At 68.7% G+C, this 51554-nt stretch carries 35 protein-coding genes and 2 pseudogenes (1 of these 37 running past the window's edge); 19 read left to right on the forward strand and 18 right to left on the reverse strand.

The features are described 5' to 3' along the window. On the forward strand, positions 1-395 hold the 3' portion of the coding sequence (locus OG730_RS43800) for a bacteriocin-associated integral membrane family protein (protein ID WP_327310088.1). It extends 1729 nt beyond the left edge of the window; 395 of the gene's 2124 nt are visible here — the last part of the coding sequence; its start codon lies off the left edge, out of view; its stop codon occupies positions 393-395. A 38-nt stretch (positions 396-433) separates the two neighbouring features. Then, a complete protein-coding gene (locus OG730_RS43805) occupies positions 434-1162 on the forward strand; it encodes an ATP-binding cassette domain-containing protein (protein WP_327310089.1) in 729 nt (242 codons plus the stop codon). 655 nt (positions 1163-1817) lie between these two features. On the opposite strand, the gene OG730_RS43810 is transcribed toward OG730_RS43805, so the two are convergent. After that, a complete protein-coding gene (locus OG730_RS43810; RefSeq protein WP_327310090.1) occupies positions 1818-2702 on the reverse strand; it encodes a recombinase family protein in 885 nt (294 codons plus the stop codon). Between the two features lie 661 nt (positions 2703-3363). Here OG730_RS43810 and OG730_RS43815 point away from each other — a divergent pair. Genes OG730_RS43815 through OG730_RS43825 form a run of 3 tightly spaced genes read left to right on the forward strand, consistent with a single transcriptional unit; the run spans position 3364 to position 4897 of the window. Further along, the gene (locus OG730_RS43815; RefSeq protein WP_327310091.1) at positions 3364-3603 is read left to right on the forward strand and encodes a hypothetical protein; all 240 of its coding nucleotides are present in this window, start codon (positions 3364-3366) and stop codon (positions 3601-3603) included. Continuing rightward, positions 3600-4172: an RNA polymerase sigma factor gene (locus OG730_RS43820; protein ID WP_327310092.1), complete on the forward strand. Its 573-nt coding sequence runs from the start codon at positions 3600-3602 to the stop codon at positions 4170-4172. The genes OG730_RS43815 and OG730_RS43820 overlap by 4 nt, the downstream gene beginning before the upstream one ends. Next, positions 4172-4897, forward strand: coding sequence for a hypothetical protein (locus tag OG730_RS43825; RefSeq protein WP_327310093.1), 726 nt, complete (start codon positions 4172-4174; stop codon positions 4895-4897). The genes OG730_RS43820 and OG730_RS43825 overlap by 1 nt, the downstream gene beginning before the upstream one ends. Before the next feature lie 145 nt (positions 4898-5042). Here the strand turns inward: OG730_RS43825 and OG730_RS43830 are convergent, their stop codons facing one another. Next, complete coding sequence (locus OG730_RS43830) at positions 5043-6650, reverse strand: hypothetical protein (RefSeq protein WP_327310094.1); 1608 nt, start codon at positions 6648-6650, stop codon at positions 5043-5045. A gap of 222 nt (positions 6651-6872) precedes the next feature. Here OG730_RS43830 and OG730_RS43835 point away from each other — a divergent pair, with 222 nt between their 5' ends. Further along, on the forward strand, positions 6873-7082 hold the full coding sequence (locus OG730_RS43835; protein ID WP_327310095.1) for a hypothetical protein: 210 nt from the start codon (positions 6873-6875) through the stop codon (positions 7080-7082). 139 nt (positions 7083-7221) lie between these two features. Here OG730_RS43835 and OG730_RS43840 read toward each other — a convergent pair whose 3' ends face one another. Next, entirely contained in the window at positions 7222-11433 is a 4212-nt protein-coding gene (locus tag OG730_RS43840; RefSeq protein ID WP_327310096.1) for a LamG-like jellyroll fold domain-containing protein, read from the reverse strand. A gap of 559 nt (positions 11434-11992) precedes the next feature. Between OG730_RS43840 and OG730_RS43845 the strand changes: the two genes are divergently transcribed. After that, a complete protein-coding gene (locus OG730_RS43845) occupies positions 11993-18226 on the forward strand; it encodes an RHS repeat domain-containing protein (protein WP_327310097.1) in 6234 nt (2077 codons plus the stop codon). An 881-nt stretch (positions 18227-19107) separates the two neighbouring features. On the opposite strand, the gene OG730_RS43850 is transcribed toward OG730_RS43845, so the two are convergent. Beyond that, the gene (locus OG730_RS43850; protein ID WP_327310098.1) at positions 19108-21771 is read right to left on the reverse strand and encodes a YfgM family protein; all 2664 of its coding nucleotides are present in this window, start codon (positions 21769-21771) and stop codon (positions 19108-19110) included. Positions 21772-21918: 147 nt separating this feature from the next. Here OG730_RS43850 and OG730_RS43855 point away from each other — a divergent pair, with 147 nt between their 5' ends. After that, complete coding sequence (locus tag OG730_RS43855) at positions 21919-22164, forward strand: hypothetical protein (RefSeq protein ID WP_327310099.1); 246 nt, start codon at positions 21919-21921, stop codon at positions 22162-22164. On the opposite strand, the gene OG730_RS43860 is transcribed toward OG730_RS43855, so the two are convergent. Then, the gene (locus OG730_RS43860) at positions 22128-23981 is read right to left on the reverse strand and encodes a zeta toxin family protein (protein WP_327310100.1); all 1854 of its coding nucleotides are present in this window, start codon (positions 23979-23981) and stop codon (positions 22128-22130) included. The genes OG730_RS43855 and OG730_RS43860 overlap by 37 nt on opposite strands. Positions 23982-24081: 100 nt before the next feature. Beyond that, the gene (locus tag OG730_RS43865) at positions 24082-24483 is read right to left on the reverse strand and encodes a DUF4357 domain-containing protein (RefSeq protein ID WP_327310101.1); all 402 of its coding nucleotides are present in this window, start codon (positions 24481-24483) and stop codon (positions 24082-24084) included. 1118 nt (positions 24484-25601) lie between these two features. Between OG730_RS43865 and OG730_RS43870 the strand changes: the two genes are divergently transcribed. Further along, complete coding sequence (locus tag OG730_RS43870) at positions 25602-26030, forward strand: hypothetical protein (RefSeq protein WP_327310102.1); 429 nt, start codon at positions 25602-25604, stop codon at positions 26028-26030. On the opposite strand, the gene OG730_RS43875 is transcribed toward OG730_RS43870, so the two are convergent. Further along, positions 26017-26706 (reverse strand): hypothetical protein, encoded by a 690-nt coding sequence (locus OG730_RS43875; RefSeq protein WP_327310104.1) that lies wholly within the window; start codon positions 26704-26706, stop codon positions 26017-26019. The genes OG730_RS43870 and OG730_RS43875 overlap by 14 nt on opposite strands. 369 nt (positions 26707-27075) lie before the next feature. Between OG730_RS43875 and tap the strand changes: the two genes are divergently transcribed. From tap to OG730_RS43890, 3 genes are all read left to right on the forward strand, one after another. Continuing rightward, positions 27076-29271, forward strand: coding sequence for a telomere-associated protein Tap (tap, locus tag OG730_RS43880; RefSeq protein WP_327310105.1), 2196 nt, complete (start codon positions 27076-27078; stop codon positions 29269-29271). A gap of 3 nt (positions 29272-29274) precedes the next feature. Further along, positions 29275-29832 (forward strand): telomere-protecting terminal protein Tpg, encoded by a 558-nt coding sequence (tpg, locus tag OG730_RS43885; protein ID WP_327310106.1) that lies wholly within the window; start codon positions 29275-29277, stop codon positions 29830-29832. A gap of 657 nt (positions 29833-30489) precedes the next feature. Further along, complete coding sequence (locus OG730_RS43890) at positions 30490-32490, forward strand: hypothetical protein (RefSeq protein ID WP_327310107.1); 2001 nt, start codon at positions 30490-30492, stop codon at positions 32488-32490. A 442-nt stretch (positions 32491-32932) separates the two neighbouring features. On the opposite strand, the pseudogene OG730_RS43895 reads toward OG730_RS43890, so the two are convergent. From OG730_RS43895 to OG730_RS43910, 4 genes and pseudogenes are all read right to left on the reverse strand, one after another. Beyond that, positions 32933-33094 (reverse strand): annotated as a pseudogene (locus tag OG730_RS43895) (IS110 family transposase); the annotation flags it as partial. Positions 33095-33243: 149 nt separating this feature from the next. After that, a complete protein-coding gene (locus tag OG730_RS43900) occupies positions 33244-33801 on the reverse strand; it encodes a hypothetical protein (protein WP_327310108.1) in 558 nt (185 codons plus the stop codon). A gap of 593 nt (positions 33802-34394) precedes the next feature. Then, on the reverse strand, positions 34395-35240 hold the full coding sequence (locus tag OG730_RS43905; RefSeq protein ID WP_327310109.1) for a sigma-70 family RNA polymerase sigma factor: 846 nt from the start codon (positions 35238-35240) through the stop codon (positions 34395-34397). 329 nt (positions 35241-35569) lie between these two features. Next, on the reverse strand, positions 35570-35986 hold the full coding sequence (locus OG730_RS43910) for a hypothetical protein (protein ID WP_327310110.1): 417 nt from the start codon (positions 35984-35986) through the stop codon (positions 35570-35572). Positions 35987-36192: 206 nt separating this feature from the next. On the opposite strand from OG730_RS43910, the gene tpg (OG730_RS43915) reads away from it, so the two are divergent. The 4 genes from tpg (OG730_RS43915) to OG730_RS43930 all read left to right on the forward strand — a co-directional run bounded on the left by tpg (OG730_RS43915) (position 36193) and on the right by OG730_RS43930 (position 38766). Next, entirely contained in the window at positions 36193-36786 is a 594-nt protein-coding gene (gene tpg / locus OG730_RS43915; protein WP_327310111.1) for a telomere-protecting terminal protein Tpg, read from the forward strand. A 102-nt stretch (positions 36787-36888) separates the two neighbouring features. After that, positions 36889-37692 (forward strand): hypothetical protein, encoded by an 804-nt coding sequence (locus OG730_RS43920; RefSeq protein ID WP_327310112.1) that lies wholly within the window; start codon positions 36889-36891, stop codon positions 37690-37692. A 409-nt stretch (positions 37693-38101) separates the two neighbouring features. Beyond that, positions 38102-38368, forward strand: coding sequence for a hypothetical protein (locus tag OG730_RS43925; RefSeq protein WP_327310113.1), 267 nt, complete (start codon positions 38102-38104; stop codon positions 38366-38368). Next, entirely contained in the window at positions 38368-38766 is a 399-nt protein-coding gene (locus OG730_RS43930; protein WP_327310114.1) for a PIN domain-containing protein, read from the forward strand. The genes OG730_RS43925 and OG730_RS43930 overlap by 1 nt, the downstream gene beginning before the upstream one ends. Before the next feature lie 653 nt (positions 38767-39419). Here the strand turns inward: OG730_RS43930 and OG730_RS43935 are convergent. The 3 genes from OG730_RS43935 to OG730_RS43945 all read right to left on the reverse strand — a co-directional run bounded on the left by OG730_RS43935 (position 39420) and on the right by OG730_RS43945 (position 40981). Further along, entirely contained in the window at positions 39420-39602 is a 183-nt protein-coding gene (locus OG730_RS43935) for a hypothetical protein (protein WP_327310115.1), read from the reverse strand. 549 nt (positions 39603-40151) lie between these two features. Next, a complete protein-coding gene (locus OG730_RS43940; protein WP_327310116.1) occupies positions 40152-40529 on the reverse strand; it encodes a hypothetical protein in 378 nt (125 codons plus the stop codon). Continuing rightward, on the reverse strand, positions 40526-40981 hold the full coding sequence (locus tag OG730_RS43945; protein ID WP_327310117.1) for a transcriptional regulator: 456 nt from the start codon (positions 40979-40981) through the stop codon (positions 40526-40528). The genes OG730_RS43940 and OG730_RS43945 overlap by 4 nt, the downstream gene beginning before the upstream one ends. A 1817-nt stretch (positions 40982-42798) precedes the next feature. Here OG730_RS43945 and OG730_RS43950 point away from each other — a divergent pair. From OG730_RS43950 to OG730_RS43960, 3 genes are all read left to right on the forward strand, one after another. Beyond that, positions 42799-43254 carry a transcriptional regulator gene (locus tag OG730_RS43950; protein ID WP_327310117.1) on the forward strand — a complete coding sequence of 152 codons (456 nt, stop codon included), beginning with the start codon at positions 42799-42801 and terminating at the stop codon, positions 43252-43254. Next, entirely contained in the window at positions 43251-43628 is a 378-nt protein-coding gene (locus OG730_RS43955; RefSeq protein ID WP_327310116.1) for a hypothetical protein, read from the forward strand. The genes OG730_RS43950 and OG730_RS43955 overlap by 4 nt, the downstream gene beginning before the upstream one ends. A gap of 549 nt (positions 43629-44177) precedes the next feature. Next, positions 44178-44360: a hypothetical protein gene (locus OG730_RS43960; protein WP_327310115.1), complete on the forward strand. Its 183-nt coding sequence runs from the start codon at positions 44178-44180 to the stop codon at positions 44358-44360. Positions 44361-45011: 651 nt separating this feature from the next. Here the strand turns inward: OG730_RS43960 and OG730_RS43965 are convergent. From OG730_RS43965 to OG730_RS43980, 4 genes and pseudogenes are all read right to left on the reverse strand, one after another. Further along, entirely contained in the window at positions 45012-45410 is a 399-nt protein-coding gene (locus OG730_RS43965) for a PIN domain-containing protein (RefSeq protein WP_327310114.1), read from the reverse strand. Next, complete coding sequence (locus tag OG730_RS43970; protein WP_327310113.1) at positions 45410-45676, reverse strand: hypothetical protein; 267 nt, start codon at positions 45674-45676, stop codon at positions 45410-45412. Before OG730_RS43970 ends, OG730_RS43965 begins: the two co-directional genes overlap by 1 nt. Positions 45677-46085: 409 nt before the next feature. Further along, a complete protein-coding gene (locus tag OG730_RS43975) occupies positions 46086-46385 on the reverse strand; it encodes a hypothetical protein (RefSeq protein ID WP_327310118.1) in 300 nt (99 codons plus the stop codon). A 4140-nt stretch (positions 46386-50525) separates the two neighbouring features. Next, a pseudogene (locus tag OG730_RS43980) lies at positions 50526-51554 on the reverse strand (hypothetical protein); the annotation flags it as partial.

Raw genomic sequence — 51554 nt, forward strand, 5'->3', positions numbered from 1 at the left:
GGCTGTATCTGTTCAACCTCGCGGTCGCCGTGGTCGTGCTGGTCATCACCGGGGTCGGCGTGGCCATCGTCTACTCCCGGAAGAACGCCCAGGCCATCTTCGTCAAGCACATCAGCGGCTGGAGATTCACCGCAAGCCACCGCTCCGTACTCGGGGTCGAGGGAGTTCTCGCTCTTCTGCTGGCCGGCTGGGTGCCCTTCAAGGTCTGGCAGCAAAACCAGGACCTGGAAGAGTTCAAGGCCATGGGCATGCCCGCACCCAGCGCGCCGGTGCACATCAGTGCTTTGGACCTGACCCTGACCAGTGGGCTTGTCGCAATCGAGGTCGGGGCCGTGCTCCTCGCGCTGGCAGCCTTCCACCGCCGCATCGTCAAGGAAGGGGCAACCGAAGGATGACCCCCGTTCGCACCCCTTCACGCAGCAGGAGCACCCCCATGATCAACATTGAAAAACTGTCAAAGTCCTTCGGGCCACGGACCCTGTGGTCGGACGTCACACTGACCGTCAAGCGCGGCGAAATGCTCGCTCTCGTCGGCCCCAGCGGATCTGGAAAGTCCACCCTCCTCAACTGCCTCGGATTGCTTGAGGCGCCGAGCAAGGGGGCGATCCTGCATGAGGGCAAGGACATCACCCGGTTCAACGCACGTCAGACCAGGCGGTTCCGCCGTGAGGTACTCGGCTACCTCTTCCAGAACTACGCCCTGATCGAAAATGCCACCGTCGCCGCCAACCTGGAGGCAGCCGTCAAGCCACGGCGGTCACTCAGGAACAGCACCCACGTCACCATCGCCGACGCCCTCGACCGCGTCGGGCTCGCCGGGCGCGAGAAGGAGAAAATCCACTACCTCAGCGGCGGCGAACAGCAGCGCGTCGCCCTTGCCCGGCTCATGGTCAAGCAGCCGGCACTCGTACTCGCGGACGAACCGACCGGCGCACTGGACCACACCAACACCGCCATGGTCGTCGACATCCTGCGCGAGATGAGCGATGCCGGATGCGCCGTAGTCATCGCCACCCACAATGACTACGTGCGCGATCGCTGCGACACAGTCTTCGCAGCCGATGCAACGTCCCCCTCAGGGCCACAGACCCGCCCCATGACCGCAGCCCCCCACCGCCTGGCGACCGCGAACCTCGAGGGCCAGCCACGTACCGCCCTCTGAGTACCCCGATCTGTTGGTCGAACGAGGGTCCCCTTCAGGTGACCGGGGTGGCTTCAGGGCGCGGAGACAGGGCCTCCCGGTAGCTCGGGAGGCATCTTCGCCAACTAGATTCGGACGCAGGGTGGGACGTCGGCTGGATTCCTGGTGCCGCTGGTATTGCTGGCCGAGTGGCGTTGGGTACGTCAGCCGCATCTAGCTCTGTCACAGGCAAGGTTGTCCCGGCTCTCACGTGGTCTCCTCGCAGCCACGCGGGAGCCGGCAGCATGTACCGGAGATGCCAGGACAGGTCTGGCGTGCAGAAAAGCTGTACTTCCCGCCGGATCCGCTCCCAGCCTCATCGCCCCATGCCGCCCTGAATCCAGCGCTCTGGTTCGGGACGGCCGCACGGACCATCATGCCCTCGCGTTCCGCAGCACCTACAGGGTCGTCGAGGGTGCTCCAGCCTTGCTCGGCCGGGTCCCTGCCTGCAGCCCGGCAGTGAGCTGGGCGATCATGCGGGTGCCGTCGAGGAGAAAGGTGCGCGCGCTCCCGGGTGGCCCGGCCACAATCACGGCCACGGAATGCTCCTGGGCCACGGCTCCTCTGTCTAAAGGATTAGTCCCTCGGCGAGGACCGCTGGTTTCCGCCTCGTTGCGTTGGGCCGTGGTGTGGGTAGTCACCCGCCGCCCTCGGTCTTCGCCAGGGCCGCCTCGTCCGTCTTGTCGTCATACTCGCGCAGCATCCGCAGGACGGTCACTGCGGAAGGATGCTGCCCCTTCTTGGCTCCGCTGGAGATGACGAGGCTGCCCGCGATGTCCCGCAGGCTCTTGCCCTGGGCGCGCAGTTGCAGCGCCCTGGCAAGCATGTCGCCGCTGGTGACGCTTGCCCCGCCGATCGTCTTACCGCGCCGGCGGGCGGACTTGTGGCCCGCGAGGGTGGCGTCGCGGATGTACTCACGCTCCATCCCGGACAGTGCGGCGAGCACGCCGAAGACGACGCCCGAGGGGTCGTGGGAGCCCTGCAGTTCGCCTTGGAGGAACTGCAGGCCGACGTCGGCGCCCTTGAGGTCCTCCGCGAGGTTCACCAGCTCGATCCCACGGCCGAGGCGCTTGGGCTCGTGGACGACGAGGGTGACCCGGGCCCCGGTGGTGCGCAGCTCGCGGGCGACCGCGACCGCCTTCTCCAGCCCGGGGCGCTTGGCGACACGGGTGGAGACCTTGTCGGAGAACACCTGGGTGATGCCGTTGGTGGCAAGGGAGTCGAGCTGGGTATCCAGGGATTGCTCGGCGGTAGACGCGCGGGCGTAGCCGATGCGGATGTGGCCGGTCGGTTCAGCTCCGGGGCCGGCCGGGCGGGGGAGCTTCACCTGGGTGGAGCTCGGCTTCCGTGCGGCGGCGGTGGGCACGTTCGGCACCTTGGTCAGGGACGGGACCAGGCGGAAGCGAGCCGTGTGGTAACGGATCGCGACCTTGCCCTTGATCGTTCGGCAGGGCGAGCCGGATGGGGCCGTGCAGCTGGACACGGGGCACACGTGCTTTTCAACGTGCTGGTAGTCGTCCACTCCTTGATCGTTTCATAGGTCCGATCTAGGGCGTACACCCGAAGTCGATCTTGAACGAATGAATGATCACCCCTCATGGCGCGGGGAAAACGAACGAATGAGCAGTGGGCAGTGCTGGAGCCGTTGCTACCGAAGGGGTCAAGCGTAGGGCGGCCACCCGTCTGGCCCCCGGCGGCAACTGATCGACGTCATACAGTTCCGGATCCGGACCGGTGTTCCGTTGTGAGACGTCCCCGTCGAGCGGACCGTGGAACCGGTTCTACGACCTGCAGCAGTCGATCGGCTGAGCACGGCGTCCGAGCGGAGCCGCAGTGACACATCGACCGCCAAGACCAGGCGTCCGCCGTCGAACCGCGGCAAGGACAGTCCGGACAGCAGTGCCCTTCCTGGTGCTGGCAGGTGCGCCCCTGTGTGCGCCGGGTGGCGCGCCCTGGCTCTCAAACCGGCGCACTCTGTGATCTGGATCACTCAGGTTGGCTCCATTGCAGGTGAGAGCACTTTCCGTAATCGGGCGATCACCTTCCCGGTAAGAACGTCTGTCCTGGAGGTAACCCTGAGGGGGTTCGATCTCGGTGTGTAGGGATGAGAGCACGCTGTGTCTCTGCCCCGGTCCGCAATGAAGCATCAGCCGGGGCTCCAACTGCTTGATGAAGGAGGCTTCGTGGAGCTCCACTGGACCTGGTACGCGCTGGCAATCGTCGGCGTCTACCGGATGATCACGGTGTGCTTCGAAGCCGTCGTGCGACGCACCGTCCGTATCGCCCAGGAATCCCGTTCCGAGACCGAGACGGCCGCCGCTTCGCGCGACATCCGGCGAGCTGCCGCACCGCAGCACGCCTTCGCGCTGTATCAGGACGTGAGCCAGCTCGAGGGACCCGCCGACTCGCAGGGGGAGCGGTGAACAACGATCCCTTCGGCCAGGAACGCGACCTCGTAGAACCCGAGCCCGAACGGGCTTCATTCCCGATCGACTTCGACGTCTTCCTGCGAAACTACAAGGACTCCTTCTTCCGCATAGCGAATGGACGCCTGCGCGACCCCCGCGATGCCGACGAGGCCCTCCAGGACGCCGCAATGATCATGTACCGGAAGTGGGAGAGGATCCTCGCCCACCCGAAACCGATCAAACTGGCGCACAAAATTCTCGACAACTCGATCACCGACTTCTACAGGCGCAACGCCCGCCGCGGGGACCGCGAGCAGAGTCTCACCGAGCTCCCCGACACCACCCACCTGATCCACCTCCGGTCCGGCGACCGCCTCGACCGGGCACTGGAAGCGCTGCGGCAGCTCGCCCCGCTCACCGCCTCCTGCTGGGAAATGCACCACCGCGACGAACTGCCGTACTCCGAGATCGGCGAGCGCCTCGGCATCTCCGAAGGCGCGGCGAAGACCAACGCGAGCAGAGGCAAGACCAAGCTCCAGGCCCTACTCACGGAGCTTCCTGATACGGAGAAAGGGGACTCCTGATGCTGGAAGACCTGCTCAGTACCCAAGTACGCACACTGCGAGAACAAGCGGCCCACCACGACACCGACGACTTCATGGACCGGCTCGCCGCCCGGGTCGCCGCCGAGGCCAAGCGGCCCGGCCGGATCCGGTACCTCAGCGGCACCCCGGTTCCGGTCCCCGGCCTCGAACTGCCCGGCCTGCCCACTGAGCCAGAGCCCATCGCCACACAGGTGTCGCCCCCACCCCCGGGGCCCGACCCGGCCCTCAGCCGGCCCGGCGGACCCTCACGGCCCCTCACCCGCCGCGGATTCCGCCGCCGGCCGAGCCCAATCATCCCCCCGGACCCCGGAGCCTCCCAGTACGCGGTCGCCACGTACGTCAAGCAGCTGTGCAACGCCGTACTGCGCTCCAAGGAAATCGAGACCCTCGCCGACTTCGCCGCGACCTACGACCAGGCCGGCGCCCGGACCTTCGCTTGCCTCCAGTACACCCTCAACCGGCGCGAGAAAGCCCTGTACTGGTGGCGCTTCGCCGCCGGCGCCGGCGACGCCCTCGCCGCCCACCTCCTAGCCGCGCACCATGCCGCGGTCGGCCAGAGCCCCGACGCACGGGTATGGCGCGTACACGCCCGGATGCTCGGCTACAGCGACAACGACCTGCCCGAACCCGCCGGCCCGCGCGACGAACGGACGGACTCCGAGTTCATCGACGCACAGCTGCTCCAGGAGCTCGCTGCGCGCTGATCGTGCATGTTCAGGTGGCCCCGGTTCACACCGGGGCCACCTGTGCCTTCAACTGGTCGTAGCAGCTCGCCCCCTCCTCGCGGCCTGGTGACGCCGAGCCACTTCGGCCCCGCAGATCTGACGGCTGCTCCAGCCGTCGTGGGCCCTACAGCAGCCCGCCCAGCGGCAGGACCCGCTCGGTGAGCTGTCCGCGCAGCCTCCCGGCGCCAGCGCTGGCTTGGGTAAGCCAGTCCGCCTCGACTAGCAGCACGGCGTGCTCGGCGACTTCCTCGGATGTCATGGCGCAGAACGCGGCGACCTGTTCCAGGGCGAGCCCGTCGTCGTCGGGGTGTCCGAGGTGGCCGTCGCCTTGGGTGTGGGCGGCGGTGTAAAGGGCCAGGAGCCTGGTTGCGGCGCCCAGCTTCTTCTTGCGGAGCTTCCGGTCGCCGACCGCTTTCTGGGCCCAGCCGGAGATCTTGGCCCGGGTGGTCTTGCCGAAGGAGAACGGGCGGGGCTGCTCAGGCAGCAGGCCGGGGACGGTGAACGTAGTGAAGTCCTCGGGCCGCGAGGCCAGGGCCTCGGCCGCGCTGCCCGGCAGGCGCAGCCAGCCGGCCGCGACCAGCTGCTCCAGGGCCTGCTCGGCACCGCTCGGGAGCCAGCCGGTGATGTCCTGGCCGGTGATGTTCCCGGTGCCGTCCCGGGCGGCGCGCAGGGTGAGCAGGAGGACCAGGAGGTGGACGTCCGGCTCGGCGTGCGGGGCGTGATCCCGGACGTAGTCGAGGACGGTACGGGCGTGTACGGCGTGGTTGCGGGTCAGTAGCCGCTCTACCACAGGCCCGTCCGCGTCGCCCGCGGGGAGTCCGAGGCGGTTGGCGTGCATGTCCCGGGTGGCCTGCGCGGCCCCCGCAGCCCGCTTGGCCTCGTGGCGCAGCGCGGTCTCGCCCGTGACGTCGGCCCAGGACGAGAACGCGCGCGCTTTGCGGTCATGGAGGTCGGCGAGGCGGGCCAGGTCCGGCTCGGGGTTGTTCTGGTAGGTCCGGAACAGGTCGCCGAGCTCGATGAGTTCCAGGCGCAGGACGTCGGGTTGCAGGTCGTAGGGGACGATCCGCTGCGCGATCTTTCCCCACCGCTTGGCCCGCCGCGGTGCGGTGGGCGAGGTGGCCGTGCGGGCGCTGGGTACCGAGGCCGGTCCAGAGTCCGGGGCTGCCTCGCCGGCGGAGGAGGCGGCGTGATCCGAGAAGAAGGCTGCAGTGCCCGCAGGGCCGCTGGCCGCCTGCTCTCCTCCCGCTGTGTGGCGCGTGCCAGCGGTGTCCGGGATGGGGGAGGGCGGGGGTGCGGCGGTGTCCAGGACGCGGCAGCCGGGGGTGGCGGCCGCGCAGCGCGCGCACATCTCCGCGATACGCCATAGCCGTCCGGCACGGTCCGCGCACACGGTCAGGACTGTCGGACCCCCGCACGGGGGTCGGGCTGCGGGCTTGCGGCCAGGGAGGGTGGTGGGGTCGGGGGTGTGCCACGCGCAGTCGGTCGTACGGCACGCGCACCAGGCGGAAGGACGCGGGCCGCCGCCGGCACGGATCTGTGCCAGGTGCGTGTTGAGGTGTCCGACCGCGGCTTTGCGGCCTTCGGTGGCGCTGGGCAGGCGCTGCTCGGCGCAGGCTGGGCGGGAGCAGGTGAGGCGGACCGTGCCGGCGGAAGGCCGCCCGTAGGGGTCCAGGCGCACCACCCACAGCCTCCCCGTGACGCGGTCTTCCTGCGTACCGGCCTCCACCACCATGAACCTGCTCCCCGTGTCGCCTTAGCCCGGGTGCCCGGGGCGGCCCCATCATCGGGGATACCGGCCGGGCAGCGCCGAAGGAACACCCCGGTTCGCCCTGGCGGATCCGGCGCACCGGGCCCGGAGATGCGGCCGCTCTCGGGTCCGACGCGCTGATCAGGTTGTCTTCGACGCCGCGGCGGCAACGCTGCACGGCGCCCGTCCCTTCAGGCACGAGCCGACATGGTGGCCTATCTGGCGCCGTTCGTCTTCGGCGCGGACGAAGTCCTTTTCAACGAACTCGACGCACGACACCCCGGCGAACCCCTCCTAGACCTGCAGGAGTACGCGCTGGGGACCGTCTGCGCCGCCGTCCCCATCCGCACCGGCACCGAACCCGAATGCGTAGCGCTCTCCCTACCCGGAACTTCCTGCGCAGTAATACACCGCTAGCTACAGACGACCCGGACTGGTAGCAGTGGTAAGGGCCGCCGCCCCAGAGGGGCGGCGGCCGTGGGCGGAGCTACGCACCAGCTTTCCCACGCCATATTCCGGGCGAGACGTACCAGCGATTCGGATACAGCTGTCGGGGTTAGCCGGTGGATCCGAGGGGTGTGGCGAGGCCGGGGGTGAGCCAGCGTTCTGCGTTGAGGCCGTAGCAGCCGGAGAGTTCGAGTTGGGTTCCGTTGTCGGTGCGGGCGGCGGGCAGGTCGAGGCAGTAGCCGGTTTGCGGGTTGTAGAAGCCGCTGTCAGCGGTGGGGAGCCATTGCTGCCCGTTGGCACCGTTGCAGGTGTTGAGCTGGATGAGGGTGCGGATGGCGGTGCCTCCGGCTTTGGTGCTCACGCATTTGCCGGCCACGCGCAGCTCGCCGTTCTCGCCGACCTGGAAGGTCTGGGCGGTGCCTGAGGGGGTGTTGCAGTCGTGGATGGAGATGGGGTTGCCTTCGGCGGTGTTGCCGCCGTTGTCGTTCGCGCACTTGCTGTTGTTGACCGCCGAGACGAGGGTGGTGCTGGTCGCGGTCGGGACGGTGGAGTGGTCGTAGACGGCCACGTTGCTGATCCGCCCGTTCCAATAGGAGGAGGGCTTGCTCGCGGCCTTGTAGCGGCCGAGGACGAGGGGGCCGGTGGCCTTCCACACGTTGGCCTTGGGGTGGTGGCCGGTGCCGGCGAGGGTGCCGTTGACGTAGAGGGCGATCAGGCCGGTGACCTCGTCGTAGGTGGCGGTGAGCTGGGTCCACTCCTTGATGCGGACCTTGGCGGCGCCGTTCATGACGATGGTCTGGTCGTAGGACCAGTTGTCGTCGTCCTTCTGGGACATCCCGAACCGCCAGGTGCCGTCCTGGTCGTGCCAGATCATGAGGCCGCTGGCGTGCAGGCCGTCCTGGCTGAGGACGATGTTCGGTGCCTCGGACCTGGCCCAGGCCGAGACGGTGAAGCTGCCGGTGGTGTCGACCGGGGAGCCGGAGGAGGTGACCGTGCCGCTGACGCCGTCGAGGTCGACGACATCGGTCAGCGTGCCCGCGACGGTGCCCGCGATGCGCGTGGCGCCGGTGGAGCTGAGCTTTCCGTTGTTACGGCCGCGCATGTCGACCGCGGTCGTTCCCGATTCTTCGTTCAGCTTCCAGTGGTGCGTGGAGATCCGGGCATCGCCCATGACCTCTGAACTTCCGAAGCTGGTGACCTTGCCGCTGGTCGTCTCGCCGTTCCAGGTGCGCAGGCGGTGCCGGCTGTCGAGGGACCAGAGGTCGGGGACCCCGTCGGCGCTGGTGTCGCCGGAGGAACCGATCACGGGGAAGGATTCGGCGGTGACACCGGTGCGGATCCTGGTGCGCTTGCTGTGGTCGCCGAGCGCTTCCGGGTGCCCGGCGACGTTGGCGTACTGGTAGATGGAGCCGGTCGTGTCGTCCCGGGCCCACAGGTCGGCGAGGCCGTCGCCGGTGGCGTCGCCTGGGGCCATGAGGGTGAGGTCCTCCCAGCCGCTCGTACTGAGGACGAACGTGCCCGGATCGATCAGCTGACCCGTGGTTGCCTTGCCCTGGAACAGGATGAGCTGCGTGCCGCCCGCCCCGTTGCTCTCCACGGTGAGCAGGTCATTTCGCTGGGTCGTGGTGCCCGCTTCGGGCAGTACGTCGCCGACGGCGAGGATCTGCTTGACCCGGCTCCAGTTGCCGATGTACGCGGACCCGCAGGGCTTGTCGGTGGCGGCGATGGTGCAGCCCTGGACCGGCCTCAGCACATCCAGGGTGTCGTCGGCGTCGAAGTAGGGGCCGCCCTTGGTCTTGGAGTTGCGGTAGAGCTTGAGCTGTCCGTCGCGGAAGGTCCACAGGTCATCGACCGTGATGCCGTTGCCGCCGCGGTGTGTGGTCAGGGTGCCGGTGCCCCAGCCCTTGCCGCCGGGGCTGTTGGCCTTGGTCGCGGCGATCAGGCCGCCGGCCGACGGGTCGATCGCGGTGGGGTAGACGATGAGGTCGCCGTTGTCGGCGGGGGCGATGAAGTCGACGAGGTCGTCGTCGGTGATGTCTCCGAGGGTGGTCTTGGCGTTCGGGTCGTCGGGGACGTAGAAGACGTAGGTCTGCTGCTGCGAGCGGTTGCCCGCACGGTCCACGGCCTGGACGCGCAGGATGTTGGTGCCCCACCACGTCGGTGTCACCGCGATGGTCGCGGTGCCGTCGGCCGCGGCATTGATCCGGTTGGCACCGCCCACGGGGATGTCCCCGTTGAATGCCCACTCGTAGAAGAGGACGCCGCTGAGCGGGTCGCTCGCCGAAACCTCGAAGCTGCCCTTCTGCCCGATGTGCTGTCTGGATCCGGGCAGCGTGCCAGAGGGGGGATATTCGGCGGAGGTGACGACCGGTACGGACGGCGGCTGGGTGTCCAGGGAGAACGTGCATCCGCTCACCCAGTTGGCCGACATCATGTCGCCGTCGCCCGCCGCGACACGCCATGAGTAGGTTCGGCCGTCGATGAGGTTGGTCGGCTGGGCGGATACCCAGTGGGTTCCGTTTCCGGCCCCGAACCAGCCGCTGCTGTACGTCACGGCGCCGCTGGCGGTGTCGATGACCTCGAAGACGGCATCGGTGGCCTGGCCGTCGGGGTCGCCGATCCAGGCGCCGATGGTGAAGCCGGGGTAGGTGCTGGCGCCGACCCAGCCGCAGCCGTTTCCGGTCGGGTTCTGGGGCGCCGGGCTCATCTTGAGGCCCCACGGGTCGTACGGGCGCCGGTTGTACTCGATGTAGAAGAACGGCAGCTTGGTCTTGTCGCGGGTGAACCGCTTGAAGCCGTTGTTGCTGCTGCTCTTGGACTCGTTCGCGGCGAAGAGGGCGTACGTGACGCTGCCGAGCGAGATTCTGTCCGCCAGGTGGTCGCGTACGTCCCACTCACCGAGCGTGGTTGAGCTGGGACATCCCGGGCCGCCGGCACTGTTCATCGAGGTCGTGCGGAGGACTCCATGGTCCTTGGGCTGGGCATTCCAGGTGATGTTCGACAGGAGCTGCTCAGTGGAGTGCAGGTCCACGTTGTAGGTGTTGCTGCAGGTGGCGTCGGCGGCATAGGTCTGGGTGGCGTTGAGGGACGCCTTCTTGATGGACTTGTCGCCCAGGTCACTGGTGTCGAGCTGGACGTAGTAGCGCTCCAGGCCCGTCCTGCTGCGCCAGCGCTGGTAGCCGACACCGGGATCGTAGTCGTCCGCGTAGTCGTCGTAGCTGGTGGTGGTCGGGTACGCCTCCTGGACCCAGGCCCAGTGCTGCACCTTCCGGTTGGTGGGGATCCAGGCCGGATCGATGTACACCGGGTAGGCCGTGCCGGGGTCGGTCAGGAAGGACTGGTCCGGGGTCAGGGCGACCGAGTCCTTGCCGAGGTCGGCCTGCAGACGGGTGGTCTTGGCGAAGTCGCCCGGCCCGTCGCTGTCCGAAGCGGTCTTGACCGGCTCCTCGTCCCCGGCACCGGGCGGTGTCTCGTCCGAGGTGACCGCCTGGGAGAAGGCGACGGTGCCGGAAGGCTTGGCGAGCGGGACCTCGACTGGGGTGGTGGAGTCCCACATGGTCGGGGCCGGCGCCTGGAAGATCGTACGGCCCGAGGTGTCGGCCGCCTTCAGGTTCCCGGCGGTGTCGGCGGAGACGGTGACGCCCTCGCCCTTGAGGCCCGTGGTCAGCGTGACGAGCTTCGGATTCTTCGCTGCCTCGGCGGACTTGACGATGAGGATCTGTGAGATCCCGCCGCCCTCATCGGCCGTGACCTTCAGGTCAGCACCCGGGAGGACCTCCCGGTAGACGGCGCTGGAACCTTCCAGTACCGGTACGGGAAGCGGGGCCGGCCAGCTCAGGACCAGCTGCTTGCCATCCTGATCCAGGGTGGCCAGCGGGGCGGTGCCGCCGCCGGACAGGGTCAGACCGCTCACCGAGGCCTTCGGACGGAGCGTGCCGTCGGCCGCCTTGATCAGGGTGGCGTCCAGGTCTGCCCAGCTGCCGTCGCGCTTGGTCCGTACAGGGGCGACGCTCCGAGTCAGGCCCAGGGTTCCGTCCGGATTGGCGGTGAGCGTGTCGGTCTCGGTCGTCGCCGCCGGCACGGTGACGGGCTTGCCCGTGAGCTTCGCCTCCGCCAGGGCGGCGTCCTCCGCACGCTCCCGTTCGGTCGTCGGCCGCTCGGGTGGGGTCTCGTCGCTCTGGACGCTTGATGTGCTTGCTGCCGGTGCCGCTAAGACGCCCGGTGCGTTGCCGATGGCTGTGATGGACAGGACCAGCGCTACCAGACCTGCCAGTGCGACCGGCCGGTTGGCCGGGCGTTTTCTTCTCTGTGTGCCCCCCACGGCAAATGTCCCCAATTCTGTTGTGCCTGCAACTGGCCGTGAAAGTTAACACCACAGGCAGACCGTCCGTGGGTGTGAGAAAATTCGGAACGATAAATTCCGTGGGAGCTAGTCACCCAAGACGGATTAATCACCCGCCGCTATCGAGTCACCAGGCAAGTGAATTGCCGATTTTCGGTCATTGTCCTAGGTGCTGCGCCTCTGCGTGAGTTCTGCTGTCTGGATTGAGGCGTGCCCGGTGGCCTGCGAACGGGCTATGCTGCCCCGCCAGTTGATCCGCTCACACCCGGGGGGGCGTGCCGTGCAGGTACCACCTGAACTACATAGAATGAGGAGGCGATCTGCGGTAAAGCGCCGCATTTTCGCCACTTCCGCAGTTGCGTTATCCATGATCATTGGTGCGGGAACCGCTGATGCTTCCGATTGGAAGCCGAAGAACCCAGCCCTCTGGTCACCGGGAGCGTTGCAGGAAATAGAATCGGTACGCGGTAAAAACGCTCCGGAAGCGGAGTCGGAGACTCAGGAAAGCGGCGAAGCCGATTCCTGGACTCCGGCGGACGTGTACTGGCCTCCGGCCACCACAGCTGAAGTAGACCTGGGCGCCACCACGCCCAATCCGGCAGACGGGTCGCTCTTCATCGTTCCCGAACGCTCCAAGGGCCCGGCCGCGCCTGCACCCGATCCGAGCCGCGCCGGTGATGCGCCGGTATGGGTTGCCCCGGCCGCCGGCGAAGGAGCGCTGCACAGCGGCAAGGCCGCTGTGCAGCTCGCGGACCGCACGACGGCCGAGAAGGCCGGCCTGCAGGGAATGCTGGTTTCGGTCCGGCCCTCCGAGGGCGTGACCAAGGGCGGTCCGGTCAAGGTGTCGGTGGACGTCTCGCACATCGCGGGCTCGTTCAGCGCGGACTGGCTCTCCCGCACCCATCTGGTAGCGCTGCCCGAGTGCGCGCTGACGACTCCCGAGCGCTCGGAGTGCCGTACCCAGACTCCGCTGGCCACCACGAAGGACGGCGACAGGCCCGGCCTCCTCAGCGCCGAAGTCCCCCTCGCCGCAGACGATGCTCAGAACCCGAGCGGCGCCTCGGACGGCGTCACCGTCTTCGGGGTGGCGACCACGCCGGGTGGTCCGGCCGGTACCTTCGCGGCCACCAGTCTGGCGCCCTCAGGTTCCTGGAGCAGCGGTTCCAACAGTGGTGGGTTCTCCTGGTCCTACCCGATCGCCGTTCCCGAGGGCCTCGGCGGTACGAAGCCGAGCGTCTCGCTCTCCTACAGCTCCCAGGCGATCGACGGTCGTACGGCCGCGACGAACAACCAGGCGTCCTGGATCGGTGAGGGCTGGGACTACTCACCCGGCTTCGTTGAGCGCAGCTTCAAACCGTGCGCGAAGGACGGTCAGGAAGGATCAGGCGATCAATGCCTGGCCGGCGAGAACGCCACCTTCTCCCTGGGCGGCAAGTCCTCCGCACTGGTGAAGGACGACAAGACCGGCGAATGGCGGCTGGAGAACGACGACGCCTCGAAGGTCGAGCACCTGACCGGCGCGGCCAACGGTGACAACAACGGTGAGTACTGGAAGGTGACCGCCACCGACGGTACCCAGTACTACTTCGGTATCGGCCGCAAGCCCGAAAGCCCCACCGCCCCCGCCACCAATTCAGCCTGGACCACACCCGTCTACGGAAACAACACGGACGAGGAGTGCAACAAGTCGACGTTCGCGACGTCCTGGTGCCAGCAGGCCTGGCGCTGGAACCTCGACTTCGTCGTCGACCCCCGCGGCGACCTGATCACCCACACATACGCCACCGAAACCAACCGCTACAAGCGCGGCGTCTCTACAGCGAACCCCACGGGCACACTCACCTCGTACATCCGAGGTGGCAACCTCGAGAAGATCACCTATGGTTCGAAGCTGACAGACGCAGATACCGTCAAGCCGACCGCGCAGATCCTCTTCGACGTCGAGGAGCGCTGCCTTCCCGTCAAGGACGTCTTCGACTGCGCGCCGTCGAAGCTGACCGAGGCCAACAAGACGAAGTGGCCGGACGTGCCCTTCGACCAGAAATGTGAGTCCACCGGGACCTGCGAGAACTACTCAGCCACGTTCTGGACCACCAGGCGGCTCACCGAAATCAAAACGCAGGTCCTGAACAGCGCCGGCGGGTACGACAACGTCGACTCCTACGCGCTCGGCCACCTGTTCCCCGACCCGATGGACCAAACGGCCCCGGCCTTGTGGCTGTCGACCATCCGGCACACCGGCTACGACGGCGCGACGACACTGACCACCCCGGCGGTCGTCTTCTACGGGAGCCTGCGCAACAACCGAGTCGATTCCAGCATCGACAACCGTCCGGCCATGAACCGCCGCCGCATCGTGAAGATCAAGTCCGAGACCGGAAAGATCACCGACATCGGATATGCCGATCCGGACTGCTCTCCCGGTGCTGGCCTGCCTTCGTCCCAGGATTCCAATACCAAGCGCTGCTACCCCGTGTACTGGAACGCGGATCCCAGGAGCCCGAACGATCCGAGCCTTGACTGGTTCCACAAATACGTCGTCGACCGCGTCACCGACACGGACCCACTCGGAGGCTCCCGTGACCAGGAGGTCCGCTACGAGTACGTCGGCTCTGCCGCCTGGCACCGCGACGACGAGGAGTTGACCGAGGACAAGTACCGCACCTGGAACCAGTTCCGCGGCTATGGACAGGTCATCACCCGGGCCGGCAGCGCACCGGACATCGTCTCCAAGACGGCTTCCTTCTACCTGCGCGGCATGGACGGCGACGCCAAGGCCGATAAATCCGTGCGCACCTCCACGTTCAAGAACATCGCCGGCACCACCGTCAAGGACAGCAACCACCTGTCCGGCACCCTGCGCGAGCTCCAGACCTTCGCCTCCGACGGCGGCGAGCTCGTCTCCACGGCCCAGCACGACCCCTGGATCCCGCAGACCAAGCCGGTCACCGCGACCCACAGCCGCGGCCCCGACCTGCCCGCCCTCACCGCCCGCATGCAGGGCACGGCCTTGTCCCAGCAGAAGGTGCTGCTGACCGACAAGACCTGGCGGACCACCTCACAGACCGTCGACTACGACGAGAAGTACGGAATGCAGAAGTCGGTCCTCGACAAGGCGGACGGTCTGCCCGACATCTGCACCACCACCTCCTACGCGCGCAACGAAGCCGACTGGATCCTCGACCGCGTCTCGCAGACCACCCGGACCCAGGCCGCGTGCGGCGTTGAGGCGACCGAAGCGAACACCCTCGACAGCAGCCGTACGCACTACGACAACAAGCCTTTCGGTACTCTCGACGGCCCCGGTCAGGCCACATACACGGGCGTACTGGACCGCTTCGAGGCGGGGGTGCCCACGTACACGACCAAGTCGTCGGCAACGTATGACACGTACGGCCGGGTCACCAGCACGACCGATGCCGCAGGGGCGAAGACGACATCGGCGTACACGCCGGCCGCGCCCGCCCGCGCGACGACCCTCAAGGTCACCAACGCCAAGAATTGGACGACGACCACCACCCTGCATCCTCTGCGCGGTGTCCCGATCAAGACCGTCGACCAGAACAACCGCACCACGGAGATCGCCTACGACGAACTGGGCCGAACCACCGAGGTATGGCTGCCGGGCCGGGCCCGTACCCAGAGCGCCAGCCAGGTGTTCACCTACGACCTGAGACAGACCGTCATCAGCTCGGTCACCACCCAAACGCTCCGCGCCGACCAGTCCTACGCCACCTCCATCAGCATCCTTGATGCGATGGGCCAGCAGGTTCAGACCCAGTCGGTCGCGCAGAACGGTGCGGTGGGCGTTCGCCTGATCGCGGACACCGCCTACGACAGCCGGGGCCGCGCCTTCAAGACGAGCGGCACGTACGTCAACAAGGACTCCGACCCGGTGAAGACCCACTTCCCCGCCGACGAGAACACGCTGCCCGCCCAGAACGTCACCCAGTACGACGGCCTCGGCCGACCTGTGGCGAAGATCTTCTACTCCAAGGCGATCGAGCAGTGGCGCAGTGCCACCGCGTACCCGGGTGCCGAGCGTGTCGACACCACCCCTCCCAAGGGCGGCACCGCCTCCAGCGAGATCACCGACGCCCGCGGGCACAAGACCGAGCTGCGCCAGTACAAGGGCGGCACCCCTACGGGGGCCTTCGACGCCACGCTCTACGGCTACGACACCGTCGGCAAGCTGAAGCAGGTCACCGACCCGGCCGGAAACGACTGGACCTACGGCTACGACCTCCAAGGCCGCCAGACCAAGGCGGTGGACCCTGACAAGGGCACGTCCACAACCACCTACGACGCCGCAGGCCGTCCCGCCTCGACCGTGGACGCCCGCGGCACCGCCGTCTTCACCAGCTACGACATCCTGGGCCGCCCGACCTCCCGCAACCTGAGCGCGGTCGACGGCACCAAGCTCGCCACGTACGAGTACGACACCATCCTGTCCGGCCAGCAAACAGCGTCCATGAGCTGGGTGGCGGGCAAGGCCTGGCGCCAGGAGATCACCGGCTACGACATCGGCTACCGCCCCACCGGCACGAAGCTGACCGTCCCCAGCGGCGAAGGAGCCCTCACCGGGACCTACTCCACCTCCACCGCCTACAACGTGATCACCGGCGCGGAGACCAGCACCGACGTACCCGCGGCAGGTGGCCTGCCGGCCGAGGACCTCTCCACAAGCCGCAACATCAACGGCCTTCCGGTCTCCATCGGCTCGAACACCGTCGACTACGTCAACTACACCAACTACAACGAGCTCGGCCAGGTACAGCGCGCCACCTTCGGCGATGACCCCAAGCAGGTCGTCGCCACCAGCATCCTGGACCCGGCCACCGGCCGGCTCATGAGCACGAAGCTCGACAAGCAGGACCAGACCGCCACCTCCGTCACCGGCACCAGCTACACCTACACCCCCGCCGGCGACGTCACCTCGGTCACCAACCTCCAGGGCGCCGCCCGCGACACCCAGTGCTTCACCTACGACTACCAAGGCCGTCTCACCGAGGCCTGGACCGACACCGGCACCACCACAACCAAGCCCGGCCCCAGCGTGGCCGGCATCGGAGCCTGCACCAACACCACTCCCAGCAGCAGCGAGATCAGCGGCACGGCCCCCTACTGGCAGTCGTTCACCTACGACGTCACCGGCAACCGCAAGACCCTGACCGACCACGACCCCACAGGTGACGCCGCCAAGAGCACCGTCACCACCAACACCTACCCGGCGCCGGGATCCCCGCGCCCCCACACCCCGACCTCCACCACCAGGAAGACGGGCAGCAACACCCCGGTCACGACCAGCCTCACCTACGACAAGACCGGAAACACCCTCACCCGCCCCGACACCGGCGACGGCCCCCAGACCCTTCCCGGCGACGGCGGACCCACCCAGACCCTGACCTGGAACACCGAAGGAAAACTCGCCTCCAACACCACCAGCGCAGGCACCTCCACCTACATCTACGACGCGGCCGGCAACCGCTTGGCCCGCAAGGACCCCGGCAAAACCACCCTGTACATGGGCTCGGACGAACTCACCCGTGACACCGCCACGGACAAGGTCACCGGCAACCGCTACTACGCGGCCCCCGGTGGTACGACCATCGTGCGCACCTCCGCAGGCAAGCTCTCCTACGTCGCGGCCGACCACCACAACACCGGCACCACCTCCATCGACGCCACCACCCTCACCGTGCAACGCCGCACCACGAAGCCCTTCGGCGAAGACCGCGGCACCAAACCCTCCGCCTGGCCCGGCGAACGAGGATTCGTCGGCGGCACCCAGGACAAGTCGACCGGCCTCACCCACGTCGGAGCCCGCGAATACGACCCCGCAGCAGGCCGATTCCTCTCCGTGGACCCGGTCCTCGTCCTAGACTCCCCGCAGGCATTCAACGGCTACAGCTACGCCAACAACACTCCGGTCACCAGCTCCGACCCCAGCGGCATGTGCAACGACATGGACTGCCCGACCCGGCCTGGACCCAACCACGAAAACACCACACCCGGCCACGAGCCCGGGCCTCCAAAGCTCACAACTGGCGGCCAAATAAAGGAAGACGCCAAGGATAGGGTGACTGGAAAGGGCCCAGACTCTAATTGCGGCAATAATTGCAAGGTGACGGTATTGGTCACTGCCCTCGATGGCCAGCTCATCCCAAACAAGATCGCAGTCAGTCAGGATGATCCAACCTATCGAGTAATTAAGGCAATCGAGGCGGCCGAACTGAAGAAGGAGTACTGCTCCACTTACACAGAAGACGAACTCTGCAACACATGGGACTGGAAGACGGAATTCGACAAACTCATCAATGAGGCACCAAGTAAATGGTGTACCGCCGGCATCGACGGCTCCGGCCAGTGCCGCCGATTTGGTGATTCATTCGGGGCTACCGGACCCCTCTGGATGGATGAAGCCATCAGGCATAGCACCGCAGGAGGGCAGGTCTGTTTCGCGGCCTGCATCGGAGTATCAGTGGGTGGCGATGGGCATGGATACCTCAACGTTGGCGGTCTCGGCTTTGGAGGGCGCGGGTATGTGACAGGTGCGGCTTCAGCCACCTCTGGAGAGCAGTCCTGGTTGAGCGGCCAGCTTTGTGGGAGCTTGGGTGTCGGGGCGTGTGGAGTGGCAGGTACACGTTCCGATTCCAACCTCGGGGCAATGGACCCAGATCAGGCCAGCACTGGAAGCTATTGGTTCGGAGGGGGTGTCAACTATGGCGCAGGTTGGTTTGCTGGCATAAACATCGCCATTCCTCTTTGGTGATTTAATCTTCACGCAAAAGGAAACTCAAGATGATCTCGTCCGCCGCCGAAAAGATCGCCAGTCCGTGGTTAGTGCTGCCAGTTGCACTCCTGGCCCTGGCTGTTGGAATTGGTGTCGCGATCAATTTCAAGGGACTGCCGAGGCGGCAGCATGACTGGATCGCTGGATGGTCGGGAGGTCGCGTTTCGTCCTTCAGATTCCAGCGATTCATAGGTGCGGCGATCGCGGCTGGAGCCGCATATGGAATAGTCCGGACAATCATGCGAGTGTGGGGATAGATTCCGCAGCGCGGCGGGTGGTGCAATTGAATCTGGTGCCACTCGCCGCCGCCGGTTTACCGAGATGTTGATGTGGCGGTGTCGTACGCAACGGATCGGGACCGGTTGTTAAGGCTACCGAAAAAGACGGGTTGCCATCGCTGGGCAGAACGATGCCTGCCCTATGCAAGATGCTCGGTGGATAGCCCCAAGAGAACGCCTTTGTAACTCTCCACGCACTCATGAACAGGCCAGAGGTTGCAACCTCTGAGCCGTGCTGTTCGTCAGGCGTTAACCTGGCTTCGCCAGCTGGCCAGGCAGCACCATTGGCTACGGGCAGCGCGGCGGTAATGATCTCAGCCCGAGCAGTTGGCCGCGGGGACCGTGGTCGCTGGCAACGTCACATCAAGTCCGCCGATTCTGGCGGTGAGTATGGTGGCGCTTTGTGTCACCCCAGCCGTCCACGCCGCGGCAAGCCAGGTTCTCGGCAATGCCCGCATGTCTCCACGGCCGGCATCGCCGCACCTGCAACCCTCTTGGTCAGCAAAGCCCCAGCCAGGGAACGAAGTTCCGGGCCTCTGACCGACAAGGCCGGCAGTGCCGTCGATCTCCTGCCAGCCGAACCTATTCGGGGACTGCGAGCAAAGCGCGCCGATCCAGGACGATCTGCCGCCAACGAGTTCGGACGGGGTCCGACCCGTCGACCCATCTGGTGGAGGACAGGTCAGGCAGCGGCAGGCCAGCCATGAAGTGCGCGATGTCGGTGAAGTAGGCGAAGTCACCACTGGCCGTAAGTTCACGCAGGTGGTCAATGGTGGAGCCCAGCGGGTGGTCGTCGCCGAGGACAGCGTCGTGGAAGGCGACGGCAAGCTCCACGAACCGGTGGAGGTAGGGCAGCCCTGCGGCCGTGATGTCGGTGTTCAGGCTCTGGGCGCGGTCGCTGATGCCGTTGGTTCCGGCGTCCTTGATCAGGGCGACGACACGGGCCAGGAGAACATTGGCCCGCTGGTCAAGGTCCTCGAGGAGCTGGTGGGCGAGGGAGAGCTCGGCGTCGGCCCGTACGGGGTCGGCGAAGGACAAGGCGAGGGCGAGGCGGACCTGCATCATGGCGCGCTCGCCGGCCACCCCCCGCTCTTCGGCCTCCGTACGGCCGGCTTCGAAGGCAGCGATGGCCTGAGCGGTGTTGGCGTGGGACCAGTGGATGTCGCCGAGGACACGGTTGTGGCGGCCCTTCCAGCCCAGGGTGGGCACGGCGGCCAGGGCGGCGGGGAAGTCCCCGGCCAGCCTGTCCAGGTTGGCCAGGCCACGTCGGGCCTTGGGTGCGAGGCGGCCGTCGGCGTCGGCAACCTGTCGCATTCCGGCCCGGGCGGCGGCGCCCTGGCTGAGGTCCTTGTACGCCTTCGCCCTGTAATACAGCGCGAGCTCGGTGAGGCCGGCGGACAGCAGTCCGGAGTCCAGTACCTCGCTCAGCCGCTCCACCGTGCGTTGGCGGTGCTCGCGCTGGCGCCGGGTGATCGCGGTGAGGAGCTCGGCCAGGGCGTCCGCGGGCGTGTCCGGTGCGCCGGTGATGTCGGCGGGGAGGGTGAGGGGCTCCCAGACGGAGTCGTCGGTGTAGTCGAAGGCCGCGGCGGTGAGCCACCCCAGGTCGGTGAGGCGGTGGTCGCGGGCCAGGCGCAGGCCCTGGCGCAGGCACGCCACCAGCAGCATCCGGCTGGGTGCCTGGGCGGTGGCCGTCGTCCACTGCTCGCCGAGGGCGGCCAGCGCGCGGGTCGCGGCCTGGTGCCAGTCGGCCGGGGTCCAGCGGTCCTCGTTGTGGGTGTCCTCGCGTACGGCCGTGCCGATCGCCCGGTGCAGGTGGTACGGCCACAGCGCGTACGGGTTCTCGGCGATCAGCGGGCGCTCGGTGAGACGGCGGGCGGTGGCCTGCTGGGTGAGGCCGGCAGCCCGAGTGGCCAGCTCCAGATCCCAGGCATCCAGCAGGGAGACGCTGCGCAGAACGTGCCGCTCTTCGGGGGTCAGGTCGGACATGACGCGGGCCAGGAGCGCGGGGAAGCTGCAGTCGAAGTCGACGGGGGTGGGGGTGCGGCCGCTCCGGCGGATCTCCAAGAAGCGGGAGACCGCGAGGTCCAGGTGCAGCGGCAGACCATGGGAACGAACGGTGATCGCCGCGCGAATCCTGCTGCCGATGAGAGGGTGCCCGCCCTGGACGAGGCGTTGCGAGAGGTACGCCTCGCAGTCCTCGGGGGACAGGTCGCCGATCAGCTGCTGCCGTCCGGACCCTGTGATGGGCCTGGGCCGCGGTACGGCAGGAGCGGCCAGGCCGGGCCAGGCGCTGGGGCCGGTCCAATCGAGCGCACCGTGGAGAGCCGGGTCGGCCCACTGCAGGCGGCTGCGCCCGGCGAGGACGAAGAACACATTCGGCATGAGCCAGACCAGTCGCTGCAGGAGCCGTTCCAGGTCCCGGTGGCGGTCGGCGGTGTCCTCGAAGGTGTCCAGCAGGATCACCGGGGTCACCGCCTTCTTCGCGGGCAGCTGGGCCAGGTCCCACGCCAACAAGTGCGGGTAGAACGACAGGCTCTCCAAATCCGGGGTGGCCTCCAGGAGGGCCGCGGTGCGTGCGGCGCCCGCGAGGGCCTGGGCGCGGTCGTGGCGTTCGCGCAGTGCGGTGACCAGGGCAGAGGTGATCTGTCCGGCGGCGGAGCCGATCAGGCCGGGCAGCTGCAGCGCCGCCGCGATCTCCCCGACACCGGCTTGGAGCTGGCCGGGCAGCAGGTTGGTGACCTTGCCCGCGATCCCGGTGCGCCGGATGTACTCGTCGAGGAGCTCGCCGGGGTGGACGGCTTCCCAGTAGTTGCGCAACGCCACGTCGAAGGACGGCAGGGTCCTGCCGAGCTCTCCGGCGAGCGCAAGGCGGATCGTCAGCAGGACGCGCTCGTAGTCGGATCCGGTCGACGCCGAGCGCGACAGGTCGATCCGGATCGGAAGGAGCCGCCGGGTCCAGGACGGTGCGCCCCACTGGACGGGCCGGTCCTCAGCCGTTGCCAGGGCGGCCTCGATTTTGCGGAGCAGGGTGGACTTCCCGGCCCCGCCCACCCCGTGAAACATGATCAGGTTGGTGCGGGGCGATTCCAGGTCCTCGACGTCGAAGCCGGGGCCGGCCACACGCTGGAGATGCTCGCCGAGTGCGGCCGCGACCGACAGCCACTGGTCCTGGCGATCGGTGAACGCCTCCGCCGCGTCGTACTCCTCCGGGTCGTTGGAGCTGAACAGCGCACGCAGGTCGGCCATGGTCCCCCCAGGAATGATCATCGGCGGTATCAACCGTAGGGCCTGGGGATTGCCGCGTGGCCATCTTCGGCAACGTGGGCGGCTGGCCGTATCCCCTCGGCCAGAGACAATGGCGCCCATCGCCTGCCGATACGTGAAGGAATTCCCTTGTCAGAGCACGTAAGTCCCGACACCGCCGAACAGCTCGTGAGGGAGGTGGGCCTCTTGTACTCGGAACAGGTCGCGGAGGAACAGCGGACCGCCAGGCCCGACCCGGTGCGCCTGAAGACCCTGCAGGAGGCGTTGGTGGGATGCGCCACCGATCTGGAGACGCTCCTGGACGCCGGCCCGGAGGAAGTGGCCGAGATCGCGGCCCGCTACACGGCCCTTTCCCAGGAGCTGGGCGGCCAGTAACCGCATTGGGGGAGGGACAGCGGCGCCGTGGTGATCGTGGTGGAGAGGATGCGTGGCCGCACGTGAGCGGGCATCAGCGGCCAGGCCAGTGCGGCGATGTCCACCAGATCCGACCGGTACTGCGGCAGCTCGCGTTTCAGCCGGCGGAGGGTCGCGATGACCTGGGTCGCTTCGGCCGCCGTGTACGGGCGGTGCTGCTCGGCCTCCAGGACGTCCCCGCCGCGGGGCGCCCTGCCCCAGGATCCGTCCCGGAGGCGCGCGTTGCGATACACCGCGGTCAGGTCTCTGCGGATGACGGAGGTGCAGTGCACGTAGGGCGAGAGCTCGGCCGCGCGCACCACGTCGGGAACGACCTGGAAGGTCCGCTGGTGGGCGGCGGCCTCGGTGAGCCTCGGGTTTCCGCCGAGGCGGGCCACCTCGGCGCACCGCGTCGCGGTGCCCAGCCGGCTGTCCGCGGCGCGCGCCCCGATCACGACCAGCTCCACACGCCGGCCCTCCCGGTGATGACGGCGCGCACCGTCGATGAAGTGAGCCACGCTGTCCGGGGCGATCTCAATCAGCATGTCCCCTCGGTGGGCCCGGACGTACGCCTCGGCCATCTCCTGCCACTGCCTGTAGTCGGCACGGATGCGGGCAGAGGCCGTACGCGGATGTTCGTCCAGGAGTCGGCGGTAGTCGGGGTGGACCATCTTGAAGAGACCGCCCTCGATCCGGGTGGGCCTGCGCTGGCGCAGCGCGCGGCGGAGCATGCGCGCCGTGTAGCTCTTCCCGGACCCCTGCGGGCCCATCACATACAGGGTGACCGGAGCGTCCTGCGGGGTGATGTTGCTCAGATACATCGGGACGATGAGCTCGTCGAAGATCCACGTGTGCTCACTGGGGGACAAGCGGTGGTAGTCGACGCCGGGCGGCAAGGCGAGCGGCTGGGCAATCCGGCGTACCCGCTCGGCCAGACCAAAGGCGCGCTCCAGACCGCCCGCCACCGCCAGGCGCCGCTCCGCCGTAAGCAGCGAAGGGTGCAGCCGCTGCTCCGCGCCGGAGAGCTGACGGCGGAAAGCCCAGGTCTGCGGCACCGTCCACGGCCGCGCCCAGTCCGAGGTCAGCGTCTGGGCCGCGGCCGGTACCCTTTGCCAGGCGCCCTCGTCGGTCAACTTGTTGAGGTAGAGGACCTGCAGGCCGCGCCGCGCCACCATGACCTGGTGCGCGAGCCGCTCGGCTTCGACGACCTGTAAGAAGCGCGGCAGATTGCGGGCGCACCGGTCGAAGTTGCCCGGCGAGACGTAGCGGCCGACGCCCTCCTCAGCGACCTGCGTCAGGTAGCGGTCCAGGCTGCTGAGCTGAGCTTCGGCCTCCGCCGTGGCCAGAGCCACCAGCTCGACGCGGTAGCCGTCCGCACGGTAGGAGCGGGCCTTCGCGCACGCCTCCTCCACATCGGCGACGGGCTCCTCCAGCACCACGTCGAAGCGCCGGCTCCGGGCGTACTCCTCGACCTCCGCCTGCCACCGCAGGACATCCGGCCGGGTCCGCACACCGGCCGTCCGGTCATCGCTCCGCATGAGGTCGGCGTAGTGGGGGTGGGCCCTCTTGTAGAGGTCGCGGCCGATCAGGACTGCGCCGCCCCGCCGATTAAGAACCGCCAGGAGAAGGTCGCACAGGTGGGACTTTCCGCTCCCCGCCGGTCCGGCGACGACCACCACCACTGGGCGGTCCTGCGGGACGGCATCCCGGGTCCAGGCCGGCAGGATCTCCGCCGTCAGGATCGCCTCGTGCTCCTCCTCGGCCAACTCGACGGGAACGATGTCCTCGTCTCTCTTCACCGCTCCACTGCCCTCTCCTGCGACCCGACACCTGCTGCCCGACCACGCCCCTGCGCCGTGCTGCGCCCGGTGCGAACTCGGGCACAGCACGGGGGCGGTCCTACTCGGTGTCGAGCTGGCGGCGCAGCTGGTCGAGGGTGGATCCGTCGCGGGTCTGCCACAGGGTCCACCCGTTGATGACGTTGCCCGTGACGGCCTCGGCGGCCTTCGAGGGGGAGGGGAACGTCGAGGAGTGGCCGTCGACGATCAACTGTCCGTCGGCGGTCACGACCGCGCGGCCCGACCGGTTCGCACGGCGCTGGTGGAAGGTCAGCTCGGTGCCCGACTCGAGGAGTCCGGCCTGCATCAGACCGGCGAGGGGCCCGTGCGGGACGACGGAGGCCGCCTCGGCGGCGGAGTCGCCTCCTCCGAGCGACAGGGTGACGTGGACGGTGTCGTCGCCGCTCGCGCTGGTGAGGCGTGCGATGACGGCGGGGTCGAAGTGGATGCTGAGGGTGGCCATGAGCGCTCCTGCCGGTATCGGCCCGAAGGCCGGATCACTCGATTTCCCTTTGATCGTAAGCGGCACAAGCAACTCGTGTCAACTTCGATTGTGAGCGACTCAGAAGAGGAATGGATGGTCCCACCCGGTTGTCGCCGGTTCGCCTGCGGCGGCCGACCAGCTACACCCCCGGCGGGCAGACCATGGCGCAGCCGGCTGCACCGGCCCTGGAGGCAGGTGAGAGCGACAGGGCCGCGGAGGCAGCGGCGGGGAGGGCGTTCTGCACACCCGGGGGTTGGCGTGAGGGCTGCGGGTCGGAGCTCCAGCATCGAGGGCCAGCGGAGCGGAGTCCGCTGCGGGAGCTGTTAGCACCGGGAACGGCGCAGCAGAGCCATGGCCCACCGACGTCGACGCGATATCCGAACGAGTGATTCGATCATGCGTACGGGCGTGTGGCGGCTGGCGTGCTTGTCCGAGCTGGACACCATGCGGGCATGACGGCGCAAGGCTCATGGCGGATGTGCAGTGTGACGGAGTGCGAAAACGCGGCGCAGTCCAGGGGCTGGTGCCCCAAGCACTACTGGCGCTGGAAAAAGTACGGCGATCCCGCGACGCCGGTGAGGACGTACTCAACCGCCCCACCTGCACCTCTCTCCCGGCAGTGCACGATCTCCGGCTGTGGTCGGCCACGCCGCACCAAGCTCTGGTGCGGTACGCACTACGCACGATGGCGCAAGGGCGGCGACACGGGTGAGGAACGCCGCATCCGCGAGCGCTACGACTCGCCAACTTGCCGGTCACCCGTGTGCGACCGGCCACACAGGACCAAGGGGCTCTGTCTCGCGCACTACCAGCGCTTCCAGAAGCAGGGTGAAGCGGGGCTGGCAGCCCCCATCACTACCCCCATCCCGCCGGAGGTTCGGGGCTGCGACGTTGAAGGCTGTGACCGCCCCCATCAGGCCCAAGGTCTGTGCGGTGGGCACTACCTGCGTTTCCGCGCCACGGGGGAGACCGGGCCTGCGGAGCTCCAGGCGAAGACGAAGCAGACGGGCTGGTGCCACGCTCCTGGATGCACCGACCCTTCCCGCGCAAAGAACATGTGCGCTGCCCACTACCGGCGGCTCTCCCTCGGGCAGCCGTTGGGCACGAAGAAGAAGTACGCGCCTGCCGGCAGCGGATACACCAACGGCGGCGGCTATCGGGTGATCCGCGTCCGCGGTGAGAGCGTGATGGAGCACCGACATGCCGTCCAAGAGCTCCTCGGCCGTCCCCTGCTGCCGACCGAGACGGTTCACCACGTCAACGGGATCAAGACCGACAACCGGACAGACGGCCCACTCGTTGACGACGGAAGCGGGCGCCTGCGCTCGGGCAACCTTGAGCTGTGGTCACACGCTCACCCCTATGGCCAGGAGATCGGGCCGAAGTCTGACTGGGCCCGCGGCTGGCTTGCCGTCTACGGAGCACCCGAGGAGCGGGCCGCCTACGCGGCATTTACTGGGCACCTGACCGGCCACTCCGCCGCGTTGAACCGAACCCAAGGCGGCGGGACGGTCATTTCCCTTTGAAGCGGATCAGCGGCGGGTACTCCACGGCGCCGGGATCGTTTCGCGGGTCGTAGACCGTCAGCTTCGACGCCTTGACCCACTGGGAGATCCGAAGCCACTCCTGGTGGGTGGTCTCGGCGGTGAGTACAGACCGGTCGGCGGTCGGGTCGTCCAGGGCCCGGCCCTGGATTCGGTGGACCGCCTCCAGGGCCTTGTCGATCGCCTGGTCGATGTCCCGCAAGGCCATGCCGTCTGCAGCACGACAGACCTCGGCGCGGTGGAGCCGGGCGGTGTCCGGGTGGAGTTCCAGGTGCTCATCTCGAGGGCGGAGCCAGCGCGCGGGGATCTCGTGGGTGAGTGTGGCGGGGAAGGTGATGACGCGGCCGGTGTCGTCGGTGACGGTCCCGTGGATCTCGTACTCCTGGCCTTCGGCAAGGCCGAGGTCGGCGGCTTGTCCGGCGGTCAGCCGCAGTCCCACCCGGCCTGCGGGAATCTCCCGGGTGACCACGACCGTGCCGGGCTCGTCGCCGTAGCCGGTCACCGTGACGGTGATGCGCCGGCCGCGCGCCAGGCTCAGCTGCATATCGGCTTGCCACTCAGCAGCCGTCGCGGCGGGCCGGCCTCGTATTGCCGACGGGAGACGCTGGGGAATGTTCGCGGTGTACGTCTCGCCGACTTCGACGTCCCCAATGCGCACCGGTGCCTCCTTGGGGCGGCCCGACCGGCTGCGCTGGGACAGCCCGCCGCTCCTGCTCCAGGGCCTACCCACGTTTCCGGTGTCGCAGCGAGCGACCCCGCGAACTAGCCCACGCAGGTCTTCACGCGGTCCCGGGTTCGTCGTCAGCGCACCTGGAGCGCTCCCGGGTGCAACGGTGCAACGCGAATATGCAACACCCACTGCAACAGACCCCTGCAACACCCTGCATTGTGCCTCTGACCTGCGTGAATGTTCAGAGTGCAACCCTTCGACCTTCGTGTTGCACGCCTGCACTTTGAGCGATTCATGCGCGATTGATTGCGCGGTTCAGCGAGCGATCGGATATGCTGTCTATTGGAGGTGACCTCTGTGTCCACGGATGAGAACGAGCTGTTCAGCGCGGTCGACGCACTGTTGGAGCAGGTCGCGCAGGACGAACTGCCGGCGCCGGCGGAGCGGCGGCGACTGCGCGAGGCGGCAGGGCTGAGTCAGGAGCAGATCGCCAAGGTGTTGCAGGCCCGCCGCGAGGCGGTGGGGAACTGGGAGACCGGCCGGACCGAGCCGCGGCCGCCGAAGCGCGCCGCCTACGCCCGGCTCTTGGAGGGCCTCGCCGCCCGCTTTCCCACCTCGGCCACCGACGCGCCCGCTACCGCCCCGGCCCCGGTGGTCCCGGAATCGTTCACCGGCCCGGTTGAGGAGCCGGCCCCCGCCGCCGCGGTACCGCCGTCCCGCCCGACGACAGAGACATCCGGCACCACCAGGCCGTCGGCGACGTCGCGGCGCCCGGGCGCGAAGAAGGCGGTGGCGAAGCCCACCGCGCCGGCGGCCGTCCTCGACCCGCGCTTCGAGAACGGTCCGCTCGCGGTCATCGACTGCGAGGACGGGAAGGTGTCGGCGTACTGCGTCGGCGGCCTGGTCCTGGACGTACCCGCCAAGACGATCCCGGCGCTGGTCGACTGGACGCTGACCGAAGGCCGCCTGGGGCAGAGCCGCCTGCACCGGCACGGCCGCGACGCCGACCCGATCCTCATCCTCACCGCGGCCGCGCTGGAGCGCTTCGGCCTGCCCGTCACCCTGTCGGAGGAGGAGCGGAACGCGAGCCGCCTCCCGGACGGCCACAAGGTGGTCAAGCAGATCGGACGGGCCGGACTCCAGATGAGCCAGCGCGGCTTCGGCCCGTGGGCCCGCATCTTCCGTGACCCCGAGGGCTCCAGGCGGCGCTGCGTCCAGCTGTGCATCCTGCCCTGGGACGCCCTGGAAGCCCGCGAGTGGGACAACAAGAACAACCCGCAGCTGCCGACGATGCACCCGGCCGATCTCGCCCAGTACCTCGGCCTGTACGCGGCCCGGGTCATCACGCCGCGCGGCACCACCGCGACGACCGGCCTCGAGCTGATGACCGCACTGCGCCCGCCCACCCGCGCGGAGAAGGACGAAGCGACCGGCGAGTTCAAGCGGGCCTTCAACGACGACGCCCTCACCCAGCTCTACCCCGTGGTGGAGTGCGAGGTCCCCGACGAACACCCGATCCTCAAGGGCAAGTTCGCCCGGCACCACATGCGCACCCCCGCCGAGATGCTGATGGAAGAGCCCTACGACTGGTGCCGGCCGCTGACCGACGAGGAATGCACCAACCCGTACCTGGTCGTCGTCGACCTCAACATGAGCTTCGCCGCGGCCGCGAACAGCCTCACGGTCGGACTCAACGGGCCGACCCACCTGGAGAACAACCCGACGTTCGACCCGGCGCTGCCCGGATCGTGGCTGGTCGACCTCTCCCACGTCGACCTGTCCCGCATACGGATCAACGGCCGCACGATCGACGGCTCCCGGCTGCCCTCCCCGTTCACACCGACGGGCGAGCACCCCACCGGCCCGGCCTGGTACGCCACGCCCACCGTGCAGTACGCGGTGGAGCTCGGCTTCGACGTCGCGCCGATCGAGGCGCACGTGCGCACGCAGACCAGCCGCTACCTGGACGCCTGGTACAAGCGGCTGCGCGACGCGTACGTGGACACGATGGCCGACATGGGCGTCACCACCGACCTCACCGGCCAGGAGTTCCTGGACGCGATGGCACGCCGCAAGCAGGTCGACCCGACCATGGCGCTCCTGGAGACCGCGATCAAGGCCACGGCCAAGGGCGCGATCGGCAAGCTGCGCCAGCGCTCGCGGGGCCAGGTGCCGTGGTACGAGCCCTATCCGGCGCTGGAGCGGTGGACGTGGCGCCCCGACATCCGGGCCGCGGTGCTGGCCAGCCAGCGCACCGGCCTGCACCGCAAGCTGGTGAAGACGGCGGCCGCCGCCCGCCTGTACCCGGTCGCGATCGGCACCGACGCGATCGTTTACCCCTCGCCGGGCCCGTCCCCGCTGGACGTCCTGCCGACTACGCCCGAGGGCAAGCCCGTGCCGGGCGGCTTCCGGCTCGGGGTCTCGCCGGGGATGGTCAAGCACCAGGGGACGCAAACCGTCTTGTGGGCTGAGCAGCAGTTCGAGGAGCGCGGCGAGGTCTTCAACGTCTCCAACCTCATCAAGACCGACCAGAGCGCCGGAGAAGGGGAGTAGGTCATGGTCGATTCGCTCGGGGACAGCCTGGACCACGCACTGGAGAAGGCGTTCACCCGCCGTATCCCCCAGAGCGCCCAGGCGCAGATGAAGTACCTGGTCAAGCAGCTCAAGGGCACTAAGGCCGCCGCCCAGGCGCTCGGGATCTCCCAGCGCACCGTGGAGCGGTACGTCACGGGCAAGATCAAGCGGCCCCGCCCAGAGCTGCGCGACCGCCTGGAGCGCGAGGTCAAGAAGCGCTGGCAGCCCCAGGTCCGTGCAAAGGCGAGGAAGAAGGCCGCGTCCACAGCCGGCCTGGTCGTCTCCACCCGCGCTAAGTTCGGCTTCACCGCGGCCTCGGGCACGACCGACGACGCCCGGGTCCGCGACATCACCCAGGCCCTGCCGCCCGAGTTCGCCGAGCAGCTGTTCAACGCCCGGGAGGAGGGCAAGACCGAGGACCAGCTCCGGCAGATCGCCGCCGCCGGCCTCGCGAAGATGTACTTCCGCGCCAACGACAGCCGCGCGCACGGCCTGGGCGTGGAATTCACCGACGTGGAGCGGCTCGACATCGAGTTGTAGGTCCCGGCCACACATACGAATGTCTGTGAGCGTTCGATCTGGCCAGTTGAGCGCCGCCATTTCCCCTGGTCAGAGGGTCGTGATGCTAGAGAGCTGCACTCCTCGGAGTGCGGCCTTGGGTATCGCGCCCGCAGGCAATGGTGTGCGGGCGGAGCCCCCTGCCCTGATCCTGCCACTCAGGCCCCGTTCGCCCCGACTCGGGACCGGGTGGCCGGGGACAGCTCGCGGGTTCGAGGAAGGCAGCCTGGGCGCTCCGGACGTGGGAGCCGGGCCGGTCTCTCGAGTTTGCGCAGCTAGTGAGCCTGGAGTCGCACGGCATCTGCCGGTGCGTCAGAAGGAGTCCAGTAAAACCACATTGAGCGATGGGCAGCGAACCGGTAGGGTGCGGCCGACGCCGTTGATTGCGGCGGTCAAACGCCTGCGCGCGCGGACCGAGGTCTGCAACCGCACGACTTGGGCTCCTCTCCGCCTGCGACGGCCTCGCCGCCACACACGTAGAGCACTCGAACTGCCGCTGACCGACGTGACAACGCTACGAAACCCTGAACGAACTGAGGTTCTTCAGAGGCGGAGTGGGTGCGTGGCAGCCCGGATGGCGCCGCGTGACGCGCGGCCAACGCCGGCGTACTACACGCCGGCCATCCAAGAAGGCGCCCCATGAGCAGCAGTTCCAAGCCGGACCGTGGCGAGACCCGTGAGATCCAGGTCATCCCGGTCAGCGGATTCCGAAACGACAACGGTGAGTTCGAGCACCGTGTCCCGCCGGTCAGCCAGACGACCAAGGCCCAGACCCAGCTCGGCAAGCTCGGCGGAGTTCTCCTTAGCCCGAGCCACATCGAGCGTCTCGCCCACCTGGCCACCGACCCCCAGGAGCTCGAGCTCAGCCGGGATGAGCGGCACCGGACGCCGTTCGGCTGGCTGACGACGCTGAACTTCCGCGCGTACGCGCCGATGATCTCCCCTGCGGTGGAGAACGACCGGTTGCTCGCGGACGCGAGCTACGCCGCCGACCCCAAGGCGCCCCGTGGCCGACTCGCGCTGTCGATGCCAGCCCCGCACGACCGGTACGCGACGCTGGTCCACGGCGACGCGTTCGAGGCCGTGATGGAGGCCGTGGACCGGGCCGCGATCGCCGTGCGGAAGGACAACCCGCAGGACGTAGGGGAGCGCATCGTTGAGCGCTCGCTGACGCTGGTGCCGGCGACCTTCACCGGCTCCCCCGACTCGGTCGGCGAGGACTACACGGCCGTGGACGGCAACTGTCGGCTGATCTCCTGCCTGGTGCTCCTGCCGGTCGAGCGCGGATGGCTGACCGGCGACGCCCGCGACCACACCCGGGTCCAGCTGCTGCCCTCGTACCTCATGCGACTGCCGCTCGTTGCCCGCCGTGAGCTCGTCCGCAAGATCGCCAAGGTGGCCCACAAGCGACTGGCGCAGCCGCCGAAGGGTACCGAGGCGGACCAGCGGGAGCGGAACGAAGCGGCGATCGCGCTCAACGCGCTCACCGTGCCGGTCCAGGTGATCGTCGGCTACGAGGACGACGACCCGCAGCGCGGGATGGAGCGCTTCCCCGCCGCTGTCCGCAGCGTGCTGGTGCGCATGAACGTGTCCGCCAAGAAGTTCTCCGCCGGCTCCCAGCACGCCGTCGTCGCCGAGGAGATGGCGACGGCCCTCTACGACGAGGGCCTGCTGGATGGCGGGCAGCCCGACAAGGACCTGGCGACGGCGCGGCGGGACGTTCTGATCGGCCGCGAACAGGTGCCCGAGGGGATGCGCCTGCTTGGCCTGGACGACCTGCCCGACCTTCGCTTCGCCCAGATCGTCCAGGAGCTCACCCGCAAGGGGCACGCCTTCAACCGCCTCGTGCGCTCCCAGCTCGGTAAGACTGGTCTCTACCTCAGCCACCGCAACGGGCCGGTGGTGGAACTGGGACTGCGTTCGTACTCGGCGAGCATCGAGACGCCGAAGCACCTGGACTCGATCCGCAAGGCGCTGGACACCGGCTGCCTGTGGCAGGACCTGGTCGACACCGAGTGGACGGTGGAGAACGCCGCCACGGACCACGCCATCGACGGCCTCCGGGACCGCGCCCACGCCAACGACACCCAGGCCGCCCTCGTGCTCGGCGTGCTCGGCATGGTCGCCTTGGTGGTCACCGGTCACCTGCGGGCCGCCGCCGGCTCGGCCGAGGAGACGGTCGGCACCACCATCGCCCGTACCAGCGTCGGGCAGATCATCAAGGGCCTCCTGGAGACCGGGCCGGGCCGCGAGCTCTTGGCCGACGCCGTGAAGCGGTCTCGGGCCCGCCGGCCGCTGCGCTGGTGGGACAGCGAGTCCAAGTCCCTGGTCGAGCAGCCGTCGGACTGGGCGACCTCCACCTTCAACGCCTACCTGCGCCAGGCGGTCCGGCACGGCTTCACCTCCGAGGCGGAGCGCAACAACCCCGCCGCCAAGGAGGCCGCGAGCCTCACCCGGTTCCAGGAGGCGGTGTTCACCGCGAAGGACCGGCTGATGGACCTCATCGAGATGCGCGACGAGAACGGCACTGACGACAAGATCGCCTGGCTCGAGGTGGAGTCGACGTTCGGGATCCTCGCGGGCATCACCGCTCGCCTCGGCAAGATCGCCGAGTCGGAGCCCCTGTCGGACAGCTGGTGAGCGCCCTGGTGTGGCAGGGCGTCGCCACGATGACGCCCGAGCGCTACGCCGTGCTGGCCAGCCTGGTAGGCCCCTGGCTGGAGGAGTACCGGGACTCTCCGATCTGGATCGGGGAGGACAGCGGGAACGAGCGTCGTGCCATCTACATCCCGGTGAACGGAGAGGGCGTGGCCTGCTACTGCGGACGGACCCGACCCGAGCGGGCGCTCTGCGGGGGCGCCGCTTCGGTTCCGTATCCGTCAGCACATGGCGGAGTCCAGGTCCAAGCGGGAGGAGTGGTCGGCCTACTGGGTGCTGCCGCTCCGCGCCGATACCCCGGCTGTCGTGGTTGGTGAGTTGGAACGTACGGTGGCCGCTCGCCTCGACGTTCCCCTCGTCAATCGCCGCTGGCGTCGCCACTGACGATCCGTCCCGGGGGTGGGACAACCGCCCCCGGGACCGGGTCGTCGTCGAACCCAATGATCATCTCCAGCTCGGCGATCGTCTCGTCCTCGCCGTCGATCGCCCGCAGCGTGTGGGGCATCGCCCGGGAGGCGTCCGCGATGATGAACGCGTCCTTCGCATCGGTCTTGGCCTCGCCCGGGTAGAGGTCGGCGATCCGGCGCCGAGATGATCTTGCCGCCGCCGACCGCCTTGACGGGAGTGCCGGTCGGGGCGGCGAAGTCGAGGCCGGTGTGGTGGCCGGACACATCCCGGCGTCGAACTGAGCGGGGACGAGACATTCGTGCGCGTGGCGCAGGGGGCGGGGCTGCGTCAGCGGCGCAGCTGCCGGGCGCAGGCGAGGGCCTTGCCGGTCGAGTCCAGGAGCTTGTCGATGGCACGGGTCTGCTGCCGGACGCGCAGACCGTACTGGCCGAACGGGGTGTTGCTGTCCACGGGGAGGGTGACGAGTGCGCGAGCGTCGCTGACCACGTCCGAGACCAGGATCGACAGCGGCGCGGGGAACGCGGTACCAAGGCTGTCCGTCAGCGGGACGAGCCGCTCGATCTCGCGGTAGTCGCCCCCGTCCGCAGGGCGGGGAAGATCGGCGATGCGGCGGGCTTCGACGTCAACGTCGCTCAGCGTGCTGATCAGCGTGGCGAGATCGCTGTTGCCGATGTCCGCAGCACGGTCTTCCTCGCGGCGCTTGCCCACGATGATCCATCCGGTGACGGCGAGGATGACCGTCACCACGATGCCGATCGCGGTCAGTACGACCGTGTCGGTGGAGACGCTCCCGACCGCGAAGGCCGTGCCGCTCGGCGCCGCCAGGTCCCCGGCGAGGGTGTAGTGGCCCACGGTGTCGATCGCGCGGGTCAAAGTGCCGCCCATGAACTGTCTCCTTCAGTACGACGAAGCCCGTCCCCGGACCTTCCGGGGACGGGCGGCCTTCGCCGTTCGTCTACTTAGTGCTGCAAGGGCTCCCTTGTGTTCGGTCGGTCAGAGTTTGAGGCAGGCGATGCGACCGACATGACCGTCACGACCGCCATGGCCGTCATGAGCGCGAAGGTGATGCCGAGGACGAGCTGGTTCCACACGACAGACAGGAGAGTTCCAAGGGCGCCGAGGGCAGTGCTGCCCGTGGCGATCTGACGGGTACGGGTCGGGGGGCCGCCCCGCCGTGCGACCGGAGATCCGGCACGGCGAGACGGGAAGTCGATCAAGTTCCGGATCCGGAGGGCGCTGATGCTTCCACGGCGATGACGAACCCCAGCACGCGCGAGTACGCGCCGCAGATGAAGCTCATCGGCGACAGACCGAGGCCGGCACTCCCGCCTAGGGGTGGTTCGAGCACGATTGATCATTGATGCCTCTCTTCTCGCGGTTTCGAGTCCGGGTCCCGTACTGCCAAGAACAGGACCCGACCAGGGCCCTCGATGCCGTACCGCAATCGGCTTCGAGGGCCCCAGACGGGCACTGTTCCCTCAGCCGCGGTCCTTGCCCGCCTCGGAATCGGCACGCTTCTTCTTCGTCGGCCGCTTGGGCTTCCTGGTGATGTCCTGCGCGCTGTAGGTCGAGTACCGCGACGCGAGGCGCAGGTCCGCGAGGGAGATGGCGTCGGCGTGGATCTTGTCGAGCGCTTCGCTGTGGCAGGTCCGCAGAGCGCCCTTGGTCTTCCCGAAGAACTTGCTCAGGTAGTCGTAGGGGAGGTCCAGGATGCTGCGGGCATAGAACACGGCAACCTGGTACGGCGACAGGGTCCTCGTGCACTGCTCGAACAGGGGAACGATGTCCAGCGCCTCGGCGAAGCCCTCGAGCTCGGCCTCCGACATCTCGCTCTCGTAGAGCTCCATTTCGTCGGTGAGGATCTGCAGAACCTTGTCCTTCTTCCGCGCCCAGTAGCTCAGGCGCAGCTTCCGGGCGATACCGAAGGCGAAGGCGCGCTGAGACCGCACCGGCTTGCCGGCCATCAGCGCCTTGATCAAGATGTCGTAGGTCTCGCTGGTCAGATCCTCCGCGTCATGATGCGGAACACCACGAGACTCGAAGTACTGCTCAAGATCGCGTCGGGTTTCGACGCGGGTGACGGTGATGAACTCGTCCTGAGCGTCCTGCGCCAGGTCCTCAAAGGTCTCGCAGCGCGTGAGTGCTTCCCTGGTGTCGGTACCGGCGCCGGCGCCCACCTCACCATCGACCAGGGCCGGCGCGAACGGCGCCTCGACGCCCACACCGCCACTCGAGTCGTTCTCCCGGACCTCGTCCGCATCCGGTGCCGTCCGCGGCCCGATAACGCGGACTTGCTGCTGCTCAGAACTGGGGTTTTCGGTCATCCGCTCTGCTCCACAAGGGGGGGTAGGGGAGAGCGGGCAGAGGGGTGCCCGCTCCACCCTGTTCGTGGGATCAGGGCCTCGATGCGTTAGGTGAAATCGGGACCCTTTTTAGTGATCTGCATCACATGTCTCGATGGGCGACGCACGATGCCGGGCACCAGCAGCCGGCGCTTCGCCTGCTCGACCGGAGCGCGACACCGCTCGATCCGCCAGGACGGGAGGACGTCATGCGGCAAGACGGCGATCAACCAATCGAAACGCCGGGCCCACGGCATCGCGCGGGCCCGGCGGATGGAGGCTGACACCCCGGTCGGGCGGGCCGGGCAACGTCAGGACGGTTCGTGAGACGTTCGGCCGGAGCGTCGGCGGACGACGTCCGGCAACTGGCGGGAGGCCGCAGCCGGGATGAAGAACAGGCCGACCATTCCGAGCGCGGTCACCACCGCGTTCACCAGGCTCACCGAGACCGACCAGTCCTCGACCGAGGTCACCCCGCAGAACACCGAGAAGACGGCCACGAACGCCAGCGACGCGACGACCCACCGCTCCCGCAGCGGCGAGCGTGTGCCGGCCACTACTGCTCCCCACCACAGCCAGCCCGCTCCCACGCAGAACAGGACGGCCGCCGGGGGCAGCAGCACGGGCGGCGCCCACCGGGCGACGTCGCCGCGGGGGAGCTGCTGTCCGGCCTGGTAGCCGACCTGGACCAGCCACACCAGGTACACCGGCACCTCGACCGCGATCACCAACCCACATCACGGCCCGAAGCCCCCGTAACGCCCCTCGCTCACTCATCCCTTGGCCCTCCCCCTCGCTCATCAGGTCCCGGAGAACGTAGCGGCCCGGCACCGACGCTCACCAGGGCGCGTCACCCGCAAGGGTGGAGATCAGCCGCAGGAGCGCCCCGTCGTCGCCACCTCTGTCCACAGGTCCGCCGCTATGGACTGCCTCCATGACCGAAGAAGAGAAGGCACAGCAGGCGGCCCGCACCCGCGCCAAGATCATGGACGCCCTCCACCGTGCGGAGCGCGCCCTGTTCACCCGGCCCGCACCGAAATCACCAAATGCCCAGATGAGATATCTGCGCAAGCGGGAACGAGGCTCCACCAAGAGCCTGGCGGAGCGCCTGGGCGTCTCCCGCAAAACAGTGCAGCGCTACCTCTCGGGAGCCTCCGCCAAGCCGAACAAGCGCCTCCAGGAGGCCCTGGTCCAGGAGACCGAATCGGAGTGGCAACCCCAGGTCAGAGCGCAGGCGAGGCAGCGCGCGACCACCTCGGGCGGCTTCGAAATCAGCTTCCGATCCACCCTGGGCTTCACCGCGAACGGATCCTCGGACGACACCCGGGTACGGGATCTCACCATCGCCGTTTCGCCCTACCACGCGGCCCTCATCATCGCGGCGCGGGAGGAGGGTACGACGACCACCGACCTCCACGAACTGGTTGAGGAGGCCATCGCGGACGCCTATTTCCGTCTGAGCGGGGGCGGCCGAGCGAGCCTGAAGGTGAATTTTGTCGATGTTCAGTGGCTCAACATCGCCTTTTAGCCCCACCGAATTCACGACTGCGCTAAACCTGTCTTTGGTCGCCGCGCCCGACGCGCGGCAACCAAATACCCTTCCCTTTTTCCGTGACGATCGAGAGGCCCTGTGAACACCCCCGCACCCCGCTCCCGCCGCCGTCCCTCCGTTCCCGCGCCCGGCGCTGCCGCGGCCCGCCAGCCGCTCGACCGCGCGAAGGTCGGCCGCGGCTCGGTCCGCCGGCGCGCCACCGGCATGACCGCCACCGAGGCCGCGGCCGCGCTCGAGGACGCCCGGCTCCAGCAGCACATCGACCGTGACTGCGAGGAACTTGCCGACGACGAACGCGGCCCCGCCGAAATCGCCGAGTGGGCACGCATCGCGCAGCTGCTTGCCACCACCGGCGGGACGTACGATCCGACGGCCGACGCCTTCGTCCAGGACGAGCTCGCCGCCGAAGCCGCGGCCGCCGCCGAGCTCGAAGCCGAGCTTCGGGACCTGGAGATCGAGCAGCAATGGCAGGAGCGGCTGCACTCCAACGGACTGCCCGAACGCGCCCACATGCTCGCGGCCCTGCAGCGCGCCGGCCTTATCGGTACGACCGGCGCCCACTACGGCGCCGAAGGCCCGCTCGTGCTGCACGAGCCCGAGGACCGCTACGCGCTCGACTACCTGAACGAGTACGGCGAGTGGCACATGTGCCTGCTCCTGGAAGGCCAGCTGGAGCCCCCGAGGGACCCGGACGCCGTACCGGCGTCGGTACGGGCGCACAGCGCACTGCTGCGGGCCATGGCGCGGACCAGGACGCTGGAGGGCTTCGACGCAGGCCACGCGGTACGCCTGGCGCAGGCCGACCCGGCCGACCCGGCCGCCACGACCGCGCTCGCCGCGTGGCTCGACACCGCGGCCGCGGTGAAGGGCGGTACGGCGTAAGCCCGTCTGACGAGGTGGATCGAGCACAGCGCGGTCGGGCACCACTAGGAGGACCTGCTGGCCGGCGGCTCGGTCATGGCCTGGGCAGAGCCACCCCTCGGCGAGAGCCTCGACCCGGCTCGGGCCGCCTGGTACGCCAGCCTCCAGGCGTTCCGGAGCCGGGCCAGATAACTCTCCGTTGCTGTCACGCCCAGGTGTCACGCCCCGCTCCCCAGGTGTCACACCGCCGTCGCTATGGCATTGTTTGTCCGTTTCTAGAGTCGCAAAGGCGCCACAGGGGGCCGCTCCCGGGGGAGCGTGACACGTAAGAGTAGATAACGCGCGTTCCTGAAATCTGCACGCAGAGTGAACATGGCGGCCTGCCGCGAGGCCCTCCCGATCATCCTCTACTCGCAGTAGAGTCGAAGACATGGCAGACGAAACGAGCATCAAGGTCAGCGCCTCGACCCGGGACCGGCTCGCCGTGCTGGCGGCCGAGAACAACACAACGATCCGCAATCTGGTCGAGGCCCTCGCCGAGAGCCGGCCCACCCAGTCCGAGTTCGAGGAGCGCGCCGCCCAGGCTCGCGCCGAGCTTGCCTCCATCCTGGGCACGGTGCCCAGCCCCGAGGCCGAGACGAAGGCCCGGGGCCTCCTGGAGCGCCTGGGCGCCAGCCAGGACTCGGCGGCCGCGTAGTGGCGGCCATCGCCGTCGTCCTGGACCACACGGCCGCCACCGCCCTGCACGACCCCAAGGACCCCTTCAACGAAGCCGTCGCCGCGTTCTACGTCCAAGCCTCCGGCGGCCTCGGCACCCTCTACGCCCCGGTCCTCTCCCTCACCGCCGGCGACACCGAGCGTCCCGGCCTGCTGGCCTACATCCACGGCCTACGGTTTATCGAGCTCGAGCCGTTCGACACCGCGGCCGCGCTCGCCGCCACCGAGCTCCTGCACGCCGGGCACTCCTGGGCGGCCGTCCACGCCATCCACGCCGCCCGCCCAAGCGCGGACTTCCCGGCAGGCCGGTATCTGCTCACCCTGACCCCCGAGGCGTACGAGGGCACCGGCATCCAGGCCGTCCATCCCGGCCAGTAGCCCAGCACCCGACCCTGACCGACCGATGATCCACAACGCCGCTGTGCGGCCCCCTGAGAGCCTCTCCCGCCTCCTGGGCCGCTAGTCACCCTCCGGGCCCATGAGTCGCCCAGAGGGGCCCACAGCGCGATCTGGAGCTCCGTGAGCCGGCGCTCCGCCCGATTGGGTGTTCCTCGGTACACGCCCGCCGCGGTCCGTTCCGAGGCGTCTGGCTGCTGCCCGCAGCGCGAGCTTCGCTCTCAGGGGGGAGAGATATCCACCCGCATCAAACCCCTATAGGTACTACCTACTAATGGGGTGCAAGGTTGGTGCCCGCGCGGGGGTGCTGATGGAGGCCCCCGAGCAGCAAGCCAGCCAGTGGCCGGGACGGGATCGGGCACCACCCCCGCTGCATCGTGCAGCGCCTTGCACCCTTCCCGGCCTGGTTGCAGCAAAGGGCGTGCTGCACGGACTGCTGCCCTGGTGGCGAAGGGTGCAAGATGCTGCTCGATGCCGGAGAGCGATGACATTCGAAGGCCGGCCCCAGGCGGCACACGGCTGCTGCTCGGGTAGCAGGCCGTGCTGCACAGAAGCAGCGCTCCGTGCAGCAAACGATCGTTCGGCTGCTGCGCGGGCCGCTGCATCCGGTCAGTCGGCGGTGCTGGCGGGCTGACTCAGGGAAGGGCATCCCGGACGGTCTCCAGCCGCTCCAGCGGCCCCGCGCTGCCCTCGATGGCGACCGCGAGCTCGGCGCCGCTCATGCGGCCCGTGCGCAGCAGCGCGAGGCCGTACAGCGCGGCCAGCTGCTCGCCGTCGCTGCCGAGCGCGACGACGTCCTCGGCGGCGAGCGGGACCAAGAGCGGCTCCTGACGGTGGTTGTCCGCGGTCTCCTCCCTCGGGTGAATCGGTCAGCGGTCATCGGGGATCCAGCCCACGATGGCCTACGCGCTGCGGGACGCGTATGGCACCACCGAGCATCTGAGCGCCACCCGTGAGGCCGCATGAGCTGCGCGTTTCCCGTACATGGGAACCGTGTGCGCGTATCTGACATACGCGTTCCGCGTGCGAGACGTAGCCGTGCTCTTGTGTGGAGCCCTGGTTTCCCCTCCGTGGGAACGATGTTCACGCGGCTACGAAGCGACCCCGTGAGCTGGCTCGGTCCGGAGATGGTGTTGCCGCCGACACCAGCGCGGACGGGCCTTCACCTGCGGGTTTCCCCTCCAGGGGAACGATGTACGCACTGTTGTCCCTGTGCGGGTGGACAAGTTTTCCACTCCTACGGGGACAAACCGCGAAAAGGTTGCCTCACCAGCGGGTTTCCCGCGCAGGGGAACGATGTATCGCCCTCTGCGCACGAGAACGGCGCCGCACCCCGGGGTGCGGCGCCGCAGTGTCGGCGGGGACAACTACACGGTGGCGTGCAGCTGCCGGACGGTCGCCAGAGGTGCGTCATCGTCCTCGAGCTCGGTGGGCGCCGGCTCGCCCGTGGCCTTGGCGCCGAGGCGGTAGAACTTCACGCCGACGGCCGTGTACGCGAGCGTCAGCCAGCCGTTCTCCGCGAGCCGGCCGATGCTGCGCGAGGCGCTGGTGGTGCTCAGGCCGACCAGCTTCCCGATGTCCGTGGCCGTGCTGCGCACCGGATCCCCGACCGGGACCGCGGTGGCGTAGAACATCAGGACCTTCAGGTCCGCGCCCTGCTTCAGCTGCGACCGCAGCAGGAGGGCGTTGAGCTCGCCGGCCTCCATGAAGCGCGGCTCGAACGACTCGGCGATCGGCGACGTCATGACGCCTCCCTCTCCTTCTTCTCAGGCGGGCACGTGGTCACAGGATGCCGGGCATGCTGCGTGGCCCTGCGCTGCTGACCCGAGCCACCGTCGTAGGCCGCGCGGGCGTTCAGCTTGTAGAACTTCACCCGGCCCACCTTCTCGGCCTCCAGGAGGAAGCCTCCCCTGTTGAGGTTACCCACGGACTTGCTCACCGCGTTCGGACGCAACTCCAGGTCGTTGCCGATCTCGCGGAAGCTCAGGCGCAGGGGCTCATCCCCAGTCGGCGCGTTGAACAGGTAGTAGCCGTAGACCAGCTTGTCGTTCTTGGTGTACCCGCTGCCCTTCTTCCACAGCCCGGCGCCCAACTTCTTGCTGGCGTTGACGTGCCGACCGCCACCACTCCAGTCGTACGGCTTGTCGTCCTCCCTCAGCAGCTCCAGCTGGACGTACTCGCCCGTGCTGGTGTTCACCGCTGGCCTTGCCCGCCCCATACCGCTCCTCACCTTGGGATTTCCCCTGGAGGGGAACGATGTACGCGCCCTGACCGTAGCGACCGTTTCCCCTCCAGGGGAACCCGCCACGCCGACCGGCGCCACGATCCAGATCGGCCAGCGTTTCCCCTCCAGGGGAAAGGTGCGTCCCGATCCGCAACTCAAGTAGCCTCGATTGATACATCGCATGGCCTCTGACCAGCGACGATGCATGTTCGCTCTGTACGTACCTATCCGTAGGCCAGGCCGGGCCTCCTCGCGCGCGTGACGGCCGGCCACCCTGAGGCATCGGTCCCTCGACCTTGGGGCCCTTCTCCTGCAGCTCACCAGGTCCCTCTTCTCGATCGCTCCAAAATTCACCGGCGCACCTTTTTCGCCCCTCTTGTGTCAGTATTCGGATAGCATCTGGAAGGTCAGTTCCTGACTTTTCTCAACTGCGTGAGAACCCGTGTGGGTAATGCATTCACACGAAATCATTTTCCCGGTCACCGGTGCCATGATGTTATTCCAGTCTTAAGCTAGCGCCTCTCTTTGAAACACACGCTCGGATCGCGTGTCCGGCCCCCTCCTGTCTATGTTCGATCGGCCACCCGCCCCGACTGCCCGTCACCACCCCTCCCTCTTGCTGCTGCTCGGGCCGTAGGCCCGTGGGTGGGCCGCGCGGAGCGTGGCACGCCTGGCCCGCACGGGAGTCGGGGGCGCTCCCCTGGGGTGGCTGGAGCGCAGCGGAGGCCACGGGTCGGCCGGAGGCCGGCCCCGGGCCGCAACGCGGCCCGGCTGCCCTGCCCTTGGCGGTGGGCGCGCAGCGCGTGCCGCTGGCGGGAGAGCGGAGCGAGCCGCTTCCGCTCACGCGGAGCGGGGGCGGCCGGGGAGCGCAGCGACCCGGTTCGCTCTGACGGGCGCAGCCCGGAGGGACCCGCTCCGCGGGAGCGGAAGCGGCTCGCTCCGCTCTCCCGCCAGCGGCACGCGCTGCGCGCGCACCGCCAAGGGCAGGGCAGCCGGGCCGCGTTGCGGGCCGGGGCCGGCCTCCGGCCGACCCGTGGCCTCCGCTGCGCTCCAGCCACCCCCAGGGCGCGCCCCCGACTCCCGTGCGGGCCAGGCGTGCCACGCTCCGCGCGGCCCACCCACGGGCCTACGGCCCGAGCAGCAGCAAGAGGGAGGGGTGGTGACGGGCAGTCGGGGCGGGTGGCCGATCGAACATAGACAGGAGGGGGCCGGACACGCGATCCGAGCGTGTGTTTCAAAGAGAGGCGCTAGCTTAAGACTGGAATAACATCATGGCACCGGTGACCGGGAAAATGATTTCGTGTGAATGCATTACCCACACGGGTTCTCACGCAGTTGAGAAAAGTCAGGAACTGACCTTCCAGATGCTATCCGAATACTGACACAAGAGGGGCGAAAAAGGTGCGCCGGTGAATTTTGGAGCGATCGAGAAGAGGGACCTGGTGAGCTGCAGGAGAAGGGCCCCAAGGTCGAGGGACCGATGCCTCAGGGTGGCCGGCCGTCACGCGCGCGAGGAGGCCCGGCCTGGCCTACGGATAGGTACGTACAGAGCGAACATGCATCGTCGCTGGTCAGAGGCCATGCGATGTATCAATCGAGGCTACTTGAGTTGCGGATCGGGACGCACCTTTCCCCTGGAGGGGAAACGCTGGCCGATCTGGATCGTGGCGCCGGTCGGCGTGGCGGGTTCCCCTGGAGGGGAAACGGTCGCTACGGTCAGGGCGCGTACATCGTTCCCCTCCAGGGGAAATCCCAAGGTGAGGAGCGGTATGGGGCGGGCAAGGCCAGCGGTGAACACCAGCACGGGCGAGTACGTCCAGCTGGAGCTGCTGAGGGAGGACGACAAGCCGTACGACTGGAGTGGTGGCGGTCGGCACGTCAACGCCAGCAAGAAGTTGGGCGCCGGGCTGTGGAAGAAGGGCAGCGGGTACACCAAGAACGACAAGCTGGTCTACGGCTACTACCTGTTCAACGCGCCGACTGGGGATGAGCCCCTGCGCCTGAGCTTCCGCGAGATCGGCAACGACCTGGAGTTGCGTCCGAACGCGGTGAGCAAGTCCGTGGGTAACCTCAACAGGGGAGGCTTCCTCCTGGAGGCCGAGAAGGTGGGCCGGGTGAAGTTCTACAAGCTGAACGCCCGCGCGGCCTACGACGGTGGCTCGGGTCAGCAGCGCAGGGCCACGCAGCATGCCCGGCATCCTGTGACCACGTGCCCGCCTGAGAAGAAGGAGAGGGAGGCGTCATGACGTCGCCGATCGCCGAGTCGTTCGAGCCGCGCTTCATGGAGGCCGGCGAGCTCAACGCCCTCCTGCTGCGGTCGCAGCTGAAGCAGGGCGCGGACCTGAAGGTCCTGATGTTCTACGCCACCGCGGTCCCGGTCGGGGATCCGGTGCGCAGCACGGCCACGGACATCGGGAAGCTGGTCGGCCTGAGCACCACCAGCGCCTCGCGCAGCATCGGCCGGCTCGCGGAGAACGGCTGGCTGACGCTCGCGTACACGGCCGTCGGCGTGAAGTTCTACCGCCTCGGCGCCAAGGCCACGGGCGAGCCGGCGCCCACCGAGCTCGAGGACGATGACGCACCTCTGGCGACCGTCCGGCAGCTGCACGCCACCGTGTAGTTGTCCCCGCCGACACTGCGGCGCCGCACCCCGGGGTGCGGCGCCGTTCTCGTGCGCAGAGGGCGATACATCGTTCCCCTGCGCGGGAAACCCGCTGGTGAGGCAACCTTTTCGCGGTTTGTCCCCGTAGGAGTGGAAAACTTGTCCACCCGCACAGGGACAACAGTGCGTACATCGTTCCCCTGGAGGGGAAACCCGCAGGTGAAGGCCCGTCCGCGCTGGTGTCGGCGGCAACACCATCTCCGGACCGAGCCAGCTCACGGGGTCGCTTCGTAGCCGCGTGAACATCGTTCCCACGGAGGGGAAACCAGGGCTCCACACAAGAGCACGGCTACGTCTCGCACGCGGAACGCGTATGTCAGATACGCGCACACGGTTCCCATGTACGGGAAACGCGCAGCTCATGCGGCCTCACGGGTGGCGCTCAGATGCTCGGTGGTGCCATACGCGTCCCGCAGCGCGTAGGCCATCGTGGGCTGGATCCCCGATGACCGCTGACCGATTCACCCGAGGGAGGAGACCGCGGACAACCACCGTCAGGAGCCGCTCTTGGTCCCGCTCGCCGCCGAGGACGTCGTCGCGCTCGGCAGCGACGGCGAGCAGCTGGCCGCGCTGTACGGCCTCGCGCTGCTGCGCACGGGCCGCATGAGCGGCGCCGAGCTCGCGGTCGCCATCGAGGGCAGCGCGGGGCCGCTGGAGCGGCTGGAGACCGTCCGGGATGCCCTTCCCTGAGTCAGCCCGCCAGCACCGCCGACTGACCGGATGCAGCGGCCCGCGCAGCAGCCGAACGATCGTTTGCTGCACGGAGCGCTGCTTCTGTGCAGCACGGCCTGCTACCCGAGCAGCAGCCGTGTGCCGCCTGGGGCCGGCCTTCGAATGTCATCGCTCTCCGGCATCGAGCAGCATCTTGCACCCTTCGCCACCAGGGCAGCAGTCCGTGCAGCACGCCCTTTGCTGCAACCAGGCCGGGAAGGGTGCAAGGCGCTGCACGATGCAGCGGGGGTGGTGCCCGATCCCGTCCCGGCCACTGGCTGGCTTGCTGCTCGGGGGCCTCCATCAGCACCCCCGCGCGGGCACCAACCTTGCACCCCATTAGTAGGTAGTACCTATAGGGGTTTGATGCGGGTGGATATCTCTCCCCTGAGAGCGAAGCTCGCGCTGCGGGCAGCAGCCAGACGCCTCGGAACGGACCGCGGCGGGCGTGTACCGAGGAACACCCAATCGGGCGGAGCGCCGGCTCACGGAGCTCCAGATCGCGCTGTGGGCCCCTCTGGGCGACTCATGGGCCCGGAGGGTGACTAGCGGCCCAGGAGGCGGGAGAGGCTCTCAGGGGGCCGCACAGCGGCGTTGTGGATCATCGGTCGGTCAGGGTCGGGTGCTGGGCTACTGGCCGGGATGGACGGCCTGGATGCCGGTGCCCTCGTACGCCTCGGGGGTCAGGGTGAGCAGATACCGGCCTGCCGGGAAGTCCGCGCTTGGGCGGGCGGCGTGGATGGCGTGGACGGCCGCCCAGGAGTGCCCGGCGTGCAGGAGCTCGGTGGCGGCGAGCGCGGCCGCGGTGTCGAACGGCTCGAGCTCGATAAACCGTAGGCCGTGGATGTAGGCCAGCAGGCCGGGACGCTCGGTGTCGCCGGCGGTGAGGGAGAGGACCGGGGCGTAGAGGGTGCCGAGGCCGCCGGAGGCTTGGACGTAGAACGCGGCGACGGCTTCGTTGAAGGGGTCCTTGGGGTCGTGCAGGGCGGTGGCGGCCGTGTGGTCCAGGACGACGGCGATGGCCGCCACTACGCGGCCGCCGAGTCCTGGCTGGCGCCCAGGCGCTCCAGGAGGCCCCGGGCCTTCGTCTCGGCCTCGGGGCTGGGCACCGTGCCCAGGATGGAGGCAAGCTCGGCGCGAGCCTGGGCGGCGCGCTCCTCGAACTCGGACTGGGTGGGCCGGCTCTCGGCGAGGGCCTCGACCAGATTGCGGATCGTTGTGTTGTTCTCGGCCGCCAGCACGGCGAGCCGGTCCCGGGTCGAGGCGCTGACCTTGATGCTCGTTTCGTCTGCCATGTCTTCGACTCTACTGCGAGTAGAGGATGATCGGGAGGGCCTCGCGGCAGGCCGCCATGTTCACTCTGCGTGCAGATTTCAGGAACGCGCGTTATCTACTCTTACGTGTCACGCTCCCCCGGGAGCGGCCCCCTGTGGCGCCTTTGCGACTCTAGAAACGGACAAACAATGCCATAGCGACGGCGGTGTGACACCTGGGGAGCGGGGCGTGACACCTGGGCGTGACAGCAACGGAGAGTTATCTGGCCCGGCTCCGGAACGCCTGGAGGCTGGCGTACCAGGCGGCCCGAGCCGGGTCGAGGCTCTCGCCGAGGGGTGGCTCTGCCCAGGCCATGACCGAGCCGCCGGCCAGCAGGTCCTCCTAGTGGTGCCCGACCGCGCTGTGCTCGATCCACCTCGTCAGACGGGCTTACGCCGTACCGCCCTTCACCGCGGCCGCGGTGTCGAGCCACGCGGCGAGCGCGGTCGTGGCGGCCGGGTCGGCCGGGTCGGCCTGCGCCAGGCGTACCGCGTGGCCTGCGTCGAAGCCCTCCAGCGTCCTGGTCCGCGCCATGGCCCGCAGCAGTGCGCTGTGCGCCCGTACCGACGCCGGTACGGCGTCCGGGTCCCTCGGGGGCTCCAGCTGGCCTTCCAGGAGCAGGCACATGTGCCACTCGCCGTACTCGTTCAGGTAGTCGAGCGCGTAGCGGTCCTCGGGCTCGTGCAGCACGAGGGCCTTCGGCGCCGTAGTGGGCGCCGGTCATGCCGATAGAGCGGCGGCGCAGGCGCGGCATCGGGCGCGTTCGGGCGGTCGACGAGCCGCGGCCATTGCTCGATCGCTCCAGGTCCCGAAGCTCGACTTCGGCTCGGCGTGCCGCGTCCGCGGCCGTGGTCGGCTGCGCGATGCGGTCGCCCGCCGGTGATGCGCGCGCCGGGGCACGAGTTCAGGGTCGGATCGGCGTGCAGTCCCGGTCACGATCGTGCTGCTGCGGAGCCGGGCGTCCTGCGCGCGCGGCTCGGCGGTCCTGCCGGTGGCACGCCGCGGACCGGCCGCGGCTCGACCTGCGCGCGAGCGGCTGGCGAGTGCCTGCACCGCCGCTCGGGAGGGTGATGGCGGCGAGGAATACAGGGGTGTCTCGATCTGTCGCCCGAAAAAGATCGGATGCAACGACCGGGTTTAGCGCAGTCTGTCGGTGAGGCTAAGACGGGTGCTGTCCTGAGCCACGAGCATCGACCAAGTTCACCTTCGGCCGGTCGGCCGCCCCGCTCAGACGAATGGGCGTCCGCGATGGCCTCCTCAACCAGTTCGGTGGAGGTCGGTGGTCGTCTACCTTCCGCCCGCGGTGGGCCTGGCAGGCGGCGATGGTGCGATCCGCGCGGGTGTCGTCCGAGGATCCGTTGTGGAACCAGAGGCTGGTGTTTGGCGGCCGCCTCGGCGCTGCTGCCCGCGCCGGGGCCGACGATTCGGTCTCCTGGACCAGGGCCTCCTGAGGCGCATGTTCGCTGGCGGGCTCCCGGAAGTGCTGCTGCGTTTTGGAGGAGACGCCCAGGCGCTCCGCCAGGCTCGGTGGAGCCTGCGTCCCGCTTGCGCAGATCTGGGCGATCTGGTGTTTCGACGTGCGACCTATGGCGCGCTCCGCGGTGACGTCCGACGATCTTGGCGCGGTACCTGTCTGCTGTGCTTCGGTCATGGAGGCAGTCCATAGCGGCGGACTGTGGACGAAGGTGGCGACGACGAGGCGCTCCCGAGCCGCGCGGTGACGCGCCCTGGTGAGCGTCGGTGCCGGGCACTACGTTCTCCGTGACCTCTAGGAGGGCCAAGGGAGTGGTGAGGGCGACGGGGGCTCAGGCCGTGATGTGGGTCGCTCGGGTGCAGGTGCCGTCACCTGATGGCTTGGTCCAGGTCGACCACCAGCCGGACAGCAGCTCCCCCCACGTCGCCCGGTGGGCGCCGCCTTCGCCCCGGCGGCCGCCTGTTCTGCGGCAGGGCTGGCGGTGAGGGCGACAGTGGCCGGCACACCGCGCTGCAGCACCGTGTCGATCGTTCGCGGCCGTCTTCTCGGTGTTCTGCCGGGTGACCTCGGTCAGCAGTGGTCGATCTCCGGCCTGAGCACGCGGTGGTGACCGCGCTCGAAGTCGCCTGTTGCCGGCCCGTGCGACCTCCCGCCAGGTGCCGAGGCGTCCGCCGACGCTCCGGCCGAGCATCTAGAACCGTCCTGACTTGCCCGTCCCGCCGACCCGAGTCCTCCGCGCGAGGCCGCGCGATGCCGGGCCCGGCGTTTCGATGGTTGATCGCCGCATGACGCCACGTCCTCCCGTCCTGGCGGATCGAGCGCGCGTCGCAGGCCAGGTCGACAGGCAGCGCTCGGCCGCTGGTGCCCGGCATCGACGCATCGTGATACGCAGGATCACTACAAAGGGTCCCGATTTCACCTAACGCATCGAGGCCTGATCCCACGAACAGGGTGGGCGGGCACCCCTCCCGCTCTCCCCCCCTTGTGGCAGAGCGGATGACCGGAAACCCCAGTTCGGCCAGCAGCAAGTCCCGTTATCGGCCGCGGACGGCACGGATGCAGACGAGGCCGGGAGCGACTGAGGGCGGTGTGGGCGTCGAGGCGCCCGTTCGGCCTGGTCGATGGTGAGGTCGCCGGCGCCGTACCGCGCCAGGGCACTCACGCCTGCGGGGCCCTCGAGGACCTGGCGCAGGGCCGCTCAGGACGAGTTCATCACCGTCACCCGCGTCGAACCCGACGCGATCTTGAGCGGTACTCGAGTTCGCGGTGTTCGGCATCGACGCGGAGGATCCGACCAGCGAGACCTACGACATCTTGATCAAGTGGCACGGCAAGCCGGGTGCGGTCTCAGCGCGCCTTCGTCATCGCCCGGAAGCTCCGGCCCTGGCGCGCTGCTGGGCGGCGAAGGTTCTGCCGTCCTCACCGACGAAATGGAGCTCTACGGGCGTGGCGAGGCCAGCTCGAGGGCTACGCCGAGGCGCTGGATCGTTCCCCTGTTCGGCAGTGCCGAGACCTGTCGCCGTACCGGCCGCCGTGTTCTGCCCGCAGCGTCCTGGACCTCCCCTGCGCACTGAGCAAGTTCTTCGAGAAGACTAGGGCGCTCGCAGCGCAACGTCGACAAGGTACGCCGACGCCATCTCCCTCGCGGACCTGCGCCTCGCGTCCGCGGCACTGACTACAGCGCGCAGGCGCGCAGGAGCCAAGCGGCCGACGAAGAACGGCGATGCCGGTGGCGGGCCGGACGGGGCAGTGCGTCTGCGTCTGGGCCCTCGGCCGGCGGCACGGCATCGAGGCCCTGGTCGGGTCCTGCTCGCAGTACGGGACGGACGAGAACCGCGGAGGAAGGCCGTCAATGATCAGTCGTCTCGAGCCTAGGCGGAGTGCCGGCTCGGTCTGTCGCCGATGAGCTTCATCTACGGCGCGTCCGCGCGTGCTGGGTTCGCTCGCCGTGGAAGCGTCAGCGCCCTCCGATCGGAACCGATCGACTTCCCGTCTCGCCGACTGCCGGATCTCCGGCGACCGGCGGCCTGACCGTACGCGTCGGATCGCCGCGGGCGGCCTGCTCCTCGGCGCGCTGGAACTCTCGTCGTCTGCGCTCGGGCAGCCCTTCGCGCTCATGACGGCCATGGCGGTCGTGACGGTCATGTCGGTCGCATCGCCTGCCTCAAGCTGACGTACTGAACGGCGCAGGAAGCGGGCGAACGCCGCCCGTCCCGGAGGGTCCGGGGACGAGGCTCGGCCTTGAAGGAGACAGTTCATGGGCGGCTTGACCCGGCGCGATCGACCGCCGTGGGCCACTACCCCTCGCCGAGGACTGCTGCGGCGCCAGGCGGCTGCGGTCGGGGCGTCTCCACCGACGCGGTCGTACCGACTGCATCGATCGGGTACATCCTCGCCGTCACCGGGCGGATCATCGTGGGCCCAGCGCCGAGAAGACTGCTGCGGACATCGGCAACAGCGATCTCGCCACGCCGCGCTCGAGCGACGCTGGCGCACCGCCGCAGCCGCCGCTGCGGACGGGCGACTACCGCGAGATCGGCGGCTCGTCCCGCGAGCCGTGGCCTGCGTTCCCCGATCGATCCTGGTCTCGACGTGGTCAGCGTCGCGCCTCGCACCGTCCGCGCGGACAGCAACACCCCGTTCGGCCAGGCGGTTGCGCGTCGGCGGCAGCAGACCCGTGCCATCGACAAGCTCCTGGACTACGCCCGGCAAGGCCGCTGCGACCCGGCAGCCGTAGCCCCGCGCTGCAATCTCGTCCCCCGCTCGGGTCGACGCCGAGGACCGCCACGGCCACCGGCCCCGACCGGCGCTTCCAAGGCGGTCGGCGGCCCGGCTCCGCTCCGGCGCCGGATCGCCAGGCCTCACCGGGCGGGCTCGGGCCGTTGCGCGGGGCGCGTTCACCGCTCGGGCGCCCCTGGCGACTCGCCGGCGCGACCGAGCCGGAACGATCGCTGTCGATGGCGACGTTGTCCCGGGGGCGGTTGTCCCAGGGCCGGTGATCGTCAGTGGCCGAGCGGGGCTGAGCGCCGAGGCGGTGTCGGCGCGCGCTCGCAGCCAACCGGCGGCCAGCCATCGGCGCCGCACCTGACCGCGCCTGCCGCTCGAGCCTGGACTCCTGCTGTGCTGACGGATGCAGACCGAAGCCGGCGCCCGAACCCGCGCAGGTCGGGTCCTCGCTACGCCACTCGCTCTCGAGCCCGCCGGGACTAGTAGTGGCACGACGCTCGTTCCCGCTGTCCTCCCCGATCCAGATCGGAGGGTCCCGGTGCTCCCTCCAGCCAGGGGCCTAGCCCTGGCTGGCCCGCAGCGGCAGCGCTCGGGCGTCATCGTGGCGACGCCCTGCCACACCAGGGCGCTCACCAGCTGTCCGACAGGGGCTCCGACTCGGCGATCTTGCCGAGGCGAGCGGTGATGCCCGCGAGGATCCCGAACGTCGACTCCACCTCGAGCCAGGCGATCTTGTCGTCAGTGCCGTTCTCGTCGCGCATCTCGATGAGGTCCATCAGCCGGTCCTTCGCGGTGAACACCGCCTCCTGGAACCGGGTGAGGCTCGCGGCCTCCTTGGCGGCGGGGTTGTTGCGCTCCGCCTCGGAGGTGAAGCCGTGCCGGACCGCCTGGCGCAGGTAGGCGTTGAAGGTGGAGGTCGCCCAGTCCGACGGCTGCTCGACCAGGGACTTGGACTCGCTGTCCCACCAGCGCAGCGGCCGGCGGGCCCGAGACCGCTTCACGGCGTCGGCCAAGAGCTCGCGGCCCGGCCCGGTCTCCAGGAGGCCCTTGATGATCTGCCCGACGCTGGTACGGGCGATGGTGGTGCCGACCGTCTCCTCGGCCGAGCCGGCGGCGGCCCGCAGGTGACCGGTGACCACCAAGGCGACCATGCCGAGCACGCCGAGCACGAGGGCGGCCTGGGTGTCGTTGGCGTGGGCGCGGTCCCGGAGGCCGTCGATGGCGTGGTCCGTGGCGGCGTTCTCCACCGTCCACTCGGTGTCGACCAGGTCCTGCCACAGGCAGCCGGTGTCCAGCGCCTTGCGGATCGAGTCCAGGTGCTTCGGCGTCTCGATGCTCGCCGAGTACGAACGCAGTCCCAGTTCCACCACCGGCCCGTTGCGGTGGCTGAGGTAGAGACCAGTCTTACCGAGCTGGGAGCGCACGAGGCGGTTGAAGGCGTGCCCCTTGCGGGTGAGCTCCTGGACGATCTGGGCGAAGCGAAGGTCGGGCAGGTCGTCCAGGCCAAGCAGGCGCATCCCCTCGGGCACCTGTTCGCGGCCGATCAGAACGTCCCGCCGCGCCGTCGCCAGGTCCTTGTCGGGCTGCCCGCCATCCAGCAGGCCCTCGTCGTAGAGGGCCGTCGCCATCTCCTCGGCGACCCGGCAACGTGCTGAACT

Origin of the sequence: Streptomyces sp. NBC_01298, from assembly GCF_035978755.1 — a bacterium.
GTDB lineage: Bacteria > Actinomycetota > Actinomycetes > Streptomycetales > Streptomycetaceae > Streptomyces.

Coding starts and splice junctions, on each gene's coding strand:
- OG730_RS43805 (WP_327310089.1), top strand. CDS start 434: ATGATCAACATTGAAAAACTGTCAAAGTCCTTCGGGCCACGGACCCTG.
- OG730_RS43825 (WP_327310093.1), top strand. CDS start 4,172: ATGCTGGAAGACCTGCTCAGTACCCAAGTACGCACACTGCGAGAACAA.
- OG730_RS43830 (WP_327310094.1), bottom strand. CDS start 6,650: ATGGTGGTGGAGGCCGGTACGCAGGAAGACCGCGTCACGGGGAGGCTG.
- OG730_RS43835 (WP_327310095.1), top strand. CDS start 6,873: ATGGTGGCCTATCTGGCGCCGTTCGTCTTCGGCGCGGACGAAGTCCTT.
- OG730_RS43850 (WP_327310098.1), bottom strand. CDS start 21,771: ATGGCCGACCTGCGTGCGCTGTTCAGCTCCAACGACCCGGAGGAGTAC.
- OG730_RS43865 (WP_327310101.1), bottom strand. CDS start 24,483: ATGGCCACCCTCAGCATCCACTTCGACCCCGCCGTCATCGCACGCCTC.
- tpg (WP_327310106.1), top strand. CDS start 29,275: ATGGTCGATTCGCTCGGGGACAGCCTGGACCACGCACTGGAGAAGGCG.
- OG730_RS43890 (WP_327310107.1), top strand. CDS start 30,490: ATGAGCAGCAGTTCCAAGCCGGACCGTGGCGAGACCCGTGAGATCCAG.
- OG730_RS43900 (WP_327310108.1), bottom strand. CDS start 33,801: ATGGGCGGCACTTTGACCCGCGCGATCGACACCGTGGGCCACTACACC.
- OG730_RS43905 (WP_327310109.1), bottom strand. CDS start 35,240: ATGACCGAAAACCCCAGTTCTGAGCAGCAGCAAGTCCGCGTTATCGGG.
- tpg (WP_327310111.1), top strand. CDS start 36,193: ATGACCGAAGAAGAGAAGGCACAGCAGGCGGCCCGCACCCGCGCCAAG.
- OG730_RS43925 (WP_327310113.1), top strand. CDS start 38,102: ATGGCAGACGAAACGAGCATCAAGGTCAGCGCCTCGACCCGGGACCGG.
- OG730_RS43940 (WP_327310116.1), bottom strand. CDS start 40,529: ATGACGTCGCCGATCGCCGAGTCGTTCGAGCCGCGCTTCATGGAGGCC.
- OG730_RS43955 (WP_327310116.1), top strand. CDS start 43,251: ATGACGTCGCCGATCGCCGAGTCGTTCGAGCCGCGCTTCATGGAGGCC.
- OG730_RS43970 (WP_327310113.1), bottom strand. CDS start 45,676: ATGGCAGACGAAACGAGCATCAAGGTCAGCGCCTCGACCCGGGACCGG.